52 protein-coding genes and 1 riboswitch (2 of these 53 running past the window's edge) are annotated in these 55,780 nt (G+C 71.4%); of the genes, 27 read left to right on the forward strand and 25 right to left on the reverse strand.

Features of this window, described 5'->3' with window-relative positions:
• Positions 1-796 carry the 5' portion of an ABC transporter ATP-binding protein gene (locus tag AB0O29_RS02585; protein ID WP_365144896.1) on the reverse strand. Its footprint begins 200 nt before the window's first position, so the window shows 796 of its 996 coding nt (coding positions 1-796); its start codon is at positions 794-796; its stop codon lies off the left edge, out of view.
• Positions 797-1,070: 274 nt separating this feature from the next.
• On the opposite strand from AB0O29_RS02585, the gene AB0O29_RS02590 reads away from it, so the two are divergent.
• From AB0O29_RS02590 to AB0O29_RS02605, 4 genes are read left to right on the forward strand one after another with little or no spacing between them, the layout of a single operon-like run.
• A complete protein-coding gene (locus AB0O29_RS02590; RefSeq protein ID WP_365145021.1) occupies positions 1,071-1,895 on the forward strand; it encodes a M24 family metallopeptidase in 825 nt (274 codons plus the stop codon).
• A gap of 5 nt (positions 1,896-1,900) precedes the next feature.
• Positions 1,901-3,676, forward strand: a complete 1,776-nt coding sequence (locus AB0O29_RS02595; RefSeq protein ID WP_365145024.1) for an SDR family oxidoreductase — start codon at positions 1,901-1,903, stop codon at positions 3,674-3,676.
• Positions 3,673-3,813 (forward strand): hypothetical protein, encoded by a 141-nt coding sequence (locus tag AB0O29_RS02600; protein WP_365144899.1) that lies wholly within the window; start codon positions 3,673-3,675, stop codon positions 3,811-3,813. Before AB0O29_RS02595 ends, AB0O29_RS02600 begins: the two co-directional genes overlap by 4 nt.
• 10 nt (positions 3,814-3,823) lie before the next feature.
• Positions 3,824-4,738 (forward strand): MerR family transcriptional regulator, encoded by a 915-nt coding sequence (locus tag AB0O29_RS02605; protein ID WP_365144902.1) that lies wholly within the window; start codon positions 3,824-3,826, stop codon positions 4,736-4,738.
• 115 nt (positions 4,739-4,853) lie between these two features.
• Here AB0O29_RS02605 and AB0O29_RS02610 read toward each other — a convergent pair whose 3' ends face one another.
• Positions 4,854-5,639 carry an aquaporin gene (locus AB0O29_RS02610; protein WP_365144905.1) on the reverse strand — a complete coding sequence of 262 codons (786 nt, stop codon included), beginning with the start codon at positions 5,637-5,639 and terminating at the stop codon, positions 4,854-4,856.
• Positions 5,640-5,782: 143 nt separating this feature from the next.
• Between AB0O29_RS02610 and AB0O29_RS02615 the strand changes: the two genes are divergently transcribed.
• Positions 5,783-6,322 carry an RNA 2'-phosphotransferase gene (locus AB0O29_RS02615; protein ID WP_365144908.1) on the forward strand — a complete coding sequence of 180 codons (540 nt, stop codon included), beginning with the start codon at positions 5,783-5,785 and terminating at the stop codon, positions 6,320-6,322.
• Positions 6,323-6,361: 39 nt separating this feature from the next.
• On the opposite strand, the gene AB0O29_RS02620 is transcribed toward AB0O29_RS02615, so the two are convergent.
• Positions 6,362-7,264, reverse strand: a complete 903-nt coding sequence (locus AB0O29_RS02620; protein WP_365144911.1) for an LLM class flavin-dependent oxidoreductase — start codon at positions 7,262-7,264, stop codon at positions 6,362-6,364.
• A 93-nt stretch (positions 7,265-7,357) separates the two neighbouring features.
• Between AB0O29_RS02620 and AB0O29_RS02625 the strand changes: the two genes are divergently transcribed.
• Positions 7,358-8,248, forward strand: coding sequence for a Cof-type HAD-IIB family hydrolase (locus AB0O29_RS02625; RefSeq protein WP_365144914.1), 891 nt, complete (start codon positions 7,358-7,360; stop codon positions 8,246-8,248).
• 58 nt (positions 8,249-8,306) lie between these two features.
• Here AB0O29_RS02625 and AB0O29_RS02630 read toward each other — a convergent pair whose 3' ends face one another.
• From AB0O29_RS02630 to AB0O29_RS02645, 4 genes are read right to left on the reverse strand one after another with little or no spacing between them, the layout of a single operon-like run.
• Complete coding sequence (locus tag AB0O29_RS02630; protein ID WP_365144917.1) at positions 8,307-10,043, reverse strand: GAF domain-containing protein; 1,737 nt, start codon at positions 10,041-10,043, stop codon at positions 8,307-8,309.
• Positions 10,044-10,080: 37 nt separating this feature from the next.
• Complete coding sequence (gene cydD / locus AB0O29_RS02635; protein WP_365144920.1) at positions 10,081-13,632, reverse strand: thiol reductant ABC exporter subunit CydD; 3,552 nt, start codon at positions 13,630-13,632, stop codon at positions 10,081-10,083.
• A 44-nt stretch (positions 13,633-13,676) separates the two neighbouring features.
• Positions 13,677-14,678, reverse strand: coding sequence for a cytochrome d ubiquinol oxidase subunit II (gene cydB, locus AB0O29_RS02640; RefSeq protein ID WP_365144923.1), 1,002 nt, complete (start codon positions 14,676-14,678; stop codon positions 13,677-13,679).
• Positions 14,679-14,696: 18 nt separating this feature from the next.
• Positions 14,697-16,202, reverse strand: coding sequence for a cytochrome ubiquinol oxidase subunit I (locus tag AB0O29_RS02645; protein ID WP_365144926.1), 1,506 nt, complete (start codon positions 16,200-16,202; stop codon positions 14,697-14,699).
• A 238-nt stretch (positions 16,203-16,440) separates the two neighbouring features.
• Between AB0O29_RS02645 and AB0O29_RS02650 the strand changes: the two genes are divergently transcribed.
• The gene (locus AB0O29_RS02650; protein WP_365144929.1) at positions 16,441-16,809 is read left to right on the forward strand and encodes a cyclophilin-like fold protein; all 369 of its coding nucleotides are present in this window, start codon (positions 16,441-16,443) and stop codon (positions 16,807-16,809) included.
• Between the two features lie 17 nt (positions 16,810-16,826).
• On the opposite strand, the gene hisC is transcribed toward AB0O29_RS02650, so the two are convergent.
• Positions 16,827-17,906, reverse strand: coding sequence for a histidinol-phosphate transaminase (gene hisC, locus AB0O29_RS02655; RefSeq protein ID WP_365144932.1), 1,080 nt, complete (start codon positions 17,904-17,906; stop codon positions 16,827-16,829).
• A gap of 362 nt (positions 17,907-18,268) precedes the next feature.
• Between hisC and AB0O29_RS02660 the strand changes: the two genes are divergently transcribed.
• The 3 genes from AB0O29_RS02660 to AB0O29_RS02670 all read left to right on the forward strand — a co-directional run bounded on the left by AB0O29_RS02660 (position 18,269) and on the right by AB0O29_RS02670 (position 21,757).
• Positions 18,269-19,384 carry a LacI family DNA-binding transcriptional regulator gene (locus tag AB0O29_RS02660; protein WP_365144935.1) on the forward strand — a complete coding sequence of 372 codons (1,116 nt, stop codon included), beginning with the start codon at positions 18,269-18,271 and terminating at the stop codon, positions 19,382-19,384.
• 217 nt (positions 19,385-19,601) lie between these two features.
• Positions 19,602-20,780: a metallophosphoesterase gene (locus AB0O29_RS02665; RefSeq protein WP_365145027.1), complete on the forward strand. Its 1,179-nt coding sequence runs from the start codon at positions 19,602-19,604 to the stop codon at positions 20,778-20,780.
• A 149-nt stretch (positions 20,781-20,929) separates the two neighbouring features.
• Positions 20,930-21,757: a hypothetical protein gene (locus AB0O29_RS02670; RefSeq protein WP_365144938.1), complete on the forward strand. Its 828-nt coding sequence runs from the start codon at positions 20,930-20,932 to the stop codon at positions 21,755-21,757.
• A gap of 4 nt (positions 21,758-21,761) precedes the next feature.
• On the opposite strand, the gene AB0O29_RS02675 is transcribed toward AB0O29_RS02670, so the two are convergent.
• Positions 21,762-22,052 carry a hypothetical protein gene (locus AB0O29_RS02675; RefSeq protein WP_365144941.1) on the reverse strand — a complete coding sequence of 97 codons (291 nt, stop codon included), beginning with the start codon at positions 22,050-22,052 and terminating at the stop codon, positions 21,762-21,764.
• A gap of 1,146 nt (positions 22,053-23,198) precedes the next feature.
• On the opposite strand from AB0O29_RS02675, the gene AB0O29_RS02680 reads away from it, so the two are divergent.
• Positions 23,199-24,350 carry a glycosyltransferase gene (locus AB0O29_RS02680; RefSeq protein WP_365144944.1) on the forward strand — a complete coding sequence of 384 codons (1,152 nt, stop codon included), beginning with the start codon at positions 23,199-23,201 and terminating at the stop codon, positions 24,348-24,350.
• On the opposite strand, the gene AB0O29_RS02685 is transcribed toward AB0O29_RS02680, so the two are convergent.
• Positions 24,347-25,396 (reverse strand): aldo/keto reductase, encoded by a 1,050-nt coding sequence (locus AB0O29_RS02685; protein WP_365145030.1) that lies wholly within the window; start codon positions 25,394-25,396, stop codon positions 24,347-24,349. The genes AB0O29_RS02680 and AB0O29_RS02685 overlap by 4 nt on opposite strands.
• A gap of 122 nt (positions 25,397-25,518) precedes the next feature.
• Positions 25,519-27,306, reverse strand: a complete 1,788-nt coding sequence (thiC, locus tag AB0O29_RS02690) for a phosphomethylpyrimidine synthase ThiC (RefSeq protein ID WP_365144947.1) — start codon at positions 27,304-27,306, stop codon at positions 25,519-25,521.
• A riboswitch (TPP riboswitch) is annotated at positions 27,301-27,445 on the reverse strand. It overlaps the preceding gene by 6 nt.
• Positions 27,446-27,517: 72 nt before the next feature.
• On the opposite strand from thiC, the gene AB0O29_RS02695 reads away from it, so the two are divergent.
• Positions 27,518-28,990: a YibE/F family protein gene (locus AB0O29_RS02695; RefSeq protein ID WP_365144950.1), complete on the forward strand. Its 1,473-nt coding sequence runs from the start codon at positions 27,518-27,520 to the stop codon at positions 28,988-28,990.
• Between the two features lie 28 nt (positions 28,991-29,018).
• On the opposite strand, the gene AB0O29_RS02700 is transcribed toward AB0O29_RS02695, so the two are convergent.
• From AB0O29_RS02700 to AB0O29_RS02715, 4 genes are all read right to left on the reverse strand, one after another.
• A complete protein-coding gene (locus AB0O29_RS02700) occupies positions 29,019-29,471 on the reverse strand; it encodes an SsgA family sporulation/cell division regulator (protein WP_365144952.1) in 453 nt (150 codons plus the stop codon).
• A 97-nt stretch (positions 29,472-29,568) separates the two neighbouring features.
• A complete protein-coding gene (locus tag AB0O29_RS02705) occupies positions 29,569-30,315 on the reverse strand; it encodes a helix-turn-helix domain-containing protein (RefSeq protein ID WP_365144955.1) in 747 nt (248 codons plus the stop codon).
• Between the two features lie 181 nt (positions 30,316-30,496).
• Positions 30,497-30,724 carry a DUF5326 family protein gene (locus tag AB0O29_RS02710; RefSeq protein ID WP_365144958.1) on the reverse strand — a complete coding sequence of 76 codons (228 nt, stop codon included), beginning with the start codon at positions 30,722-30,724 and terminating at the stop codon, positions 30,497-30,499.
• Between the two features lie 179 nt (positions 30,725-30,903).
• Positions 30,904-31,221 carry a cupin domain-containing protein gene (locus tag AB0O29_RS02715; protein ID WP_365144961.1) on the reverse strand — a complete coding sequence of 106 codons (318 nt, stop codon included), beginning with the start codon at positions 31,219-31,221 and terminating at the stop codon, positions 30,904-30,906.
• Positions 31,222-31,313: 92 nt separating this feature from the next.
• Here AB0O29_RS02715 and AB0O29_RS02720 point away from each other — a divergent pair, with 92 nt between their 5' ends.
• The 5 genes from AB0O29_RS02720 (at position 31,314) to AB0O29_RS02740 (ending at position 35,004) form a co-directional block, all read left to right on the forward strand.
• The gene (locus AB0O29_RS02720) at positions 31,314-31,694 is read left to right on the forward strand and encodes a phage holin family protein (protein ID WP_365144963.1); all 381 of its coding nucleotides are present in this window, start codon (positions 31,314-31,316) and stop codon (positions 31,692-31,694) included.
• A gap of 11 nt (positions 31,695-31,705) precedes the next feature.
• Positions 31,706-32,215, forward strand: coding sequence for a low molecular weight protein-tyrosine-phosphatase (locus tag AB0O29_RS02725; RefSeq protein WP_365144966.1), 510 nt, complete (start codon positions 31,706-31,708; stop codon positions 32,213-32,215).
• Positions 32,212-33,378 (forward strand): cystathionine gamma-lyase, encoded by a 1,167-nt coding sequence (locus tag AB0O29_RS02730; RefSeq protein ID WP_365144969.1) that lies wholly within the window; start codon positions 32,212-32,214, stop codon positions 33,376-33,378. Before AB0O29_RS02725 ends, AB0O29_RS02730 begins: the two co-directional genes overlap by 4 nt.
• 176 nt (positions 33,379-33,554) lie before the next feature.
• Positions 33,555-34,463, forward strand: coding sequence for a LysR family transcriptional regulator (locus tag AB0O29_RS02735; protein WP_365144972.1), 909 nt, complete (start codon positions 33,555-33,557; stop codon positions 34,461-34,463).
• A 61-nt stretch (positions 34,464-34,524) separates the two neighbouring features.
• Positions 34,525-35,004: an NUDIX hydrolase gene (locus AB0O29_RS02740; RefSeq protein WP_365144975.1), complete on the forward strand. Its 480-nt coding sequence runs from the start codon at positions 34,525-34,527 to the stop codon at positions 35,002-35,004.
• A gap of 33 nt (positions 35,005-35,037) precedes the next feature.
• On the opposite strand, the gene AB0O29_RS02745 is transcribed toward AB0O29_RS02740, so the two are convergent.
• Both AB0O29_RS02745 and AB0O29_RS02750 read right to left on the reverse strand, forming a co-directional pair.
• Entirely contained in the window at positions 35,038-36,222 is a 1,185-nt protein-coding gene (locus AB0O29_RS02745) for a globin domain-containing protein (protein ID WP_365144978.1), read from the reverse strand.
• Between the two features lie 142 nt (positions 36,223-36,364).
• Positions 36,365-37,015, reverse strand: coding sequence for an HAD-IB family phosphatase (locus AB0O29_RS02750; RefSeq protein WP_365144981.1), 651 nt, complete (start codon positions 37,013-37,015; stop codon positions 36,365-36,367).
• Positions 37,016-37,203: 188 nt separating this feature from the next.
• Between AB0O29_RS02750 and AB0O29_RS02755 the strand changes: the two genes are divergently transcribed.
• From AB0O29_RS02755 to AB0O29_RS02765, 3 genes are read left to right on the forward strand one after another with little or no spacing between them, the layout of a single operon-like run.
• Complete coding sequence (locus AB0O29_RS02755; protein ID WP_365144984.1) at positions 37,204-38,091, forward strand: GNAT family N-acetyltransferase; 888 nt, start codon at positions 37,204-37,206, stop codon at positions 38,089-38,091.
• Positions 38,092-38,107: 16 nt separating this feature from the next.
• On the forward strand, positions 38,108-38,569 hold the full coding sequence (locus tag AB0O29_RS02760) for a GNAT family N-acetyltransferase (RefSeq protein ID WP_365144987.1): 462 nt from the start codon (positions 38,108-38,110) through the stop codon (positions 38,567-38,569).
• A gap of 56 nt (positions 38,570-38,625) precedes the next feature.
• The gene (locus tag AB0O29_RS02765; protein ID WP_365144990.1) at positions 38,626-39,804 is read left to right on the forward strand and encodes a winged helix DNA-binding domain-containing protein; all 1,179 of its coding nucleotides are present in this window, start codon (positions 38,626-38,628) and stop codon (positions 39,802-39,804) included.
• A 15-nt stretch (positions 39,805-39,819) separates the two neighbouring features.
• Here AB0O29_RS02765 and AB0O29_RS02770 read toward each other — a convergent pair whose 3' ends face one another.
• Together AB0O29_RS02770 and dnaB are read right to left on the reverse strand one after the other, a co-directional pair.
• The gene (locus AB0O29_RS02770) at positions 39,820-41,205 is read right to left on the reverse strand and encodes a serine hydrolase domain-containing protein (RefSeq protein WP_365144993.1); all 1,386 of its coding nucleotides are present in this window, start codon (positions 41,203-41,205) and stop codon (positions 39,820-39,822) included.
• 9 nt (positions 41,206-41,214) lie between these two features.
• Positions 41,215-42,681 (reverse strand): replicative DNA helicase, encoded by a 1,467-nt coding sequence (gene dnaB / locus AB0O29_RS02775; RefSeq protein WP_365145033.1) that lies wholly within the window; start codon positions 42,679-42,681, stop codon positions 41,215-41,217.
• A gap of 452 nt (positions 42,682-43,133) precedes the next feature.
• On the opposite strand from dnaB, the gene AB0O29_RS02780 reads away from it, so the two are divergent.
• On the forward strand, positions 43,134-44,471 hold the full coding sequence (locus tag AB0O29_RS02780) for an MATE family efflux transporter (RefSeq protein WP_365144996.1): 1,338 nt from the start codon (positions 43,134-43,136) through the stop codon (positions 44,469-44,471).
• 132 nt (positions 44,472-44,603) lie between these two features.
• Here AB0O29_RS02780 and rplI read toward each other — a convergent pair whose 3' ends face one another.
• The 4 genes from rplI to rpsF all read right to left on the reverse strand — a co-directional run bounded on the left by rplI (position 44,604) and on the right by rpsF (position 46,302).
• Positions 44,604-45,050 (reverse strand): 50S ribosomal protein L9, encoded by a 447-nt coding sequence (gene rplI / locus AB0O29_RS02785; protein WP_351877611.1) that lies wholly within the window; start codon positions 45,048-45,050, stop codon positions 44,604-44,606.
• Positions 45,051-45,068: 18 nt separating this feature from the next.
• Positions 45,069-45,305, reverse strand: a complete 237-nt coding sequence (rpsR, locus tag AB0O29_RS02790; protein ID WP_005315025.1) for a 30S ribosomal protein S18 — start codon at positions 45,303-45,305, stop codon at positions 45,069-45,071.
• A gap of 43 nt (positions 45,306-45,348) precedes the next feature.
• On the reverse strand, positions 45,349-45,939 hold the full coding sequence (locus AB0O29_RS02795) for a single-stranded DNA-binding protein (RefSeq protein WP_365144999.1): 591 nt from the start codon (positions 45,937-45,939) through the stop codon (positions 45,349-45,351).
• Positions 45,940-46,011: 72 nt separating this feature from the next.
• On the reverse strand, positions 46,012-46,302 hold the full coding sequence (rpsF, locus tag AB0O29_RS02800) for a 30S ribosomal protein S6 (protein WP_007265254.1): 291 nt from the start codon (positions 46,300-46,302) through the stop codon (positions 46,012-46,014).
• Between the two features lie 252 nt (positions 46,303-46,554).
• On the opposite strand from rpsF, the gene AB0O29_RS02805 reads away from it, so the two are divergent.
• From AB0O29_RS02805 to AB0O29_RS02815, 3 genes are all read left to right on the forward strand, one after another.
• A complete protein-coding gene (locus tag AB0O29_RS02805) occupies positions 46,555-46,866 on the forward strand; it encodes a hypothetical protein (protein WP_365145002.1) in 312 nt (103 codons plus the stop codon).
• Positions 46,867-46,997: 131 nt separating this feature from the next.
• Complete coding sequence (locus AB0O29_RS02810; RefSeq protein ID WP_045945395.1) at positions 46,998-48,116, forward strand: peptidoglycan bridge formation glycyltransferase FemA/FemB family protein; 1,119 nt, start codon at positions 46,998-47,000, stop codon at positions 48,114-48,116.
• A gap of 73 nt (positions 48,117-48,189) precedes the next feature.
• On the forward strand, positions 48,190-49,221 hold the full coding sequence (locus AB0O29_RS02815; RefSeq protein ID WP_365145006.1) for an alanine racemase: 1,032 nt from the start codon (positions 48,190-48,192) through the stop codon (positions 49,219-49,221).
• Positions 49,222-49,267: 46 nt separating this feature from the next.
• Here the strand turns inward: AB0O29_RS02815 and AB0O29_RS02820 are convergent, their stop codons facing one another.
• Positions 49,268-50,755: a glycosyltransferase 87 family protein gene (locus tag AB0O29_RS02820; protein ID WP_365145009.1), complete on the reverse strand. Its 1,488-nt coding sequence runs from the start codon at positions 50,753-50,755 to the stop codon at positions 49,268-49,270.
• Positions 50,756-50,841: 86 nt separating this feature from the next.
• Entirely contained in the window at positions 50,842-53,124 is a 2,283-nt protein-coding gene (locus AB0O29_RS02825) for a transglycosylase domain-containing protein (protein WP_365145012.1), read from the reverse strand.
• A gap of 568 nt (positions 53,125-53,692) precedes the next feature.
• On the opposite strand from AB0O29_RS02825, the gene AB0O29_RS02830 reads away from it, so the two are divergent.
• The 3 genes from AB0O29_RS02830 to AB0O29_RS02840 all read left to right on the forward strand — a co-directional run.
• Positions 53,693-54,295 carry a PadR family transcriptional regulator gene (locus AB0O29_RS02830; RefSeq protein ID WP_136210355.1) on the forward strand — a complete coding sequence of 201 codons (603 nt, stop codon included), beginning with the start codon at positions 53,693-53,695 and terminating at the stop codon, positions 54,293-54,295.
• A 50-nt stretch (positions 54,296-54,345) separates the two neighbouring features.
• A complete protein-coding gene (locus AB0O29_RS02835) occupies positions 54,346-55,428 on the forward strand; it encodes an inositol-3-phosphate synthase (protein ID WP_365145015.1) in 1,083 nt (360 codons plus the stop codon).
• A gap of 116 nt (positions 55,429-55,544) precedes the next feature.
• Positions 55,545-55,780, forward strand: the 5' portion of a protein-coding gene (locus AB0O29_RS02840) for an MFS transporter (protein ID WP_365145018.1). It continues 1,048 nt past the right edge of the window; 236 of the gene's 1,284 nt are visible here — the first part of the coding sequence; its start codon is at positions 55,545-55,547; its stop codon lies beyond the right edge, outside the window.

The following is a 55,780-nucleotide window of genomic DNA, read 5'->3' on the forward strand; positions in this document are numbered from 1 at the left end:
CGGGCAGGCCCTGCTCCTCGCTCGCGTGGAGGGTGATGCCCGCCTCGGTGAGCGCCTCGCGCAGGGCGGCCGTCCCGTCCGGGTGCGCCTCGGAATCGGTGACCTCGACCGCGAGCGTGGTCGTCGTCTGGGTGAAGTCGCTGGTGGAGCTGGAGCGCAGCAGCTTGCCGCCGTCGACGACCACGACGTGGTCGCAGGTCCGCTCCAGCTCGCCGAGGAGGTGGGAGGTGACCAGGACGGAGATGCCGAAGTCGGTGTAGACGCGGCGGATCAGGCCGAGCATCTCGTCGCGGCCCACCGGGTCGAGCCCGTTGGTCGGCTCGTCGAGGAGGACCAGCTGCGGGTCGTGGACGAGCGCCTGGGCCAGCTTGACGCGCTGCTTCATACCGGTGGAGTAGCCGCCGATGGGGCGGTAGCGCTCCTCGTACAGCCCGACGTGGCGCAGGGTGTCGGCGGTCCGCTCGCGGGCGGCCGTGGGGGGCAGCCCGGACATCCGCGCCATGTGGACGACGAACTCGGTGGCCGAGACGTCGGGCGGCAGGGCGTCGTGCTCGGGCATGTATCCGACGCGCTCGCGGATGGCGCTGCCGTGCGTGGCGACGTCCAGTCCGAGTACGGCGGCGCGCCCCTCGGTGGCCGGGGACAGCCCGAGCAGGATCTTGATGAGCGTGGACTTGCCGGCTCCGTTGGCGCCCACGAGCCCGGTCACTCCGGGCCCGATGTCCAGGGAGAGCCGGTCGAGGGCGGTCACTCGGGGGTACCGCTTGCTCAGGCTTTCAGTCGCGATGACAGTCACGGATTCGACGTTAGTGCCGGGGCCCGGGCGGATCGTCAGACCTGGAGCGGGATCCGGTATCCGCCTTGAGGACTACGGACCCTGACGGAAGGCTGACGCCGGCCGGGCGGGACGGGGAGTTGTCCACAGGTCCGTGCACGACCCTTGACGTGATCTCCGGTCATTGTCACATTCATCAGTGTCAACTTTCGGCGCGTACGGCTAACAGGGACGGACGGCTGGCATGGCTGGGGACACGGACACCAGGGAACGGACCGCGCGGGGCTCGGCGCGGATGAGTGCCGGGCTGAGCGGCTTCAGGGAGGTCCAGCGCCTCGCCTACGAGTGCGCCGAGACCGTGGCGGCGCAGCTGCGGGCCGGGGTGACCGAGCGCGAGGCGGCCCGGATGCAGCGCGAGTGGCTGCGCGAGCGCGGGGTGCGGGACTGGTTCCACCTGCCCTTCGCCTGGTTCGGGGACCGCACCGCCTTCGCGAACTTCAAGATCCCGCTCCAGTTCTTCCCGACCAACCGGAGGCTGGAGCCGGGGATGCCGTTCATCCTGGACATGGCGCCGGTCTACCGCGGCTACGCCGCCGACATCGGCTACTCGGGCAGCCTCGGCCTCAACCCGGTGCAGGACCGGCTGATGTCCGATCTGCGGCCGCACCGCGCGCTGATCCTGGAGCAGGTGCGCGAGCGCCGCCCGCTGCGCGAGATCTACGAGAACGTCGAGCGGCTGATGACCCGCCAGGGGTACGCCAACCGGCACCGGGCCTATCCCTTCGGGGTCATCGCGCACAAGATAGACCGGGTCGGGGAGCGCCGCTGGTCCCCGACCGCGTTCGGGTTCGGCGTCCAGTCCCTGAAGGGACTGGCCTCCGACGCCCTGCACGGCCACCGCGAGGGCTGGTCCCCGCTGTGGAGCCCGTACCACTTCTCCGACCACCGGCCGCAGCCCGGCCTGTGGGCGGTGGAGCCGCACCTGGGCTTCCGGGGTACGGGGGCGAAGTTCGAGGAGATCCTGGTCGTCACCGACTCCCGGGATCCCGAGGAGAGCGCGTTCTGGCTGGACGACGACCTGCCGCACGTGCGGCGCTGGACCGAGGAGAAGGCGGCATGAGCGGGATGAGCGGTACGGCCCTGGCGGGCGCGCGGGAGCGCTGGGTGAGCACGGGCGGGATCGAGCTGTGCGTCGTCGAGCTCGGTGAGAGCGACCGGCCCACCGTGCTGCTGGTGCACGGCTACCCGGACAGCAAGGAGGTCTGGTCGGAGGTCGCCGAGCGGCTCGCCGCCCGGTTCCACGTGGTGCTGTACGACGTGCGCGGGCACGGCCGGTCCTCGGCTCCGGTACCGCTGCGCGGGGGCTTCACCCTGGAGAAGCTGACGGACGACTTCCTGGCCGTGGCGGACGCCGTCAGCCCGGACCGGCCGGTGCACCTGGTGGGCCACGACTGGGGCTCCGTCCAGGGCTGGGAGTTCGCCACGGTCGCCCGTACCGAGGGGCGGATCGCCTCCTTCACCTCCATGTCGGGCCCCTCCCTCGACCACTTCGGGCACTGGATCAAGAAGCGGATGACCCGGCCCACCCCGCGCCGGGCCGCCCAGCTGCTGAACCAGGGTGCGAAGTCCTGGTACGTCGGCATGCTGCACACCCCGGTGCTGCCGGAGCTCGCCTGGCGCGGCCCTCTGGGCAAGCGCTGGCCGAAGATCCTCGCGCGGCTGGAGGAGGTCCCGGCCGGCGCCTCCTACCCGACGTCCTCACTGCCGTCCGACGCGGCGCACGGCGCCTGGCTCTACCGCGACAACGTCCGGCCGCGCATGCGCCGGCCGCGCGCCGACGCGTACGCGCACGTACCGGTGCAGCTGATCACCCCGACCGGGGACGCCTTCCTCTCCGAGCGGCTCTACGACGACCTGGAGCGGTGGGCGCCGGACCTGGTGCGTCGCACCCTGCCCGCGAAGCACTGGATCCCCCGGACCCGCCCCGACCAGGTGGCGGCCTGGATCGGCGAGTTCGTCACCTCCCGGGAGGAGCCCACGGCGAAGGCCCCCGAGCAGAAGGCCCCGGGCCGGCACGCCGACCGGTTCGCGGGGCAGCTGGTGCTCGTCACCGGCGCCGCCAGCGGCATCGGGCGGGCCACCGCCTTCGCGTTCGCCGAGGCCGGGGCCCGGGTCGTGGCCGTGGACCGGGACGCCGAGGGGGCGGCCCGCACCGCCGAGATGGCCCGGCTCGTCGGCGCCTCCGACGCCTGGGGCGAATGCGTCGACGTCAGCGACGAGCAGGCGATGGAGAAGCTGGCGGCGAAGGTGGCCGCCGAGTACGGCATCGTCGACGTCCTGGTCAACAACGCCGGCATCGGGCTGTCGGGATCCTTCCTGGACACCTCCTCCGAGGACTGGCGGAAGGTCCTCGACGTGAACCTGTGGGGGGTCATCCACGGCTGCCGGATCTTCGGGAGGCAGATGGCCGAGCGCGGTCAGGGCGGCCACATCGTCAACACCGCCTCCGCCGCCGCCTACCTGCCCTCCCGGACCCTGCCCGCGTACAGCACCTCCAAGGCGGCGGTGCTGATGCTGAGCGAGTGCCTGCGGGCGGAGCTCGCCTCGAAGGCGATCGGGGTCTCGGCGATATGCCCGGGCATCGTGAACACCAACATCACCTCCACCTCCAGGTTCGCGGGGGTGGACGCGGCGGAGGAGAAGCGCCGCCAGGAGCGGTCCTCGCGGCTGTACGGGCTGCGGAACTTCCCGCCGGAGAAGGTCGCCGACGCCGTCCTGCTGGCGGTGGTGAAGAACCTGGCGGTGGTGCCGGTGACCCCCGAGTCCAAGGGCGCCCTGTGGATGTCCCGGTTCATGCCGAACACGCTGCGCCGGATCGCACGGCTGGAGCCGCGGCTGTGACGGACATACCCCGCTCGATCCGCCGGTCGTACCATCCCTCGCAGGAGGGCTCGCTGCTCACGGCGGTCGAGTACCTGGCGGCGCCTCCTGCCGCCCGGACCGCGGCGGGCGCGGTCGGCCGAGCCGCCATGTCGTAGGGAGCCGGGATTGTCCGATCAGGCGCCAGCCGAGTACCGGATCGAGGATCTGGCCCACCACAGCGGGGCGACCGTGCGCACGATCCGTGCGTACCAGGACCGCGGCCTGCTGCCGAAGCCGGAGCGGCGGGGCCGGTCCAATGTGTACCGGGACACGCACCTGGCGCGGCTGCGCCAGATCGCGGACCTGCTGGACCGCGGCTACACCCTGGCCTCCATCAAGGAGCTGCTGGAGGCCTGGGACGCCGGGCGCGGGCTGGGCGGCGTCCTCGGCCTGGTCGCGGAGGTGCACGGGCCGTGGACCGACGAGGAGGCGGACCGGATCAGCCGGGAGGACCTCAACACGCGGTTCGGCGGCCTGCCCGACGACGGGGCGGTGGACGAGGCCTGTGAGCTCGGGGTGCTGGAGCGCATCCCGGGCCGCCCGGACGAGTTCCTGGTGCCCTCCCCGCAGGAGCTGGCGGTCGCGGCCGAGCTGTACGCGGCCGGGGTGCCCCTCGGGGCGATCACCGGCCATCTGCGGGAGCTGCGCGGGCAGGTGGAGCACATCGCCTCGCGCTTCCTGGAGTTCACCACCGAGCACGTCTTCGCCCGCTACCTGGGGCAGGTGCCGCCGACGGACTCGGACGCGGCGGAGGCGGCGACGATGGTGCGCAGGCTGCGGCCCCTGGCCCAGCAGACGGTCGACGCGGAACTGGCGCGGGCGATGCGGCTGTTCGCGACCCGGCACCTCCAGCGCCACCTGGGCGCCCCGGGAGCGGTCCAGCCGGCGGGGCCCGCACCGGTGGCCCTGCCCGCCGAGACGGTGCGGGCGGTGCAGGAGCTGGTGGGTCCCGAGCACGTGGCGGAGTTCGTCCGGGCCGCGACGGAACGCGAGCTCCAGGCCCGGACGATGAACGATCTGGCCAGCAGGGGCGGCCGGTAATGCTCGATCGGTAGTCCACAGGCGATCCCCAGGGCGAATCGCTCAGATGACTCCGAAACCCGTCGAAACGGCTGTGGACAACTCCCTTCTACCTGTGGGCAACACGGGTGGCGGGTCAGACGATCGCCTCGAAGCCGGCTCCGGGGCGGGGCATATCGGCCAACGGGGCCGGCGCGTCCGCCTGCGCGGGGCGCTCCTGCCCGGATCCGGTCCGGCCGTGCTCGCGCCCGTAGAGGAGGGTGGCCAGGGCCAGGCCGAGGACACCGCCGGCCAGCTGCGCCGCGACGAACCCGGGCAGCGACTGCGGGGCGATGCCGGTGAAGGAGTCGCTGAAGGCGCGGCCGATCGTGCCGGCCGGGTTGGCGAAGGAGCCCGACGAGGTGAACCAGATCGCGGCGGCGATGTAGGCGGCGACGGCGACCGGGATGAGCCTCGGGCGGCCGATGCGGCCGAGGCCCTGGATGACCAGGACCAGTCCGGCGGTGGCGACGATCTCGCCGATCAGCAGGTGCCCGCCGTCGCGGACCTGGGTGGAGAAGGTGCCGGGGGTGCGGCCGAACATCGTCTCGGCCAGTACGGCGCCGCCGATGGCCCCGGCGGTCTGCGCGGCCGCGTAGGCAAAGGCCTCGCGGGCGTCGAGCCCCTCGCCGCCCGCCCGCCGGGCCCACCAGGCGGTGAGGGTGACCACGGGGTTGAGGTGGGCGCCGGACAGGGGCCCGAAGAGGGTGATGATCAGGCCGAGGCCGATCGCGGAGGCGAGCGAGTTGGCGACGAGGGCGACACCGGTGTCGCGGCTGAGGGACGCGGCCTGGATGCCGGACCCGATCACCACCACGAGCAGGCTCGCGGTGCCGATGAGCTCGGCAGCCGTGCGCCGCAGCAGTGAAGCCTTATTTGTCATAGTTTCTCCCTCTGGAATCAGCGTTTAGCGGAAAATATATTCCGTATCTTGGAACCTTGATAGAGGGAGTCCAGGGCTGCCCGAGTCCGCCCGGGCGCGAAAAACCGATGCCGGCGGCCCGCTCGGGCCGTCAAGCTGGGGACATGGATGACCGACGCACCGTGAAGGTGTCCAAGTACGTCTCGAAACACCTGCGACATCAGCCGGAACGGATCGGACTGACGCTCGACCCGCAGGGCTGGGTGGAGATCGACGACCTCCTGCGCGCCGCGGCGGCGCACGGCTTCCCGTTCAGCCGCGCCGAGCTGGACCACGTGGTCGCCGCCAACGACAAGCGGCGGTTCGCCGTCGACGGCACCCGCATCAGGGCCAGCCAGGGCCACACCGTGGCGGTGGACCTGGGCCTGCCGGAGGCCGAACCGCCCGCGTACCTCTACCACGGCACCGTCGCCGCCGCCCTCGACCCGATCCGCGCCGAGGGGCTGCGCCCGATGGCCCGCCACCACGTACACCTGTCGCCCGACCGCGAGACGGCGACCCGCGTGGGGGCGCGCCGGGGCCGCCCGGTGGTCCTCGCGGTGGACGCCGGGGCGATGCGCGCGGCCGGACACGTCTTCCTGCTCAGCGCCAACGGGGTATGGCTGACGGACGCGGTACCGCCGGAGTTCCTGCGCTTCCGGTAGCGGCTCGGGAACTCCGGCGAGCCGGTCGGAAAGGAGCCGTCAGGCGCCGAGCTGGGCGAGCGCCTCGGTGGCGATCCGCTCGAAGACGGCCTCGTCGGCCGCGAAATCGGAGTCCGGGATCGGGGCGTGGACGACCAGTTCGGTGAAGCCCAGCTCGCGGTGACGGCCGGCGAAGTCGACGAACGCGTCCACGGACTCCAGCATCGTGCCGCGTTCCGGGGTGAACCCGGTCAGCAGGACCCGCTCGATGGACCCGGGCTCCCGCCCGGTCTCCGCGAGGGCCTTCTCCAGCTTCCCGACCTGCCCGCGCAGGGCCTCCAGCGACTGTTCCGGCGTTCCCTCGAAGACCTTGGGGTCACCCGCGGTCACCCAGGCCTGGCCGTGCTTCGCCGCGAGCTTCACACCGCGCGGACCGGTAGCCGCCACGGCGAACGGCAGGCGCGGACGCTGGACGCACCCGGGGATGTTCCGGGCCTCCTCCGCGGAGTAGAAGGTGCCACGGTGGGTCACCGCGCTCTCGGTGAGCAGCCGGTCCAGCAGCGGGACGAACTCGGCGAAGCGGTCCGCCCGCTCGCGCGGGCTCCACTCCTCCTGCCCCAGCGCGGTCGCGTCGAAGCCGTTCCCGCCGGCGCCGATGCCGAGGGTGATCCGGCCGCCGGAGATGTCGTCCAGCGACATCAGATCCTTGGCCAGGGTCACCGGGTGCCTGAAGTTCGGCGAGGTGACGAGCGTGCCCAGGCGGAGCCGCTCGGTGACGGCAGCGGCGGCGGTGAGGGTGGGCACCGCACCGAACCAGGGGCCGTCGCGGAAGGTCCGCCAGGTCAGGTGGTCGTAGGTGTATGCGGTGTGGAACCCGAGCCGCTCGGCCCGCTCCCACTGGTCACGGCCGCCGTCGTGCCACGGGCGGACCGGCAGGATCACGGTGCTCAAGCGAAGACTCATGCCGCCGAGCCTACGGTGCCGGCCGGTCCTGCGCTGTGAGCCACGTTTCACGTGAAACATCTCTTCCCGATCATGGTGAACGGGTGGGAACCCATGGGCGAAGATGGAGCGGTGACCTCGGCTCCCCAGCGCCCGGAAGGGCCCTTCCCCGCACCCCGGCTCATCGCCACCGATCTCGACGGCACCCTGCTGCGCGACGACAAATCCGTCTCACCGCGCACGGTGGCAGCGCTCGCCGCCGCCGAGGAGGCCGGGATCGAGGTCTTCTTCGTCACCGGCCGCCCGGCCCGCTGGATGGACGTGGTCAGCGATCACGTCCACGGGCACGGCCTGGCGATCTGCGCGAACGGGGCCGCCGTCGTCGACCTGCACGCCGGACGGGAGTTCGTCCGGGTCCGGGCGCTGGCACGGGCCACCGCGCTCACGGTCGTCGAGACCCTGCGGGCGGCCGTCCCCGGCACCTCCTTCGCGGTCGAGACGACCGACGGCATCAACTACGAGCCGGCCTACCCGCCCTTCTTCCAGGACCCGGGGGCCACGGTCGCCACCGCCGAGAAGCTGCTGCGCGAGGAGGAGGACGGCAGCGCCGCACCGGTGCTGAAGCTGCTCGCGCACCACGCCGAGCTGTCCCCGGACGAGTTCCTCGCCCAGGCCCGCACGGCCGCCGGGGCCTACGCCTCGATCACCCGCTCCAGCCCCACCGCCCTGCTGGAGATCAGCGGGCTCGGGGTCTCCAAGGCCAGCACGCTGGAGCTGTGCTGCGCCGAGCGCGGCATCTCCCCGGCGGAGGTCGTCGCCTTCGGCGACATGCCGAACGACATCGAGATGCTCCGCTGGGCCGGCACCTCGTACGCGATGGGCAACGCCCACCCCGACGTGCTCGCGGCCGCCTCGGGCCGGACCGTGGCGAACGACGAGGACGGGGTCGCCGTCGTCATCGAGCGCATCCTCGCCGAACGGACCGTCCGCGGGGAATCGGCCTAGGAACGGCAGCATCCGGAAGAGACGGCTAGGCCAGGCAAGATCTGAAAGAGCCGTCTGCCTAGAGCGGGGCCTCCCACACCAGGGCGGTCCCGCCGCCGTCCTCCCCGATGCCGGGGCCGTACCAGCTGGAGCCGCCGAGGGACTCGGCCCTGCGGCGCAGGTTCCGCAGGCCGCTGCGGCGTCCTCCCTCGGGGATGCCCACCCCGTCGTCGGCGACCTCCAGCCGCACCCCCGGCCGGCCGTCGCCCAGGCTGACGGTGGAGTCGACGACCACCTCGATCCGGGACGCGTCCGCGTGCCGGAAGGCGTTCGACAGGGCCTCGCGCAGAGCGGCGATCAGGTTCTTGCCGACCAGTTCGCCGACGGCCGCGTCGATGGGCCCGACGAACCGGTGCGCGGGCTTGAAGCCCAGCGGGACGGCGGCCATGTTGATCTCCCGCAGGACGCGGGTGCGCAGCCCCGACGGGGCTTCCGCCGGGCCCTGCTGGAGCGCGAAGATCGCGGTGCGGATCTCCTGGATGGTCACGTCCAGCTCGTCCACGGCCTTCCCCACGCCGTCGCGGACCTCGGGGACGATGGAGCGGCGCTGGGCTCCCTCCAGCATCATCCCGGTGGCGAACAGCCGCTGGATGACCAGGTCGTGCAGGTCCCGGGCGATCCGGTCGCGGTCCTCGAACACCGCCAGCCGCTCCCGGTCGCGCTGCGCCTCGGCCATCATCAGCGCCAGGGCGGCCTGCGAGGCGAACTGCGTGGCCAGGGTCCGCTCGGCCTCGGTGAAGGGCCGCTTGTCCCGGGCGCGCGGGGTGACGAGCGCCCCCAGCACCCGCCCGCCGCTGTGCAGGGGCAGCATCATGCAGGGCCCGTACTGGCTCGTGAGCCGGCTGATCATGCGGGGGTCCGAGGAGGCGTCCTCCACGAACACCGGCTCGCCCTGGAGCAGCCTGACCACCACCGGGCTCTCGGCGGGGATCACCACACCCAGCGAGGTGGCCGGGTTGTCGGCGGAGACGGCGACGATCTCCATCCCGCCGTCCTCCGCCGGCAGCATCACGATCCCGGCCGCCGAGTCGGCCAGGTGGCGGGCCTGCTCGGCGACCACCGCGAGGGCGTCGTCCGCGTCGCCGCCCGACAGCAGCGCCGTGGTGACCGCCACCGAGCCGTCGATCCAGCGCTCCCGCTGGGTGGCGGCCTCGTACAGCCGGGCGTTGCCGATGGCGATGCCGGCCTCCGTGGCCAGCACCCGGACCATGTGGACGTCGTAGTCGTTGAACTCGCCGCCGCCGTTCTTCTCGGCGAGGTAGAGGTTGCCGAAGATCTCCCCCTGCACCCTGATGGGGACACCGAGGAAGGTCTTCATGGGCGGGTGGTCCGGAGGGAAGCCGGCCGACCGCGGATCCTGCGTCAGATCGGCGAGCCGCACCGTGTCGGGGTGGGAGATCAGCGCGCCGAGCAGGCCCCGCTTGCCGTCCGGACGGTGGCCGATCCGCTTCGCCTCCGCGGGTCCTAGGCCGAAGGTCACGAAGTCCGAGAGCCCGGGGCCGTCCGTGTCGACGACGCCGATCGCCGCGTAGCGGGCGTCCGCGAGCTCGGCGGCCGTCTCGCAGATGCGGTCCAGCGTGGAGTGCAGTTCGAGACCCGTCCCGACGGAGCGCATGGCCTCCAGCAGTTGCGGCACCCGGGCGGTCAGCTCGGTGGACAGCCCCTGCAGGCTGCGGGTGGCCTGGGTGGCGGCCTCCATCGGGTCCTGTGCTTCCCGGGCGGGCTCCGGCGGTTCCTGGGACTCCTGCACTGACATGTCCTTGAGCCTAGTTAGTCCCGTTTAGGAGGGAAAGTCAGCTCGTGGAGACGGCTGTGGACTCGGCCGGAATCACGCCCGCCCTCCGTTCCCGCTCCAGCAGGCTCCGCAGCGGACCCTCGACGGCGGCCAGCTCCGCGTACGCACCCCGCTGCACGACCTCGCCCCGGTCCAGCACGAGCACCTCGTCGACCGCCTCCAGCCCGGCGAGCCGGTGCGTGATCAGCACGGTCGCCCGGCCCTCGGTAGCCTCCAGCAGGTCCGCCGTCAGGGCGTCCGCGGTCGCCAGGTCCAGGTGCTCGGCCGGCTCGTCGAGGACGAGGACGGGGAAGTCCGCGAGCAGGGCGCGGGCCAGGGCGAGCCGCTGGCGCTGGCCGCCCGAGAGGCGCTGCCCGTGCTCGCCGACCAGGGTGTCGAGCCCGTCCGGGAGCCCGTCGGCCCACTCCAGCAGGCGTGCCGCGGCGAGCGCCTCCCGCAGCTCCTCCCCGCTCGCGCCGGTACGGGCCAGGCGCAGGTTCTCGCGGACCGAGCTGTCGAAGATGTGGGCGTCCTGGGCGCACAGCCCGACGAGGCGGCGTACCCCGTCGCCGTCGAGGGCGCGGGCGTCCGTCCCGCCCAGGGAGTACGTCCCCTCGCTCGGGTCGAGGAAGCGGAGCAGGACCTGGGCCAGCGTGGTCTTGCCCGAGCCCGAGGGCCCGACGACCGCGATGCGCCGGCCGGCCTCCAGGGTCAGGTCCAGCCCCCGCAGCGCGTCCCGCTCCTGTCCGCCGTGCCGGGCGGCGAGTCCGGTGAGCGTCAGCGGGAAGGGCGAGGAGGGCAGCTCGCGCGGCTCGGCCGGGTCGGCGACGGGCACGGGCGCGTCGATGACCTCGTACACGCGCTCGGCGCTCCGGCGCACCCGCTGCCGGTACTGGACCGCGAGGGGGAGCCCGCTGACCGCCTCGAACGCGGCGAGCGGGGTCAGCACCACCACCGCCATGGCCACTCCGGACAGCCGCCCGTCCGCGACGGCGCCCGCGCCGGCGAACGCGGCGCCCACCACGGTGAGCCCGCACACCAGGGCGGACAGCCCGCCGCCCAGTCCGGCTGCCGCGGCCCCGCGCGAGGCGATCCGGGTGAGCACCCCGTCCGCGTCCCGCGCCCGGGCCTTCCGGTCGGCGAGGGCGCCGGCGACGGTGAGTTCCGCGGTACCCGTCAGCAGGTCGGCCACCCGGGTGGCGAGCTCGCCCCGGGCGGGTGCGAGCCGCCGCTCGGCACCGCGCGCGCACGCCCCGCTGACCAGCGGAACCCCGATCCCGGCCACGAGCAGCCCCACCGCCAGCGCCGCGCCCGCCCCGGGCAGCAGCCAGGCCGTGAACGCCACCGATCCGGTGCCCACGAGCAGCGCGGTGCCCACCGGCAGCAGCCAGCGCAGCCAGTAGTCCTGGAGCGCGTCGGCGTCGGCGACCAGGCGGGACAGCAGGTCCCCGTGCCGCTGCCCGCGCAGTCCGGCGGGCGCGATCTTCTCCAGCCTCCGGTACACGGCGACCCGCAGATCGGCGAGCATCCGCAGGACGGCGTCGTGCGACACCAGGCGCTCGGCGTACCGGAAGACGGCCCGCCCGAGGCCGAAGGCCCGGGTCGCCGTGACGGCCACCATCAGGTACAGCACCGGCGGCTGCTCGGACGCCCGGGAGATCAGCCACCCGGACACGGCCATCAGCCCGACGCTGCACCCGACGGCCAGTGCCCCGAGCAGCAGCCCGAGCCGGAACCGGCCCTGCCAGGCCGAGGCCACGGCCCGCACGCGCCGCAGCGGGTCCCCGCCGCCCGAGTCCGCGCCCCCGCCGCCGGTCCGTTCCCGCGAGGTCCCGAGGATCCACTCCCCGGGGTCGGACATCCCCGCGGCCGTACGCGGGGCGGCCCCGGAGGCCGGGACCGGTGCCGTCTTCCGTTCGGCCGCGTCCTCGCCGCCCTCGCCCACCGACACCACCCGGTCGGCGACCGCCAGCAGCGCCGGGCGGTGCACCACGAGGAGGACGGTCCGCCCGGCCGCGAGGCGCCGTACGGCCTCCACGATCGCGGCCTCGGTCTCCCCGTCCAGGGCGGCCGTGGGCTCGTCCAGCAGCAGCACCGGCCGGTCCGCGAGGAAGGCCCGGGCCAGGGCCAGCCGCTGGCGCTGGCCGGCGGACAGGCCCGTGCCGCCCTCGCCGAGCAGGGTCCGCGTCCCGCGCGGCAGGGCCGAGACGAACTCCCAGGCCCCGGCGTCGCGCAGCGCCGTCTCCACCGCCTCGTCATCGGCACCGGGCCGGGCCAGGCGGACGTTCTCGGCGATGGTTCCGGCGAACAGGTGCGGCCGCTGGGGCACCCAGGCGATCCGCTCCCGCCACTGTTCGAGGGAGAGTCCGGCGAGGTCCGCACCGCCGACGCGGACCTGCCCGGCCGTGGGCGTGACGAACCCGAGCAGGACGTTCAGCAGGGTGGACTTGCCCGCCCCGCTCGGCCCGGTGAGCGCCACGCACTCACCGGGCCCGACGACCAGCGACACCGGCCCGGGGGAGGAGACGGCGCGCCCCTCGTGGCGGACCTCGACGGCGTCGAGCTCGATGACCGGCCCGCCGGCCGGCACCGGCGCCCCGGCGCCCGGCACGGGGGCCGGGGTCTCCAGGACGGCGAAGATCTCCTCCGCGGCGGCCAGCCCCTCGGCGGCCGCGTGGTACTGGGCGCCGACCTGGCGCAGCGGCAGATAGGCCTCCGGCGCGAGGATCAGGATGACCAGGCCCGTGTACAGGTCCAGTTCCCCGTGCACGAGCCGCATGCCGATGGTCACCGCGACCAGCGCCACCGACAGGGTGGCGAGGAGTTCGAGGGCGAAGGAGGACAGGAAGGCGATGCGCAGCGTGCGCATCGTGGCCTGGCGGTAGTCATCGGTGATCTTGCGGATCGACTCGGCCTGCGCCTTGGCCCGGCCGAAGACCTTGAGCGTCGGGAGTCCCGCCACCACGTCGAGGAAGTGCCCCGACAGCCTGGACAGCAGCCGCCACTGGCGGTCCATCCGGCTCTGCGTGGCCATCCCGATCAGGATCATGAACAGCGGGATCAGGGGGAGGGTGACGACGATGATGGCCGCCGACACCCAGTCCTCGGTGACGATCCGGGCCAGGACCGCCACCGGCACCACCACGGCGAGCCCCAGCTGGGGCAGGTAGCGGGAGAAGTAGTCGTCGAGCGCGTCCACTCCCCGGGTGGCCAGGGAGACCAGCGAGCCCGTGCGCTGCCCGCCGAGCCAGCCGGGGCCGAGGTCCGCGGCCCGCTCCAGCAGCCGGCCGCGCAGCTCCGACTTGACCGCCGCGCCGGCCCGGTGCGCGGCCAGCTCGGTGAGCCAGGCGACCAGGGCGCGCCCGAGCGCCACCGCCGCGAGCAGCAGCAGTGGCGTCCGGAGCGCCCCCGCGCCGAGTCCCCGTTCGAAGGCTCCGACCACGATCTCGGCGATCAGCATCGCCTGACCGACGACCAGCCCCGCCCCGGCGAGGCCGAGGGCCACCACCGCCCCCAGGAAGAGGCGGGTGGAACGGGCGTACCGCAGCAGGCGCGGGTCGATCGGTTTCACGTGAAACATCCCCTCGGCAGGGTCGGGCGGGGTGACGCGCGCGGTCAGTGCGCGTCGGCGATGTGCTGCGTACCGATCCGCTTGCGGAACACCCAGTACGTCCAGCCCTGGTAGAGCATCACGAGCGGAGCGGCCACACCGGCGCACCAGGTCATGATCTTCAGGGTGTACGGGGTGGACGAGGCGTTGGTGACCGTGAGGTTCCACGCCTCGTTCAGCGAGGACGGCATGACGTTCGGGAACAGCGTCAGGAAGAGCATCGCGACCGCCGCCGCGATGGTGATCCCGGACAGGGCGAACGACCAGCCCTCACGGCCCGCCAGGTTGAACCCGATGGCGGCCACCAGGGCGGCCACCGCGACGGCCAGGGCGATCAGGCTCCGGCCGTCACCGCGCGAGACCTGGGTCCAGATCAGGAAGGCCAGGGCCAGCACGGCCGCCACCACGCCCAGCCGGGTCGCCAGCGCCCGCGCACGGTCCCGGATGTCGCCGACCGTCTTGAGCGAGGCGAACACCGCGCCGTGGAAGGTGAACAGGGTGAGGGTGACCAGGCCGCCCAGGAGCGAGTACACGTTGAGCAGGTCGAAGAGGCTTCCGACGTACTCCATGTGCTGGTCGATCTTCACGCCGCGCACGATGTTGGCGAAGGCCACGCCCCACAGGAAGGCGGGGATCAGCGAGGTCCAGAAGATGGCGTGTTCCCAGTTGGTCTGCCATCTGTCCTCGGACCGCTTGTGCCGGTACTCGAAGGCCACGCCCCGGACGATCAGGCAGACCAGGATGAGCAGCAGCGGCAGGTAGAAGCCGGAGAACAGGGTGGCGTACCACTCGGGGAAGGCGGCGAAGGTGGCGCCGCCGGCCGTGAGCAGCCAGACCTCGTTGCCGTCCCAGACGGGGCCGATCGTATTGATCAGGACCCGCTTCTCGGTGCGGTCGCGGGCGAGGAGCTTGGTCAGTACGCCGATGCCGAAGTCGAAGCCCTCCAGGAAGAAGTAGCCGATCCACAGGACGGCGATGAGTACGAACCAGACGTCGTGAAGCTGCATGGTGTGCTCCTTCCTGCCTCAGTACGAGAAGGCCATGGGCCGGTCGGCGTTCGCGTCGTCCCCGCCGATCCGGGCGGGCGGGTTGAGATCGGCCTCCGTCAGCTCGGGCGGGCCGGCCTTGACGTACTTCACGAGGAGCCTGACCTCGATCACGGCGAGGACGGCGTAGAGCAGCGTGAAGCCGATCATCGAGGTGAGCACCTCGCCCTGCGAGACGTTCGGCGAGACCGCGTCCCTCGTGCGCAGCACGCCGTAGACCACCCAGGGCTGGCGGCCCATCTCGGTGAAGATCCAGCCCCAGGAGTTGGCGATCAGCGGGAAGCACATGGTCCAGAGCGCGACCAGCCAGTACAGCTGCGAGAACCTCGGGCTGAGCGCCTTCTTGAAGAGGACGAGATGGGGGACCTCGTCCTCTCCGGTGCGCAGCCCGGGCGGCAGCAGGAAGCGCTTGCGGGTCAGCCACAGCCCCAGCACGCCGATGCCGAGGGAGGCCATGCCGAAGCCGATCATCCAGCGGAATCCCCAGTAGGCGACGGGGATGTTCGGCCGGTAGTCACCGGGGCCGAACTTCTCCTGCTCGGCCTTGTTGACGTCGTTGATGCCCGGGACGAAGGAGTCGAAGTCGTTGTTGGCGAGGAACGACAGCACACCCGGGATCTCTATGGCCACCTTGTTGTGGCCCTTGTCGACGTCGCCGTAGGCGAAGACGGAGAAGGGCGCGGGGGCCTCCCCGTCCCAGAGGGCCTCGGCGGCGGCCATCTTCATGGGCTGCTGCTTGAACATCACCTTGCCGAGCATGTCTCCGCTGATGGCGGTGCCCAGACCGGCGATGATCATGACGACCAGGCCGACCCGCAGCGAGCTGCGCATCACCGGGATGTGCTTCTTGCGGGCGAGGTGGAAGGCGGAGATGCCGACCATGAAGGCGCCGCCGACCAGGAAGGCGGCCGTGATGGTGTGGAAGAACTGGGTGAGCGCGGTGTCCTGGGTGAGGACGCGCCAGAAGTCGGTGAGCTCGGCCCGGCCCCGCTCCTCGTTCATGCGGTAGCCGACGGGGTGCTGCATCCAGGAGTTCGCCGCGAGGATGAAGTACGCGGACAGGACGGTGCCGAGCGAGACCATCCAGATGCAGGCCAGGTGGATCTTCTTCGGCAGCTTGTCCCAGCCGAAGATCCACAGACCGATGAAGGTCGACTCGAAGAAGAAGGCGATCAGCGCCTCGAAGGCCAGCGGGGCCCCGAAGATGTCGCCGACGAATCGCGAGTAGTCGGACCAGTTCATTCCGAACTGGAACTCCTGGACGATGCCGGTGACGACACCCATCGCGATATTGATCAAGAAAAGCTTGCCCCAGAACTTCGTGGCCCTGAGGTACTTCTCCTTCTCGGTGCGCACCCAGGCGGTCTGCAGGCCGGCGGTCAGCGCGGCGAGCGAGATCGTGAGCGGCACGAAGAGGAAGTGGTAGACGGTGGTGATGCCGAACTGCCAGCGCGCCAATGTCTCAGGCGCCAAAGCTAGGTCCACGTCGTCTGCTCCTTGTCGTCGCCGTGGTCACAGCGGGCAGTCTGCCTGGCGGGTTCCCCCCATAACGGGAGGAAGCAGGACACGCTTGTGAACGCGTTCACATTCACAAGCATTATGTCCTACAGGCTTTGGCCGGAAACAGGCGGGGGTCCCCTTCGGGGGCGACATCACCCCGGACCCATGGCGGACCCAGGGCGGACCCCTAGCCAAGAAATTCAACAGATTGTTGAATATGGCCATGCAGATTCGAATCTCATGGCCTGCGGGCCTGCTCACCGCGACCCTCGACGACACTCCGACCAGCAAGGCGCTGGCCGCCGCCCTCCCCATCTCCGCCTCGGCGAACACCTGGGGCGAGGAGGTCTACTTCGACACGGGCGTCTCCGTGGACCTGGAGCACGACGCGCGCCAGGTCGTGGAGCCCGGCACGGTCGCCTTCTGGACCGAGGGCGACGCGCTCGCGCTGCCCTACGGCCCCACCCCCATCTCGCGCGGGGGCGAGAGCCGCCTGGCGAGCCCCTGCAACGTGCTCGGCTCGTTCGACGGCGACCCCCGCCTGCTGGCCACCGTCCGCGACGGCGACCCCATCCGCGTGGAACTGGTCTGACGACCAGGACTCCGTGACTACAGCTCCTTGAAGAAGGCCTCCGCCGTCCGCAGGAAGAGGTCATTGGCCTCGGTCTCACCGATCGTGACCCGAAGGCCCTCGCCCGCGAAGGGCCGGACCACCACACCGGCCTTCTCGCAGGCCGCCGCGAAGTCGGCGGTCCGCTCCCCCAGCCGCATCCAGACGAAGTTCGCCTGCGTGTCCGGCACCGTCCAGCCCTGGGCGAGGAGCGTCTCGTGCACCCGGTTGCGTTCGCACACCAGCGCGCCGACCCGGCCCATCAGCTCGTCCTCGGCGCGCAGCGAGGCGACCGCCGCGTCCTGCGCCAGCTGGCTGACGCCGAAGGGCACCGCCGTCTTGCGCAGCGCCGCCGCGACCGGCTCGTGCGCCACGGCGAAGCCGACGCGCAGCCCGGCCAGCCCGTAGGCCTTGGAGAACGTACGCAGCACGGCGACGTTGGGGCGGTCGCGGTAGAGCTCGATGCCGTCGGGCACGTCGGTGTCGCGGACGAACTCGCGGTAGGCCTCGTCGAGCACGACCAGGACGTCCGAGGGCACCTGGTCGAGGAATCGTTCCAGCTCAGCGCGGCGCACCGCGGTGCCGGTCGGGTTGTTGGGATTGCAAACGAAGATCAGCCGCGTGCGGTCGGTGATCGCGGCGGCCATCGCGTCGAGGTCGTGGACGTCCCCGTCGGTCAGCGGGACCCGCACCGACGTCGCACCCGAGATCTGCGTGATGATCGGGTACGCCTCGAAGGACCGCCACGCGTACATGACCTCGTCGCCCGGGCCGGCCGTCGACTGGATCAGCGACTGGGCCACGCCCACCGAACCCGTGCCGGTGGCGATGTGCTCGGCCGGCACCCCGAAGCGGTCGGCCAGCTCGTTCACGAGGCCGGTGCACGCCATGTCCGGGTAGCGGTTGAACCGGCCGGCGGCCGCGACCGCGGTCTCCAGGACCCCCGGCAGCGGCGGGTAGGGGTTCTCGTTCGAGGACAGCTTGAAAGCGACGGCCCCGCCCTCGGCGGCGGGCTTGCCGGGCTTGTAGGTGGGGATGCCGTCCAGCTCGGCGCGCAGCTTCGGGCTCTTCTCGCTCACCGCAGGTCCTCCTCGACCGTCCCGTCGACGTCTCCGTCGACTCAATACTGCTCACCTTATGAGGATTCCGCCGATCCGAGAATGGCGGGCGCCAGGAACACAGGGGGAGCGCGCGCATATATGCGCGCGCCGGTGGCCCGCGCCGTGGCGCGCGTCCCTCGTGCAGGTGAGTTGCGAACGGCCCGGGGCCGCCGCGTTTTGGCATGCCCGGACCCGCCGACAGGCCCCACCTTTGGCTCAAATCACCAAATACCTTCAATTCCAAGGTCATTGGGGGTGGCGAACCAAGCAGAATCGTGCCTGTCAACCCGTGCATATGCACCTGAACCGCCCGCCCCTCCGAGCCCTACTATCGGCTCGCCATGACAGCAGCAGGGAAGCATCACGTGAGCCGGGCCGAGACCACCCGGCGGGTCGGCGGCCGACAGGGCCGGGCCGGTATCAGGGATGTGGCCGCCGCCGCGGGCGTGTCCATCACCACCGTGTCCGACGCGCTCAATGGCAAGGGGCGGCTGCCGGACGCCACCCGCCGCCACGTCCGCGAGGTGGCCGACCGGCTGGGCTACCGCCCGTCGGCCGCCGCCCGCACGCTCCGTACCGGAAAGTCGGGCCTCATCGGCCTGACCGTGACGACGTACGGGGATGAACCTTTCACCTTCACCGAATTCGCGTACTTCGCCGAGATGGCACGGGCCGCCACCTCCGCCGCGCTCGCCCGCGGCTACGCCCTCGTCATCCTCCCGGCCACCTCGCGGCACGACGTCTGGTCCAACGTGGCCCTCGACGGCACGGTCGTCATCGACCCCTCCGACCACGATCCCGTGGTCAGCGAGCTCGTCCGCCAGGGGCTGCCCGTGGTCTCCGACGGACGGCCCGCCGGCACCCTCCCCGTCACCGCCTGGGTCGACAACGACCACGAAGCCGCCGTCCTGGGCCTGCTCGACCACCTCGCCGCCGCCGGCGCCCGCCGCATCGGGCTGCTGACCGGCACCACCACCGACACCTACACCCGGCTCTCCACGACCGCCTACCTCCGCTGGTGCGAGCGCGTCGGCCAGGACCCCGTCTACGAGTCCTACCCCGCCCACGACCCCTGCGCGGGCGCCGTCGCGGCCGACCGCCTCCTCGCCCGGCCCGACCGCCCCGACGCCGTCTACGGGCTCTTCGACCCGAACGGCACCGACCTGCTCGCCGCCGCCCGGCGCTACGGGCTGCGGGTCCCCGAGGACCTGCTCCTCGTCTGCTGCAGCGAGTCCACCGTCTACGCGAACACCGAGCCGCCCATCACCACGCTCTCCCTCAAGCCGCGCCGCATCGGAACCGCCGTCGTGCAGCTGCTGATCGACGCGATCGAGGGGGTCGACACGGGCCGTCCGGTCGAACAGGTCGTCCCGACCGAGTTGATCATCCGCACCTCCTCGCAGCGCAGAACTCCCCGCACCACCGTCAGTCCGCCGCGCTCACCGTCGCAGGACTGACCACCGGATCGCCGTATCGGCGGGGCCCGAAGGCCCCGCCGAGGATTTCAACAAGCCTCATATCGGGCTAAAACGGCAGGAAGGTTTGGCTCCGCCCAGGATTCACCACCCCTGGTGCGTCACAGAGCGCGAGCCGCATTCCTATGATGGGCGCACGACATCACGGACCCTCCGCCCCGGAGGTGAGCAGGGTCCGCAGGTGTACGGCAGCGCGACGGTGGTGGAGGGGTCGATGACTCAGGGGGCCGGTCAGGGACCCGCGATGCGGACGGACACGCTGCGGGACTTCCGGGTGCCGGTCAACGAACCCGCACCGTACGCCGCGTCCGCCGGCCTGCCCGGCGAGCCGCCCGCGTACGGGGAGTACCCCGCGTACTACGCGCCGGAGACCGTACCGCAGCAGCGCACGGCCTCCGCCCACGCGGAGTTCCCCGCCGCCGGCCCCGAGGACGACCTCGACGGCTACACCCCCACCCAGCGCGACCTGCCCGTCATCGGGCGCGGCGCGACGGGCGGGCCCGGGGACACCGTGCAGGTCCAGTACGTCCCGCAGGAGGCCCCGGCCGCCGGCCACGGCCCCCTCTACGTGGTCGGCGACGTACACGGCTACCTCGACGAGCTCATCCGCGAGCTCCAGGCGCAGCACCTCATCGACGCCGAGTGCCGCTGGTCCGCGGGCAACGCCCGGATCTGGTTCCTCGGCGACTTCACCGACCGCGGCCCGGACGGCATCGGCGTCATCGACCTCGTCATGCGGCTGTCCGCCGAGGCCGCCGCCGCCGGGGGCTACTGCAAGGCCCTGATGGGCAATCACGAGCTGCTGCTCATCGGCGCGAAGCGGTTCGGGGACACCCCGGTGAACTCCGGCGCCGGCACCGCCACCTTCCAGGCCGCCTGGCTGCTGAACGGCGGCCAGCGCACGGACATGGAGCGCCTGGAGGACGTCCACCTGCAGTGGATGTCCCGGCTGGACGCGGCCACGCTGGCGGACGGGCACCTGCTGCTGCACTCCGACACCACCGCGTACCTGGACTACGGCGACTCCATCGAGGACGTCAACGACACCATCCACGAGCTGCTCAACCGGCACGACGCCGACATCACCTGGGACCTGTTCCGCAAGTTCACCAAGCGCTTCGCCTTCCGCGACGAGGAGACGGGCCCGCAGGCCGTGCGCGAGCTCCTCGGCACGTACGGCGGCAGCCGCGTCGTCCACGGCCACAGCCCCATCCCGTACCTGCTGGGCGAGGTGGGCACCGAGGACGGGGACGAGGGGCACGGGCCGGAGGACGTCCACGGACCGCACGTCTACGCGGACGGGCTGGCCATCGCGATGGACGGCGGGGTCACGATGGCGGGCAAACTGCTGGTCCAACAACTGCCGCTGAGCGACTGAGCGTTCACCGAGCGGGGTATTTCCCGAAAGTCCCTGTCACCCCATGGCCGGGGCGCTCTACCATCGCCCTGTCCGTAGCAGGCTCTCCTCCGTTTCGGCCCGGCACCCGGTTCTACGCGGGAATACCGGCCCGTACGGAGCATCGGGGGATGCACATGACCAGCGGTCCGCACCTGCTCATCGAAGACCGACCCGAGTTCGACCGGCTCCTAGACGAGGCGCTGCGCACGGCGGACGAACGGCCCGAACTCGCCGCCCTCGGCGAACGGCTGAACGCCGAACAGCTGCGCACCATGGCCCTCAGCGCCATCGCACTGCTGACCGCCGCGGCGGCCGCCGAGTACGCCCACTACGTGAAGGTCCGGGAGGAACTGCGCGACGGGGTCCTGTCGGGGCGGGAGAACGCCGACGGGGACACCGCCGAGGACGGTGACGGAACGGGTGACGGCGGCGCGGGGGTGAGCGCCGTGGTGGCCGTCCTCGCACCGGTCCTGGCAGGCACCGCCATGCTGATCTTCCTGCTGGTGGGCTACTGCCTGAAGGCGATCGATCCCGAACCCGCCTTCGCCCGCACGATGCTGACGGCGGGTTGGCTCTTCGGCGGACTCACCGTGGTGGCGCTCGTCTTCGCGGTGGTCTCGCTGCTGGTGGCGGCCCTGCGCAACAGCTCCACGGAGGTTGCCGCGGAGGACAGCGTGCCGATACCCGACGAGCTCGCCCGGGCCCGGGAGGCCTGGCGCAACGCACTGCTGGAGCGGGGCATCATGCCGTTCCTGCGCGACGCGCTGGCCGACCCGACCGCCGGGACGGGCTACCCGGTCCCCCGTACGCCGGGGGCCGGGCGCATCCCCCATCTGGGATACACCCGGCCCGACTTCAGCAGCCCGTCCGACGGGGCTCCCGGCCCGCGGCCCGGCTACTCCAGCCCGGACTTCACGAGCCCGGACTTCGGCGGCCCGGAGCACCGGCCGGAGTGATCTCCTACTTCATCTCCTTGCGGAGGTGGTTGGGGTCCGCGGACGGGACGGCGGCGCGCCGCAGCGGCGGGTGGTCCACCGGCGCGGGGACGGCGGTCCAGGGCAGGTTGCAGGTGAGACCGAAGTCGCTGGCGGGGTTCTCGGTGCACTCGGTCTCGTAGATCTTCCCGTCCGACCCCACGGTCTCGACGTGCGTCCGGTTGGCGTGGTCGCTGACCGCGATACCGCACAGGGTGACCCCCAGCGGGATGCCTCCGTTGTCGCTCAGGTCGTTCCACTCGAAGCTCTGGTCCATACCCGTCAGGCGTCGGATGCCGACCCAGGGGGTGCCCTTGATCAGGACGGCCTTGACCTCTTCGGAGGAGCTGGGCTTGTACTGGGCGACGTCGGTACAGGGGCCGGTGGCGCCCGTGGCACCGGTAGCGCCCGTCGCGCCCGTCGCACCGGTAGCGCCTGTCGCGCCCGTGGCACCGGTGGCACCCGTCGCGCCCGTAGCACCGGTCGCACCGGTGGCGCCCGTGGCACCGGTGGCACCCGTCGCGCCGGTAGCACCCGTCGCACCGGTAGCACCCGTCGCACCGGTAGCACCGGTAGCACCGGTAGCACCGGTAGCGCCCGTGGCACCGGTCGCACCCGTCGGCCCCGTCGGGCCGATGTCTCCCGTAGCCCCGGTGGCGCCCGTGGCACCGGTAGCACCCGTCGCACCGGTAGCGCCGGTCGCACCGGTCGCACCCGTCGCACCCGTCGGCCCCGTCGGGCCGATGTCTCCCGTAGCCCCGGTAGCGCCAGTCGCGCCGGTCGCACCCGTAGCCCCGGTCGCACCCGTAGCCCCCGTCGCACCCGTCGCGCCGGTCGGTCCCGTCGGGCCCGTCGGCCCCGTGTCGCCCTTCGGGCCCTTCGGGCCGCGCGGACCGCGCGGTCCGCGGCATTCGTCGTCCCGGTCGCCGCCGCCGGGAGTCCGGGCGGACGACCGGGCCGCCTCCGGCCGGTCGTCATCGCCGCCCCCGTGGTGGGGTTTCTGCTTGCAGTGGTCCTCGCCACCGCCTCCGGCCGGCCCGGCCGCCACCGCCACCGCGGGCCCGGCCTGCTGCGCCACCGCGACTACGGGGCTGACGATGCCCACCAGTACGAGGGAGAACGAGGCCAGGGCGCCTCCCGCCAGCCAGACCCTCCCTCGCGGAAGCGGACCGAGGGGGACGGCCTTGACCCGGTGCTCACGACTCATAGAGCGCTCCTTCAGCAGAGTGACTCGAACCGGAACCGTCGGGTTCCGGTCGCGGGTCGAGCCTCTCCCGCCGGGCACGGATCGCCGCGCGACGCCCTCGGGACCACTCCGGCTATCAGCGCACCGGCTGACCCTGTGCCGCCAATCGGGCCAACTCAGACTTTCCCGGCGTGCCAGCCATGGGCGGCCCGTGCCCGCTCCCTAAAGTCCCCGACGATGAGACCAAAAGTCTGTCTGAACATGATCGTCAAGGACGAGGCCCCCACCATCCGGAAGTGCCTCGACTCGGTACGCCCCCTGATCGACACCTGGGTGATCGTGGACACCGGGTCGACGGACGGCACCCAGGACGTCATCCGGGACTGCTTCGGCGACATCCCCGGCACCCTCCACGAACGCCCCTGGAAGGGCTTCGACGGGAGCCGGACCGAGGCGATCGAGCTCGCCCGCGACCACGCCGACTACCTCCTGTTCATCGACGCCGACGACGCGATGGAGGTGGAGCCGGGGTTCCGGATGCCGGAGCTGACCCTCGACGCCTACCGGATCGCCCTGCGCGACGGGCCGATCGTCCACTACCGGCCGGCGCTCGTCTCCACCCGGCTGCCCTGGCGGTACGTCGGGGTGCTCCACGAGTACATCGACTGCGGCGGCGAGTACGGCCTCGGGACGCTCGCCGGAGCCCACATCCTCAGCATCGGCGGGGGCGCCCGGCTCCGGGAGGGCGGCCAGCGGCAGAAGTACCTGCGCGATGCGGCGATCCTCGAAGAGGGCCTGGCCAAGGAGCCCGGCAACGCCCGCTACATGTTCTACCTCGGCCAGAGCTGGCGCGACGCGGGAGAGCAGGAGAAGTCCCTCGCCGCCTACGACCGCCGGGCGGCCATGGCCGGCTTCCACGAGGAGACCTACCTCGCCCGGGTCTACGCCGCACGGGCCGCCGCCGGCCTGGGCCGTCCGGCGGCCGAGGTGACGGACCGCTACCTCCGCGCGTTCGAGAGCCGCCCCTCGCGCGCCGAGGCCATCGGGGACCTCGCGGGCATCTGCCGCGTGGAGGAGCGCTGGCCGCTGGCCTACATGTTCGCCCGGCAGGCCGTCCGCGTCCCGTACCCGAAGGACATCCTGTTCGTGGAGTACGCCTGGCACGAGTGGCGCGCCCTCGACGAGCTCGCCATCGCCGCCTACTGGGTCGGCGAGTACCGCGAGTCACTGGAGCTCTGCGAGCGCCTCCTCGGCGAGGGCAGGCTCCCCGAGGAGCACCGCGAACGCGTCACGGCCAACCTGGACTTCGCCCGGGCCAAGGCGGGCCCAGGGACGTTTCACGTGAAACACCGCTCCGTTTCACGTGAAACATCGCCCGCGCCGGCCTAGCCCGCGGCCCGGTCTCCGAGCGGGCGCCGCCGCTGGGCGGCGTCCGTGAGCGCCGGCGGGAGCCAGACACCGTCCGGGTGGTAGAGGTTCGCACCGGGCGCGACGATCTCGTCGATCCGGTCGAGCACCTCGTCGTCGAGGACCAGCCCCGCCCCCTTGGACAGCGACTGGAACTGCTCCATGGTGCGCGGCCCGATGATCACCGAGGTGACCGCCGGGTGCGCGAGCGGGAAGGCCACCGCCAGCTCCGGCAGGGTGCACCCCAGGTCATCGGCGATCCCCAGGAGCTTCTCCACCGCCTCCAGCTTGGCCACGTTGCCCGGGAGGGCCGGATCGAAGCGGGCCGGGTGGAGCTTCGCCCGGCCCGTGGTCAGATCGACCGGACCGCCGAGCCGGTGCTTCCCGCTCAGGAAGCCCGAGGCGAGGGGGCTCCAGGTGAGCACGCCCATCCCGTACCGGCGGGCGACCGGCAGCACATCGGCCTCGATGCCGCGCGCGAGGATCGAGTACGGCGGCTGCTCGGTCCGGAACCGGGGGAGCGCCCGCCGCTCGGCGACGTGATGGGCCTCGACCAGTTCCTCGGCGGGAAAGGTCGAACAGCCGAAGGACCGGATCTTCCCGGCCCTGACGAGATCGCCGAGGACGGACAGGGTCTCCTCGACGTCGGTCGAGTGATCGGGCCGGTGCACCTGGTAGAGATCGATCCACTCGGTGTCCAGCCGGCGCAGGCTGTCCTCGACGGCCCGAACGATCCAGCGGCGCGAGTTGCCGCTGCGGTTGCGTCCCTCTCCCATCTGGAAGTGGACCTTGGTGGCGAGCACGACGTCGTCACGCCGCCCCTTGAGTGCCTTGCCGACGATCACCTCGGACTCACCCGCGGAGTACATGTCCGCGGTGTCCACGAAGTTGACGCCCTGGTCAAGGACGGCGTGGATGATCCGCGCACAGTCCTCGTGGTCCGGGTTCCCCACCGCCCCGAACATCATCGTGCCGAGGCAGTGGGCACTCACCTCTATGCCGGTCCCGCCCAGATTCCGGTATCGCATGGTCATGCGGCCGCACTCTAGGAGCTGGAGCGCACTCCAGCGCAAGACCCTTTTTCACGCGGTCCGGACCGACCGTCCCGCGGCTCCCCCCATGAGGCCGCGGGCCGGTCCGTCCGGCCGGATCAGTCCGCCAGCGGGAGGTAGACGCGGTTGCCCGAGGCGGCGAACTCGGCGGACTTCTCCGCCATGCCCGCCTCGATCTCATCGGCCTTCAGGTCCCCGCCGTGCTCACGGCGGATGTCCTGGGAGATCTTCATCGAGCAGAACTTCGGACCGCACATGGAGCAGAAGTGGGCGGTCTTCGCCGGCTCGGCCGGGAGCGTCTCGTCGTGGAACTCGCGGGCCGTGTCCGGGTCGAGGGCCAGGTTGAACTGGTCCTCCCAGCGGAACTCGAACCGGGCGTCGGACAGGGCGTCGTCCCACTCCTGGGCGCCCGGGTGGCCCTTGGCCAGGTCGGCCGCGTGCGCCGCGATCTTGTACGTGATGACGCCGGTCTTCACGTCGTCGCGGTTGGGCAGGCCCAGGTGCTCCTTGGGCGTCACGTAGCAGAGCATCGCGGTGCCCCACCAGGCGATCATCGCGGCGCCGATGCCGGAGGTGATGTGGTCGTACGCGGGCGCGACGTCCGTGGTGAGCGGGCCGAGCGTGTAGAACGGCGCCTCCTCGCAGATCTCCTGCTGGAGGTCGATGTTCTCCTTGATCTTGTGCATCGGGACGTGGCCCGGGCCCTCGATCATCGTCTGCACGTTGTGCCGCTTGGCGATCGTGTTCAGCTCGCCCAGCGTCTTGAGCTCGGCGAACTGCGCCGCGTCGTTGGCGTCCGCGATGGAGCCGGGGCGCAGGCCGTCACCGAGCGAGTAGGTGACGTCGTACGCCGCGAGGATCTCGCAGAGCTCCTCGAAGTTCGTGTAGAGGAAGTTCTCCTTGTGGTGCGCCAGGCACCAGGCGGCCATGATCGAGCCACCGCGCGAGACGATGCCGGTCTTGCGGCGGGCCGTCAGCGGCACGTACGGCAGCAGCACGCCGGCGTGGACCGTCATGTAGTCGACGCCCTGCTCGGCCTGCTCGATGACCGTGTCCTTGTAGATCTCCCAGGTCAGGTCCTCGGCACGGCCGTCGACCTTCTCCAGCGCCTGGTAGAGCGGCACGGTGCCGATCGGGACGGGGGAGTTGCGCAGGACCCACTCACGCGTGGTGTGGATGTTGCGGCCGGTCGAGAGGTCCATGACCGTGTCGGCGCCCCACTTGGTGGCCCAGGTCATCTTGTCGACCTCCTCCTCGATGGAGGAGGTGACGGCCGAGTTGCCGATGTTGGCGTTGACCTTTACCAGGAACCGCTTGCCGATGATCATCGGCTCGATCTCCGGGTGGTTCACGTTGGCCGGAAGCACCGCGCGACCTGCGGCGATCTCCTCGCGAACGACCTCGGGGGAGACGTTCTCGCGGAGCGCGACGTACTCCATCTCCGGGGTGATCTCGCCCCGGCGGGCGTACGCGAGCTGCGTGACGGCCTGGCCGCCACGGCCCCGGCGCGGCAGGCGCGGACGGCCCGGGAAGACCGCGTCGAGGTTCTTGAGGCCACCGCGGGGCGAGGTGTGCTTGATGCCGTCGTCCTCGGGGCGCACGGGACGGCCCGCGTACTCCTCGGTGTCACCGCGGCCGATGATCCAGTTCTCGCGCAGCGGCGGCAGGCCGCGGCGCACGTCGGTCTCGATCTGCGGGTCGGTGTACGGACCGGACGTGTCGTAGAGCGTGACGTCCTTGCCGTTGGTGAGGTGGACCTGGCGGACCGGCACCCGGATGTCCGGGCGGGAACCCGCCAGGTATCCCTTGTGCCAGCCGGGCTGGCGCTCGGTCTGGCCGTCGGCGTTCTCGCCGGCGGCAGGCGTGCGTGCGTCCTGAATGGTCATGAGACCTGATCTCCCTACGCCGGCATTACCCGGTAACAGGTTCGGCGGTCGACGCAGCCTCCTCCCGTACGCATTCTCATGCGCGTACGGTGATCAGCGCCCTCTCAGCCCGGTGCTCCGAGCTCCCGCGTTGTGCAAAGTAGCCCCCACGCTAGCGTCATCTGTGGCGTGCTGAACAGTGGGCCCCCTCATCTCTTGCGATGATCTGCCGGTGACGACCTCGCCGCAGCCCCCCAACGAGCCCACAGACCCCTTGGGCCACACCGGCCACGAGCATGCGTCCCACGGACATGCGGCCGGCGGTGGCGAGGGGCCTTCCCACGGCCACGGATCCCCCGATCACGGACAAGGCCACGGACAAGGGCATGGGCACGGCCACGGCCACGGCCACGGCCACGGCCACGGCCACAGTCACGGCCACGGGCCGGCGGCCCCCGTCTCCAAGCACCTGCGCAAGGTCATCTCCGCCGTCCTCATCCCCTTCGCCGCCGCCGTCTGCGTCGGCATGGTGGTGCTGTGGCCGGGCGGCGCCCCCGCCCACGAGCGCACCGGGGTGGGCTTCGACCGCCAGACCCAGCAGGGCAAGGTGGTCGCCCTCTCGAACGTCGACTGCAAGTCGGTGAACGCCTCGCAGGTGCCCCCCACCGGCAGCACCCCCGCCCCCGAGGGACGCGGCGCGCAGGCCGGGTCGTGCAAGCGGGCCACCGTCGAGGTGGGCACCGGACCGGACAAGGGCCGCGTCTTCTTCGAGATCGTCCAGCCGGGCGCGCCGAGACAGCTGGAGAAGGACCAGGAGGTGGTGGTCGCCTACGCGCCGGACGCGCCGCGCGACCTCCAGTACTCCGTGATCGACCTGAACCGGAAGTTCCCGATGGCCCTCCTGGCGGCCGTCTTCGCGGTCGCGGTGGTCGTCGTCGGCCGGATGCGCGGACTGTTCGCGCTCATCGCGCTCGTGGTCAGCTTCGGGGTGCTGACCCTCTTCATCCTCCCGGCGATCCTGCAGGGTTCGAACCCCCTGGTCGTCGCGGTGGTCGGAGCCAGCGCGATCATGCTGATCGCCCTCTACATGTGCCACGGGCTGACCGCACGCACCTCGGTCGCCGTCCTCGGCACCCTGGTCTCACTGCTGCTGATCGGGCTGCTGGGCTCGCTGTTCATCGGCTGGGCGTTCCTGAGCGGGAACACGGACGACAACACCGGGCTGATCCACGGGCTCTACCCGAACATCGACATGAGCGGTCTGCTGCTCGCGGGCGTGATCATCGGATCGCTCGGCGTCCTCGACGACGTGACGGTCACCCAGACCTCGGCCGTCTGGGAACTCCACCAGGCGGACCCGAAGATGGGCCCCCGCGCCCTGTACCGGGCGGCCATCCGGATCGGCCGCGACCACATCGCGTCCGTGGTGAACACGCTCGTACTGGCCTACGCGGGCGCCGCGTTGCCCCTGCTGCTGCTGTTCTCCATCGCGAACAGCAGCATGGGCACGGTGGCCAACAGCGAGCTGGTGGCCGAGGAGATCGTACGGACCCTCGTGGGCTCGATCGGGCTCGTCGCCTCGGTCCCGGTGACCACGGCGCTGGCCGCGCTGGTGGTCTCCGCGGACCGGACCGGCCCCGCCGGCGCCCCCGCCCCGGCCGCGGCGCCGGCCCGCGGCGGGCGGGGCCGGCGGCGCAAGCGCTGAGGGCGGGGAAGCTCCCGGAGCCGGGGGTTCAGCCCGCGTTCTGCTCGTTCTGCTGCTGGGCCTCGGCGAGGATCCGGCAGAGCTCCTCGTCGAGGGTCTCCTCGAAGTCGCCGAGGCTGCGCTCCTGACCGAGCGGAACGAGCCGGTCGGTCCGGTCGAGGAACGCGACGAGCGGGGCGGCGCCGGCCCGGAACAGGGCCCGGTCGCCGCCGACCTGGAGGCGGATGTGGACGTCGCAGAGCGCTCCCGGATCGGTGGGGGCGATGTGCACGTCCCCGTCGCCGCACGGCCTGTTGATGCCGTCGAGGAGCAGCTCCCGGCCGAACGCCCAGGTCACCGGGGCGTCTCCGGGAAGGTGGAAGGTCAGGCGTACGGCGTAGGGGTCACGGGCGTCGTACCGGAGCTCCACCGGAATACGGAACGCGAGCTCCTCGGAAACGAGGAAGCTCATCATGACCTCTGCCTGTACCGACTCGCGCATTGCCTACCCCGCTGTAGTGGAAGTGGCCAGGAATGGTCCCCCAGGGCCCTCTTGACAAGGGTGGTGGAAGCGCGAGCAGATCACAAGGAGTGAGTTTTCAGATACTGATAGAGAAGGAGAGGGTGCTCAACAGCGCGCCTACTTCACTCCGTAGTCGATCGACTACATAGAGCAAGCGCGATTCCTGGTGCACAGGTAGAGAAATGGCCATGGTCGCGGCCGCGTCCCCGGCGGTGATCGGGATGGCCGCGCAGACCGTCCCCAGGGCGTACTCCTGACGCTCGGTCACCGGCTGCATCCGCTCCAGGGAGCCGATCCGGTCCTCCAGCGTGCGCATGTCCCGCACGGTGTACGGCGTGATGCCCTCGACCGGATGACGGTCGTAGTAGTCCCTGCGCGTCTTCTCGTCCAACTGCCCCAGCAGGCACTGGCCGATGGCGTGCGCGTGCGCGGTGGCGCGGAAGTCGGCCCACTCCTCGCAGGCGGGGTTCGCCGGGGTGTCCGAGACGCCCACGACCTCGATCTCACCCTCGCGGTAGACCGCGAAGTAGACGGGGGCCCCGACCACGTCGCGGAAGTGCGCGAGGGAGTCGAGGATCATGCTGCGACGTTTCTGCTGAAGTCCCCCGTGCCCCAGCCTGGCGGCCGCGTCGCCGAGGACGAACACCCCGCCCTCCCGGCGCAGATAGCCCTCGTGCGTCAGGGTGCGCAGCAGGTGGTACGCGGTGGGGAGCGGGAGCCCGGCCTCGCGCGCCAGCTGTTTCGCCGGGGCTCCACCGCTATGGGAGCCCGCCGCTTCCAGCAGCCGCAGCGCCCTCTGCACCGAACCGATCAGCGTCGGCACACCGGCATTGTGGACCGGAGACACAGCTCACCCCCAGGCGTGGCGGCGGGCCCGGGGGCCCGCCGGCGCCCAGGGAACGGCACGGATTGCCAGCCTATCCACCGATTGCCACGTGATGAGAGGTTTGCCAGGCGATGTTCGCCCGCCTGGCGCAATGCGCGCACCCCTCGGACGCGACGGCCTACCAGCCGTCGGAGGAGCTCTTCGCCCCGTTGCCCGTGAACTTCTTGACCACGAAGATCAGACCGCCGACCAGCGCCGCGAACAGCAGCACCTTGAAGGCGAAGCCGATCAGCGTGCCGATGATCGAGGTGATGACACCGCCGAAGACGAAGAGCGCCAGCAGCGGAACGGCGACCCACTTGACCCACCACGGCATGCCCGCGAACATCGCTCGGATCCCGTCCATGTCCCTACCTCTTCCTCGTCCTCGCCGGTGTCCCTGGCTTCTTCCTTGGTCACGAGCTTAGGAGCGGAAGCGGCCGGCCGGGGGCCCGTGAGCCCCCGGAACCCCCTGACCCGCCCCCTAGGGGGATCGGGGGTCCGACCCTCAGTCCACCGGGGCCCTCAAGGCCTCCGCCCGGGTCCTCAGGCCTCCGGCGGGGAGAAGACGACCATCACCTTCAGCGGTTCGGTGATGTGGTGGAACCTGTGCGGCACTCCCGCCGGAACGTAGACGACGCTGCCGTTGGCCACCGTCGTCGTCTCCTCCCCGACCGTGATCGAGGCGCGGCCGCTCACCACGAAGTACACCTCGTCCTGACGGTGCGGCTGCTGCGGGTCGTTCTGTCCCGCGTCGAGCGAGTAGAGCCCGACCGACATGTTCCGCTCACGCAGGAACTGCAGGTACGCGCCGTCGTTGGCGGCTCGTTCCGCTTCGAGCTCGTCCAGCCGGAAGGCCTTCATGTTCGCTGTGCCCCTTGCCCTTGCCCGGTGGTGCCGGGGATCCGCTGATCTGCCGATGCCCGACCCGTATGTTCTCTGCCACGATCAGACACATGACGAATTTCGTAGTCAAGACGCTCGCCAACACGGGGGCCCTGGCCGTCGCCATCTGGCTGCTCGAAGGCATCACCCTCGACGACGGCAGCAGCCTGGGCCGCCGCACGCTGACGCTGGTCCTGGTCGCACTCGTCTTCGGCCTGGTCAACCTCATCGTCAAGCCCGTGGTGAAGCTGCTCTCGATCCCGCTCTTCATCCTCACCCTGGGGCTGTTCACCCTCGTGGTCAACGCGCTGATGCTGCTGCTGACCTCCTGGGTCGCCGAGCAGCTCAAGCTCAGCTTCCACGTCGACGGCTTCTGGACCGCCGTCCTCGGCGGACTGATCATCTCCGTCGTCTCCTGGGCCCTGAACCTGGCCCTGCCCGACAAGAACTGAGCGAGCCTCCCATGTACCGCGTCTGCTTCGTCTGCACCGGCAACATATGCCGGTCCCCCATCGCCGAGTCCGTCTTCCGCTCCCACGTGGCCGAGGCCGGACTGGAGGGCCTGGTCGAGGTCGACAGCGCCGGCACCGGCGGCTGGCACGAGGGCGACGGCGCCGACCCGCGCACCGTGGCCGTGCTGGAGGCCGCCGGCTACGAACAGGACCACCGCGCCCGGCGGTTCCGGGCCTCCTGGTTCGACCGGCTCGACCTCGTCATCGCACTCGACTCCGGCCACCTGCGCGACCTGCGCGCCCTCGCCCCCACCCCCGAGGCGGCCGCCAAGGTCCGGCTGCTGCGCTCGTACGATCCGGCGGGCACGGCCGTACGCGGCTCCGGATCCGGATCCCTGGACGTACCCGACCCGTACTACGGCTCCTACGACGGCTTCGAGGAGTGCCTGGAACTGGTCGAGGCCGCGAGCGCCGGCCTGCTGGACGCCGTACGCACCGCCGTGAAGGAGCACACCCCGTGACCGCACACCCCGCCGGCGGACCGGACGCGCCGGCCCCCTACGGCGACGGCACCCGGGCCGTGCGCGCCGGGCTGCCCGAGCCCGTCAAGAACGAGCCGCCGCTGCCCGGCCCCGTGTTCGCCGCCCACTTCCACCTCCCCGGCGACGTGACCGGACCGTACACCTACGGCCGCGACACCAATCCCACCTGGACCCTGCTGGAACGGGCGATCGGCGAACTGGAGGCGCCCGGCGACGCGGACGCGGACACGATCGTCTTCGCCTCCGGCATGGCCGCGGTCTCCGCCGTCCTCCTCTCCCAGGCCCGCGCCGGGGACACCGTCGTCCTGCCCGACGACGGCTACCAGGCGCTGCCCCTGGTCCGCGAGCAGCTGGAGGCGTACGGGGTCTCCGTGCGCACCGCGCCGACCGGCGGGGACGCCCAGCTGACGGCCCTCGACGGGGCCCGGCTGCTGTGGATCGAGACCCCCTCCAACCCGGGGCTCGACGTGTGCGACGTACGCCGCCTCGTGGCGGCCGCGCACGCGGCCGGCGCCCTGGTCGCCGTCGACAACACCCTCGCCACCCCGCTCGGGCAGCGGCCGCTGGAGCTGGGCGCCGACTTCTCCGTGGCCAGCGGCACCAAGGGCCTCACCGGCCACGGCGACGTGCTGCTCGGCTACGTCGTCTGCCGCGACCCGGAACTCGCCGCGGCCGTCCGGCGCTGGCGCAAGATCGTCGGCGCGATCCCGGGGCCCATGGAGGCCTGGCTCGCCCACCGCTCCCTGGCCACCATCCAGCTGCGGACCGAACGCCAGTGGGCCAACGCGCTGGCCGTCGCCGAGGCCCTCGCCGGACGCACCGAGGTGACCGGGCTCCGCTACCCGGGCCTGACCTCGGACCCCTCCCACAAGACGGCGGCCCTGCAGATGAGCGGCTTCGGGTCGGTGGTCTCCTTCACCCTGCCCGACCGCGCGCACGCGGAGCGCTTCATGTCCGCCCTGCGCCTGGTCGAGGACGCCACGAGCTTCGGCGGGGTGCGCTCCACCGCGGAACGGCGCGGACGCTGGGGCGGCGACGCCGTGCCGGAGGGCTTCATCCGCTTCTCGGCCGGCGCCGAGGACCCCGCGGACCTGGTCGCGGACGTGCTCAGGGCCTTGGACCGAGCGGGTTCCGGGGCCTGAACGGTGGTGGGACAGCGGTCCGAGCCTCCCCCCTGGTGGCTCGGACCGCGCCGGGTTCCTGCCCACAAGAACCACGTCGACAAGGCTAGTTGACTCTGCGTCAGAGTCCAATCACGGTAACGACAGGAACCTATCGGCATATTTATAGTTGAAGGCCCCCACCGAGAGGGGCCGCCATGGACCTGGCCCTGCTGCGCACCTTCGTCGCCGTGCACCGGGCCGGCTCGTTCACCCGGGCCGCCACGCTCCTCGGGCTGTCCCAGCCCGCGGTCACCTCCCAGATCCGTACCCTGGAGCGCCAGCTCGGCCGCCCCCTGTTCCACCGCCGCGCCCGCGGCGTCACCCCCACCGCCATCGGCGACGAACTCGCCCACAAGGCCGCCCCGCACCTGGACGCCCTGCTGCGGATCGCCGAGACCGAGCGGCAGGCCGCCGGAGCCCTGCGCACCCTGCACCTCGCCGGGCCGCCCGAGTTCCTGAGCCTGCGGGTGCTCCCCGCCCTCGCGCCCCTCGTCGGCCACGGCCAGACCCTGCGCACGGTCTTCGCGGCCGACGCGGAGGAGAACCTCGCCGGGCTCGCCACCGGGCAGCACGACCTGGTCGTCACCACCGCCCGGCCGCGCGGCGGCCCCTTCACGGCCGGCGCCCTCTGCGACGAGGAGCAGGTCCTGGTGGCGGCTCCCTACTGGGCCGCCCTCGCCGACCCCGGCGAACTGCTCGCCAAGGGCCCCGAGACCCTCGACGGGATCCCGGTCGTCGAGGTCCACGAGAGCCTGCCGCTCGTCACCCGCTACTGGGCCGCCGTGTTCGACGCCGCACCCGGCTCCGCGTACGGCACCGCGGCCACCGTCGTGGCACCCGACCTGCGGGCCGTCCTGGAGTGCGTCCGGGCCGGCGCCGGGCTCGCCGTCCTGCCCCGCTACCTCTGCCAGGACGCCCTCGACCGCGGCCAGGTCGTCGCCCTGCTGGAGCCCGCCGTACCCCCGCTGCGCACCTGGTTCCTCGTCGTACGCACCGGGAGTCTGGCCCTCGCGCACCTGGCCCGCGCCCACGACCGGCTGGTGCGCGCCGCCGCGCACTGGTGAGCCCCTCGTGTTTCGGACGATGGCGAGTTTCAGATGCGCGGACGTGGGCCACTCTTCTCCCATGACCGAACGCCCCGTGGTCAAACGCACCGCCCGAGCGATCCTGCTCGACGGTGACGACCTGATCCTCATCAAGCGCACCAAGCCCGGAGTCGATCCGTACTGGCTCACCCCGGGCGGCGGTGTGGAACCCTCCGACGCCACCGTCGTGGACGCCCTCCACAGAGAAATCGACGAGGAACTCGGCGCCAAGATCACCGATGTGGTGCCCTGTTTCGTCGACACCGTCGAGCACATCGCCTCGGGCGGGGTGACCGGGGTGAAGGTGCAGCACTTCTTCGTCTGCCACCTCGAGTCGATGGACCCCACCCGGCGGCACGGCCCCGAAGTCGACGATCCCCAGGGCGAGTACGAGATCGTCCGCGTGCCCTTCAGCCGTGTCGGCATCGCCGCCGTCCACCTCGTCCCGCTCTCACTGCGCCACTACCTCGACGGCAACATCGAGGGGGTGCGCGCCATGCACGCACCCGACCTGGGCTGAGCACGCGGGGGAGCGGGCGGGCCCGCGCCGGTCTCAGCCGGCCACGCCCGCCAGCTCCTCCAGCGCGTCGTAGCGGATGCGCTCGCCGGGGATCCCGATCCGCTTGAGCTCGTCCACACCGCTGCGGATCATCGCGGGCGGACCGGAGATGAAGGCGTCGTACGAGCTCCAGGGCCCGTGCTCGCCGACCGCGTGCGGCAGCTGGCCGGCCATGCCCTCGCCGATCACCGGGCGGACCGACAGCCACGGGTGGGAGCGCTGAAGGCCCAGCAGGGTGTCCTTGTCGTAGAGGTCGCCGTCGCTGCGCGCCCCGAAGAAGACCTCCACGCGCCGCCGTTCACCGTGCTCGGCCACGTCCTCGATCAGCGCCTTGATCGGGGCGATGCCGGTCCCCCCGCCCAGGCACAGCATCCCGTTGTCGGTGCTGTGGTCCACCACCATCGACCCGGCCGGCGGGCCCAGCCGCAGTACGTCGCCCGGACGGGCGTGCCGCACCAGGGCGTTGGAGACCCAGCCTGCCGGAACGGCCTTGACGTGGAAGGACAGCAGCCCGTCGGCGCGCGGCGCGGAGGCGAAGGAGTAGTGCCGCCAGACCCGCGGCCACCACGGGGTCTCCAGACTCGTGTACTGGCCCGCCAGGAAGGGGTACGGCTGGTCGGGACGGACGGTCAGCACGGCGATGTCCGGGGTGCGCAGGTCGTGGGAGACCACCTCGGCGTGCCACCACGCGGGGGCCCGCACCTCGTCCTCCGCCGCCGCGTCGATCATGATCTGTGAGATCGCGGTGTACGCGCGCACCCAGGCGGCCTCGGCCTCCGGGCCCCAGGTGAGCTCGGCGTACCGGGCCAGCGCCCCGATCAGCGCCTCCCCGACCGCCGGATAGTGCGCGGCCACGGTGCCGTACTTGCGGTGCCCGGTGCCGAGCCGGCGCAGGTAGGGGGTGAGCACCGCCGGATCGTCGATGTGCTCCGCCGCGGTCAGCAGCGCCTTCAGCAGCCGGTCGCGCTGGACGTCCATGGCCGCGGGGAACATCTCCCGCACCTCGGGGTGGCCCGTGAAGACCAGGGCGTAGAAGTACGAGGTCACCTTGTCGGCGACGGGTGCGATCTCGGCAAGGGTCCGGCGGATGAGGGCGGCGTCGGGGGAGGGCCCGGCGACACCGCCCCCGGAGGGTATCCAGCCCGTCGGTCTCGCCGATCTGGTGGGCGGAAGGTCCATGCGGTGCCTCGCTTCGAGCATCTCGGTCGGGTCTCACACGCCACGGCCTCGAATCCGTGGTTCCGGGGTTTCACAGCGTGCCAGCCGGCCGGGGGCCCTGCGGGGGAATGGGGAAAAACCGGGTCTCGGACCCACGATCCCCTTAAGATGCCGCGACTCCCGGGCGGGTCTCCCCCAGGAGCTGGTATGCCTCCCGCAGATCACGGCCCTCGTAGACGTGGGTGGCCCGCTCCACCAGGTGCGGGCGCGCGTTCACCGCCACCGACCGGGGGAGGGCCCCGAAGAGGACCGCGTCGGTCATCGAGTCCCCGTACGCGACGCAGTCGGCCCGGGTCACCCCGAACCGCTCGCACAGCCGGTCCGCGACCGTCAGCTTGCCCTCGGGCGTCAGGATCCCCGCCACGTCGACGGGGCGGGTGAAGGGCACCTCCGGGAAGACCGAGCCGTGGGCGGCGTGCACGCCCCACTCCAGCAGCAGCTCGACGAAGAACGACGGGGACAGGGAGATCACCGCGCAGTAGTCCCCGCGCTCGCGGATCTCCCGCCAGACGTCCCGGATGCCGAGCAGCCACGGGGCCCCGTCGAAGGCCGCCCGGACGTGAGCGGGGGTCAGGTCGGCCCACATCTCGCGAGCCGCCCGCGAGAAGTCCTGGGGCCCGATCTCGCGGGCACCGAAGGCCCGCTCCAGCTCGGCGATCTCGGCCTCCAGGCCGAGCTGCCGGGAGATCTCGACCGGGGCGGCCGAGCCGTACATCAGCGTTCCGTCGAGATCGAACAGGTGCAGCATCGTCATAGCCGTCGAGGCTAGTCCCCGGGCCCGGCGCGAGGCACGGCCGTTTCTCCCCCGGCCACCGCCGGGAGGCCTCCGTGGGACGCCCGCACGTTTCACGTGAAACATCGGTGCGTTTCACGTGAAACATCGGCCGGCCGGATCCCGGAATCCCCTGGACGCCCCGCGCGGCGATGATCCACTCTGGGCCGGTGACACCACCTCCGCTCACCGATCTGCCGATCCGCGCGCTGACCCCGGACGACCTCCGACACTGCGCCGACCTGTCCCAGGACCGCGGCTGGCCGCGCGAGGACCACAAGTGGGGGCTGCTCCTCACCGCCGGCACCGGGTACGGCGTCGACGCCCCCGACGGACAGGGCCTCGCCGCGGCCTGTGCCGTCACCGCCTACGGGGACACCCGGGCCGAGCCGGACCTCGCCGCCATCGGGATGGTCCTCGTCGCCGGCCGGTTCGCCCGCCAGGGCCTGGGCCGCCGCCTGATGCGGTACGTCTGCGACGAGGTCCTGGCCGGCGTACCGCTCACCCTGCACGCCACCCCTTACGGCCGCCCGCTCTACGAGGAGCTCGGCTTCGACACCACGGGCCGGGCGGAGATGCTCCGCGGCGCCTTCCTCCCGGAGCCGGGGCGGGGCCGTTCCGGCGGCGTCCCGGTCCGGCCGGCCACCGCCGAGGACCTCCCCGGGATCGTCCGGCTGGACACCGAGGTGTTCGGCACCGACCGGACCCACATGATCACGCGCCTGCCGGCCTTCACGGACCGGCTGCTCGTCGCCGAGGACGGCTCCGGCGCGCTCATCGGCTACGCCGCGCTCTGGCCCAACATGGAGACCCATGTCATCGGCCCCCTGATCGCCCGGGACACCGCCACCGCGCGGGCGCTGGTGACGGCCCTGGCCGCGACCACCGACCGGCCCCTGCGCACGGACGTCGACGTACGCCACGAGGAGCTCGTCTCCTGGCTCAAGGAACGCGGCCTGGAATCCCTGGCCTTCAACGCCGTCATGACCAGAGGCATCCCCGGCCCGCCCGGTGACTGGACCCGCCGCTGGGCCCCCCTCACCGTCGCCGCCGGCTGAGGAGAGGACACCGACCATGAGCGGGAACCCCGAACCAGTCATCCGCCCCGCCACCGAGGCCGATCTGCCCGCCATCGTGGCCATGCTCGCCGACGACCCGCTGGGCGCCACCCGCGAGTCCCCGGACGACCTGGCCCCGTACACCGCGGCCCTCAAGCGGCTGACCGAGGACCCCCACCAGCACGTCATGGTCGCCGTGCGCGGCGACCGGGTCGTGGGCACCCTCCAGCTGACGATCGTGCCGGGCCTGTCCCGCAGGGGCTCGACCCGCTCGATCATCGAAGGGGTCCGCGTCCACGCCGGCGAACGCGGCGGCGGCCTGGGCACCCTCTTCATCGAGTGGGCCGTGGAGCGGTCCCGCGAGGAGGGCTGCCGACTGGTGCAGCTCACCTCGGACGTCAGCCGCACCGATGCCCACCGCTTCTACGAACGGCTCGGCTTCACCGCCTCCCACGTGGGGTTCAAGCTCCAGCTCTGACCCCGGGCCCCCGGCGGGCCGGGCCGCTGTCGGCGGCCCGGCCTACGATCGGGAGGATGAGCAACGGCCTGCCCCTCGTCACCACCGCCGACCGCCGCAACCGGCTCGGCCGCCGGCACCGTCTGGCCCCCTCGGCCCGCGCCGCCACCCCGAGCGAGGCCGCGGACGCGGTCGTCGCCCTGCACGCCACGGACGCGGCGACCGTCTACCTCTCCGCCCGCGCCCGCCTCGCCGGGAGCGACGGGCCCCCGGCGATCGAACGCGCGTTGTACGAGGACGTGAGCGTCGTCCGGCTGCTCAGCATGCGCAACACGCTCTTCGCCGTGTCCACCGGACTCGCGCCCTACGTGGACTCCTCCACCGCCCGCGCGATCGCGGTGAAGGAGCGCCGGACCTTCCTCAAGCACCTCGCGGAGGACGGCCAGGGCCTCGACGCCGGCTGGCTGGCGGACGCCGAGACCGCCGCCCTCGACGCCCTCGACGCCGGGGGCCCCTCGACCGGGAGCCAGCTCTCGGCGGCGGTTCCCGCCCTCCAGCGGAAGATCACCATCGGCCGGGGCAAGAAGTACGAGGCCGAGACGGGCGTCGCCACCCGCGTGATCCGCCTGCTCGCCGCCGACGGCCGCATCCGCCGGGACCGGCCGCGCGGCTCGTGGACCTCCAGCCAATTCCGGTGGCGGCACACGCAGCCCTGGCCGGCCGTTCCCGCCGCCGAGGCCCGCGCCGAGATCGCCCGCCGCTGGCTGCGCGCCTACGGGCCGGCCACCGAGGCCGACCTCAAGTGGTGGACCGGCTGGACCCTCACCGACGTGCGCAAGGCGCTGGCCGTCGTGGGCCCCGAGCAGGTCCGCCTGGACGACGGGGGCACGGCGCTCGTCTGCCCCGGCGACACCGCGCCCGAGCCCGCCACCGAGCCCTGGGCCGCCCTGCTGCCAGGGCTCGACCCCAGCGCCATGGGCTGGGCGGACCGGGGCTTCCACCTCGATCCGGCCCACCGGCCCGCCCTGTTCGACTACGCGGGCAACATCGGCCCGACCGTGTGGTGGAACGGCGAGATCGTCGGCGGGTGGGCCCAGCGGCCGGACGGAGAGATCGTCTGGCGGCTCCTGGCAGCCCCCGGCCGCGCCGCCGAGGAGGCGGTCGCGGCCGAGGCCTCCCGGCTGGCCGCCTGGGTGGGCGACGCCCGGATCACCCCGCGCTTCCGCACCCCGCTGGAGCGCGAACTCGTCTCATGACCGGGGCGCGGAGCGTCAGCCGATGCCCCGCCAGCCCTGCGGGTCCACCCCGCCGGGCACCGGGGCCTGCGGGTCGTAGGGCTCGCGGGTGAAGACGAACGAGGCCAGGTCGAGGTGGCTGAGGGAGCCGTCCTCGCGCCGCACGGCCCGCAGGGTCTCACCGGCGTAGTAGCCCGTCAGGCCCGTCCACGTGCCGTCGGGCTCCGCGCGGAACCGGGCCGCCCGGCCCGACACTCCCACCGGGGCCAGTTCCAGCGATCCGTCGTACTTCAGCCGCAGGCCGTGGGGAGCGGTGCCCCAGTACCAGACCCCGCAGAGTTCGAGCGGAACCCCGTCCGCCTCCGCGAACGGCCGCCACGGCGCGGGGAACCGGGGCTCCGCGTCCGCCACGATGGCGATCAGGTCGGTGGCCACGGTCGAGGCGGGCAGGCCCGAGGTGCAGTTCGACAGGACCACGGCCGCCACGTCGTCCGCCTCGCTCAGCCAGAGCCCGGCGACGAAGCCGGGGAGCGACCCGCCGTGCCCGGCGAGCCGCCGCCCCCGCTGGTCCGCCACCTGGAGCCCCAGCCCGTAGCCGAGTTCGGCGAGCCCGGGCTCCGGCGGCGACGCCGCGGCCCGCATCTCCCGTACGCTCTCCGCGCTCAGCACCCGCTCGTCGCCGTGCGTCAGCAGCACCGCGAACCGTGCCAGGTCGCGGGTGGTCGACCAGAGCTGACCGGCCGCTGCCATCAGGCCGAGGTCCTCCGCCGGCTCGGGCATCATCACGTCCGCCCAGGGATGCACCGCCCAGCCGCCCGCGTGCGGGGCCTGCGGCCGCGCGCTCGTACGGTGCAGCCCCAGCGGCTCGAGCACCTCGGCCCGCAGCACGTCCTCCCACGGCTTCCCGCGCAGGGCCTCGACCAGCGAACCCAGCAGGGTGTAACCCGGGTTGGAGTAGTGGTGCCGGCTGCCGGGCGTGTGCTTGAACGGCTCCTCGCCGAGCACCTCGGCGAGTCCGGGGCGCTGGGCGCCGGGGGTGCGCTCCCACCACTCCCCGGGCGTCTCGGCCGCCAGTCCCGCGCTGTGCGACAGCAGCTGCGCGATGGTCACCTCGTCGGCGCCGGTCCCGGGCAGGTGCCTGCCCAGCGGGTCCGAGAGCGCGAGCAGTCCCTCGTCGCGCAGCCGCATCACCAGGACCGCCGTGAAGGTCTTGGTGATCGACCCGACCCGGTACTGCACGTCCCCGTCGGGGCCGTGGCCCTCGACGGAGGTCCGCGAGCCCTCCCAGACCACCTCCCCGCCGCGCACGACGGCCGCCACCACGGACGGGGCCCGGCCCTCGCTCTGCGCGACGGCGATCCGGTGGCTCAGCGCGCGCCGGGTGGAGGGCAGCAGTTCCAGGTCTTCAGAGAGCGCATCCATGATCGGATGCTACGTGTTGGCCATGTCCACGAACCGCGAATAATGGCCCTGGAAGGCGACGGTGATGGTGGCCGTCGGGCCGTTACGGTGCTTGGCGACGATCAGGTCCGCCTCGCCGGCGCGGGGGGACTCCTTCTCGTACGCGTCCTCGCGGTGCAGCAGGATCACCATGTCGGCGTCCTGCTCGATGGAACCGGACTCACGCAGGTCGGAGACCATCGGCTTCTTGTCGGTGCGCTGCTCCGGACCACGGTTCAGCTGGGAGAGCGCGATCACCGGCACCTCCAGCTCCTTCGCCAGCAGCTTGAGGTTTCGGGACATGTCCGAGACCTCCTGCTGGCGGCTCTCGGGCCGGCGCGAGCCGCCCGACTGCATCAGCTGGAGGTAGTCGATGACCACGAGGGAGAGGTCGTTGCGCTGCTTGAGCCGGCGGCACTTGGCCCGGATCTCCATCATCGACAGGTTCGGGGAGTCGTCGATGTACAGCGGGGCGGCCGAGACGTCGGGCATCCGGCGGGCGAGCCGGGTCCAGTCGTCGTCGGTCATGGTGCCCGAGCGCATGTGGTGCAGCGCCACCCGGGCCTCCGCCGAGAGCAGGCGCATCGCGATCTCGTTGCGGCCCATTTCGAGGGAGAAGATGACGCTCGGCAGGTTGCTCTTGATGGAGCAGGCGCGGGCGAAGTCCAGCGCGAGCGTCGACTTGCCCATGGCGGGGCGGGCGGCGATGACGATCATCTGGCCCGGGTGCAGGCCGTTGGTCAGGGAGTCGAGGTCGGTGAACCCGGTCGGGACGCCCGACATCTGGCCGGAGCGCGATCCGATGGCCTCGATCTCGTCGAGCGCGCCCTCCATGATGTCGCCGAGCGGCAGGTAGTCCTCGGAGGTCCGCTGCTCGGTGACGGCGTAGATCTCGGCCTGGGCGCTGTTGACGATCTCGTCGACGTCGCCGTCCGCCGCGTATCCCATCTGCGTGATCTTCGTACCGGCCGCGACGAGGCGGCGCAGGACGGCCCGCTCGTGGACGATCTCCGCGTAGTACTCGGCGTTCGCCGCGGTCGGCACCGACTGCACCAGGGTGTGCAGGTACGAGGCTCCGCCGACCTTGCTGATCTCGCCGCGCCGGGTCAGCTCCGCGCCGACGGTGATCGGGTCGGCCGGCTCGCCCTTCGCGTACAGGTCGAGGATGGCCTGGTAGATCGTCTCGTGCGACGGGCGGTAGAAGTCGTGGCCCTTGAGGACCTCGACCACGTCGGCGATCGCGTCCTTGGACAGCAGCATGCCGCCCAGCACGGACTGCTCGGCATCGAGGTCCTGCGGCGGGACGCGCTCGAAGCCGCCGCCCCCGCCGTCCCAGGAGCCGCCCTCACGGCCCCTGTCGCGCTCCTCGTCGCCGCCGCGTCCGCGGCCCTCGCCGCCTCGGCGCGGACGGGCGGGCAGACGGTCTCCCGGACCGCTGTCGGCCCAGGGGTCGTCCATGGGCTCGGGCATGCTCACCGGGCCGCCTCCTCCCGTCCGCAACGCGGACCTCGCCGTGTCACTCTTTCTACGACACGGCTCTGACATTCGGGGCACCCGGATCGGCTCTCGGCGCGTCGGGCAACGCCCAACGGTAGGGCCGCGGACGACGTCAGCCAATCTTGTTATCCACAGGCTGTGTGGATGACATGTGGACGACGGACCCAATGCTGTGGGTAAGTCGCCCGAAGCTGTGCACAGACCGGGGGACGACGCTGTGGACAAAATCACCCGACCCACCCCGCCACCACTACTGACCTGCGATTTTATCGTCCACGGGCCACGGTGCGGAAAATTCTTGGCCACTGTCCCAAGATCGCCCCCAACGGTCCGCCGCGAACGCCCAAGTCAGCGGCTTAGTAATGATCTACAGACCCTTGTACCTATTACCTGTGGAAGATTAGATTGAGCACATGACACAGGCGCCCACAGCCGAGAAGGCCTCTCCGAGACGGCACGACCGCGAGATCCTCGCACTGGCCCTGCCCGCCTTCGGCGCCCTCGTCGCCGAGCCCCTCTTCGTGATGGCCGACAGCGCCATCGTGGGCCACCTCGGCACCCCTCAGCTGGCCGGCCTCGGCGTCGCCGCCGCGCTCCTCACCACCGCCGTGAGCGTCTTCGTCTTCCTCGCCTACGCCACCACCGCGGCCGTCGCCCGCAGGGTGGGCGCCGGCGACCTCCGGGCGGCCATCCGGCAGGGCATGGACGGCATCTGGCTCGCCCTCCTGCTCGGCGCGGCCGTCGTCGCCGTGGTCCTGCCCACCGCGCCCTCGCTGATCTCCCTCTTCGGCGCCTCGGACGCCGTCGCCCCCTACGCGGTCACCTACCTGCGCGTCTCCGCGCTCGGCATCCCGGCCATGCTGATGGTGCTGGCCGCCACCGGGGTCATCCGCGGCCTCCAGGACACCCGGACCCCGCTCTACGTGGCCATCGGCGGCTTCGCCCTCAACGGCGTCCTGAACGTGGCCCTGGTCTACGGGGCCGGGCTCGGCATCGCGGGCTCCGCCTGGGGCACGGTCATCGCCCAGTGCGCCATGGCCGCCGCCTACCTCTGGGTGGTGGTCCGGGGCGCCCGCCGGCACGGAGCCTCCCTGCGGCCCGACGCGGCCGGCATCCGGGCCTGCGCCCAGGCGGGCGTACCGCTGCTGGTCCGCACCCTGTCCCTGCGCGCCATCCTGATGATCGCGACCGCCGTGGCGGCCCGGCTGGGGGACGCCGACATCGCCGCCCACCAGATCGTGCTCTCCCTGTGGAGCCTGCTCGCCTTCGCCCTGGACGCCATCGCCATCGCCGGGCAGGCCATCATCGGCCGCTACCTGGGCGCCGGCGACACCGAGGGGGCCCGGGCCGTCTGCCGCCGCATGGTGCGGTGGGGCGTCGGCTCCGGCGTCGTACTGGGCCTGCTGGTGGTCCTGGCCCGCCCGGTGTTCATCCCGCTGTTCACCGCGGACCCCGTGGTCGAGGACGCCCTGCTCCCCGCCCTGCTGGTCGTGGCCCTGGCCCAGCCCGTCTGCGGGGTCGTGTTCGTCCTCGACGGGGTGCTGATGGGCGCCGGCGACGGCCCCTACCTCGCCCGGGCCATGCTGCTGACGCTCGCGGTGTTCGCCCCGGCCGCACTGTTCGTCCCCGCCGTCGGCGGCGGTCTGACGACGCTCTGGTGGGCCATGACGCTGATGATGCTGGTCAGGATGGCCACCCTCCAGCTGCGCGCCCGCTCGGGCCGCTGGCTGGTGGCGGGCGCCACCCGCTGACCGAAGCGGTGTTTCACGTGAAACATCCGGCGCCTGCCGAGCGGGCCCAGGGTTCAGGTTTCACGTGAAACATCCCCCGGACACGACGAAGGGCCGCACCCCCGGAGGGGTGCGGCCCTTCATGCGCTGCCCTTAGGCGGCGACGACCTCGATGCCCACGTTCGCGGCGACCTCGGCGTGCAGACGCACGGAGACCTGGTACGAACCGAGGGTCTTGATCGGGGAGCCCAGCTCCACGCGGCGCTTGTCGACCTTCGGGCCACCGGAAGCCTCGATCGCCGTGGCGATGTCGGCCGGGGTGACGGAACCGAAGAGACGACCGGCGTCACCCGCGCGGGTGGCCAGACGGACCTTCACGCCCTCGAGCTTGGCCTTGACCTCGTTGGCCTGCTCGATGGTCGCGATCTCGTGGATCTTGCGGGCGCGGCGGATCTGCGCCACGTCCTTCTCGCCACCCTTGGTCCAGCGGATCGCGAAACCACGCGGGACCAGGTAGTTGCGAGCGTAACCGTCCTTGACGTCGACGACATCGCCGGCGGTGCCGAGGCCAGAGACCTCGTGGGTCAGGATGATCTTCATTAGTCGGTCACCCTTTCCTTATCGCGCGGTGGACGTGTAGGGCAGCAGCGCCATCTCACGGCTGTTCTTCACGGCCGTGGCGACGTCACGCTGGTGCTGCGTGCAGTTGCCGGTGACGCGGCGGGCACGGATCTTGCCGCGGTCGGAAATGAACTTCCGCAGCATGTTCGTGTCCTTGTAGTCCACGTACGCGGTCTTGTCCTTGCAGAACGCGCAGACCTTCTTCTTAGGCTTGCGCACAGGCGGCTTCGCCATTGTGTCTCTCCTGTGTGATCAAGAAGTGGGGATGGAGCTGCCCTTAGAAGGGCGGCTCGTCCGAGTAGCCGCCGCCGGAGCCGCCGGAGCTTCCGCCCCAGCCGCCCCCGCCGCCGCCCTGCTGCTGCTGGCCACCGGCCGGCGCGCTGGACGCCCACGGGTCGTCGGAGGGAGCTCCGCCGCCCTGGGGACCGCCGCTGGGTGCTCCCCAGCCGCCGCCACCCTGCTGCTGCTGACCGCCGCCGCCGTATCCACCCTGGCCACCGCGACCGGTGGTCTTGGCGACCTTGGCCGTGGCGTTCTTCAGGCTGGGGCCGACTTCCTCGACGTCCAGCTCGTAGACCGTGCGCTTGACACCCTCACGGTCCTCGTACGACCGCTGCCTCAGCCGGCCCTGCACGATGACGCGCATGCCCCGCTGGAGGGACTCGGCGACGTTCTCAGCCGCCTGCCGCCACACCGAGCAGGTCAGGAACAGGCTCTCGCCGTCCTTCCACTCGTTGGTCTGACGGTCGAAGGTGCGGGGGGTGGACGCGACACGGAACTTCGCGACCGCCGCACCCGAGGGGGTGAAGCGCAGCTCGGGGTCGTCGACGAGATTGCCGACGACCGTGATGACGGTCTCGCCTGCCATGGATGAACCTCTCGGCGGGGATTGCTGCTGGGCTGCTGTGCTACTCGGTCCCGATTACCGCTGAACCGGAGTTCAGTGGGTCTCGGGGCGAAGGACCTTGGTCCGGAGAACCGACTCGTTCAGGTTCATCTGGCGGTCGAGCTCCTTGACGACCGCAGGCTCGGCCTGCAGGTCGAGGACCGAGTAGATGCCCTCGGGCTTCTTCTTGATCTCGTAAGCGAGACGACGACGGCCCCAGGTGTCGACCTTCTCGACCTTTCCGTTGCCCTCACGGACGACGGAAAGGAAGTTCTCGATCAGGGGGGCGACAGCGCGCTCCTCGAGATCGGGGTCGAGGATGACCATCACTTCGTAGTGACGCATGTGGAACCCACCTCCTTTGGACTCAGCGGCCACGGTCGTTCCGTGGCAGGAGGGTCGTGATGCGTGCCGCACGGTGCCTGAGAGCAGACACCGCGCAGACCGTACAGACTACCTGCTCGACTCCTTCCGGTTGAAATCCGGCGGGAGAGGACCACAATCTGTAGGCATCGGGTGTGCTCGGTGCTATGCCCCCGGCCCAGGCCGGAGGCGGCGCCGCCGCACCGCTCTGCTCCAGCCAGGAGGTGCCTTCCGATGGCACAGGCAATGGATCGTCCGCCCATCTCCCTGCTCGCGACCGACGGCAAGCCCCACCCCCTCCAGGACACCCTGGTGGCGGTCACCCTGATCCTCGGCGCCGTGGCGTTCGTCACTGCGTTCTTCCACAATCTGCACCTGCTCAGCTCCTGGACGGGGCTGATCGGGATCGCGACCGGCGCGTACGGCCAGTTCATCTCCGCGACGACACGCGAGCGCTTCGCACTGATCATCGGCCTTGGTGCGTCTGGCATCGGGTTCTTCCTCGGAATGGCGCACGGCGGCCTCTTCGGCGGCTGGCTGGGCTGACCGGGGGATCTCCTCGGCGGGGCGCCGGCCGGACACCGGCCCGGGCTACGGCCCGTCCCCCAGATGGGTGGCGCCCCCGTCGCAGTAGGCTTCGCGGCATAGCAGCGAAGCCGCCCGAGGAGACAACCCGCATGAGCCTGTCCCTGCGCACCATCAGCCGAGAGCAGCATCTGGCGTACCTCCAGAGCCTGCCCTCGGCTAGCCACTGCCAGGTCCCGGCGTGGGCCGACGTCAAGAACGAGTGGCGCTCGGAGAACCTGGGCTGGTTCGACAAGTCCGGTGAACTCGTCGGCGCCGCCCTCGTCCTGTACCGCCAGCTGCCCAAGGTGAAGCGCTACCTCGCCTACCTCCCCGAGGGCCCGGTCATCAACTGGTACGCCCCCAACCTCGAGGAATGGCTCCAGCCGATGCTGGCGCACCTCAAGCAGCAGGGCGCCTTCACCGTGAAGATGGGCCCGCCGGTCGTCATCCGCCGCTGGAACTCCGCCGCCATCAAGGCCGGCATCCAGGACCCCGAGGTCAAGCGCCTGCGCGACGTGGAAGCCTCGTACATCGAGCCCCGCGCCTTCGAGGTGTCCGACAAGCTGCGCCGCATGGGCTGGCAGCAGGGCGAGGACGGCGGCGCCGGCTTCGGCGACGTCCAGCCCCGCTACGTCTTCCAGGTGCCGCTGGCCAACCGTTCGCTGGACGACGTCCTCAAGGGCTTCAACCAGCTGTGGCGCCGCAACATCAAGAAGGCCGAGAAGGCCGGCGTCGAGGTCGTCCAGGGCGGCTACGAGGACCTGCCGACCTGGCAGTACCTCTACGAGATCACCGCCGAGCGCGACAAGTTCCGCCCGCGCCCGCTCAGCTACTTCCAGCGCCAGTGGACGGCCCTCAACTCCGAGGACCCCAACCGCATGCGGCTGTACATCGCCAAGCACGAGGGCGAACCGCTCGCGGCCGCCACGATGCTGACGGTCGGCCAGCACGTCTGGTACTCCTACGGCGCCTCCGCCAACCACAAGCGCGAGGTCCGGCCCTCGAACGCCATGCAGTGGCGCATGCTGCGCGACTCGTACGCGCTCGGCGCCAGCGTCTACGACCTGCGCGGCATCAGTGACACCCTGGACGAGAACGACCACCTGTTCGGCCTGATCCAGTTCAAGGTCGGTACGGGCGGCGAGGCCGTCGAGTACGTCGGCGAGTGGGACTTCCCGCTCAACAAGATGCTGCACAAGGCGCTCGACATCTACATGTCGCGCCGCTGACCCCCACCCCGCCCCTTCCACACACACCGCACCGCTGCACCACGCAGCTATCCGAGAGAGGCTCCGGACGGGCATGGCGCTCACGCTCTACGTCGACACCGCGCGCTGGCGTGCGCACCAGAAGACGATCATCGACCAGTTCCCCGGTCTGATCCCCGTCTGCAAGGGCAACGGCTACGGCTTCGGCCACGAGCGGCTGTGCGAGGAGGCGACCCGGATGGGCGCCGACATCCTGGCCGTCGGGACCACGTACGAGGCCGCGAGCATCAAGGACCGCTTCGGCGGCGACCTGCTCGTCCTCACCCCGTTCCGGCGGGGCGAGGAGCCGGTGCCGCTGCCGGACCGGGTGATCCGCTCGGTGGCCTCCGTGGACGGGGTCCGGGGCCTGGTCGGCGCCCGCGTGGTCATCGAGTGCATGAGCTCCATGCGCCGCCACGGCATCTCCGAGCAGGACCTGGGGATGCTCCAGTCGGCGATCGAGGACGTCCGGCTGGAGGGCTTCGCCCTGCACCTGCCGCTGGACCGCCCCGACGGCTCGGACGCCGTCGAGGAGGTCATCGGCTGGATGGACCGGCTGCGCGCGGCCCGGCTGCCGCTGCACACCATGTTCGTCAGCCACCTGCGGGCCGAGGAGCTGGCCCGGCTCCAGCAGCAGTTCCCGCAGACCCGCTTCCGCGCCCGCATCGGCACCCGGTTGTGGCTGGGCGACCACGACGCCACCCAGTACCGGGGCGCGGTCCTGGACGTCACTCGCGTGGCCAAGGGCGACCGGTTCGGCTACCGGCAGCAGAAGGCCGCCTCCGACGGCTGGCTGGTCGTCGTCGCCGGCGGCACCTCGCACGGCGTGGGCCTGGAGGCCCCCAAGGCCCTCCACGGGATGATGCCGCGCGCCAAGGGCGTGGCCCGGGCCGGCCTGGCCACCGTCAACCGCAACCTCTCGCCCTTCGTCTGGGCGGGCAAGCAGCGCTGGTTCGCCGAGCCCCCGCACATGCAGGTGTCGATCCTGTTCGTGCCCTCGGACGCGACCGAGCCGACGGTGGGCGACGAGCTGGTGGCCCACCTGCGCCACACCACGACGCAGTTCGACCGGGTGCTCGACGCCTGAGCCGGACCCCGCCGGGTCCGGGCCGGACGGCCCGGACCCTCCCCGGTCAGTCCCTGGGCTCCACGCCCCAGGCGACCCGCCGTCCCTCCGAAGGCGCCGCGTACCGCGGCGCCTTCGCCTTGTCCCCGAGCACGAAGACGTCCTCGGCCCCGTCGAGCACTCCGCCGGACGGGTCGTCCGAGCCGTCGCGCCGTACGACGTCCCGCTCGGGGAGCAGGATGTCGCGCACGACGACCCCGCACAGGTAGAGCGTGGCGGCCAGGTGGATCGCGATGGCCAGCTGGTAGCCCTCCAGCGGCAGCCCCTGGTGCTTGTCCCCGCTGGTCGTGTAGGCGAGGTAGAACCAGATCCCCAGGAAGTAGGCGACCTCGCCGGCCTGCCAGATCAGGAAGTCGCGCCAGCGCGGCCGGGCCAGCGCCGCGAGCGGGACGAGCCACAGCACGTACTGCGGCGAGTAGACCTTGTTGGCCAGGATGAAGGCGGCGACGACCAGGAAGGCCAGCTGGGCGAAGCGGGGCCGCCTGGGGGCGGTCAGCGTGAGCAGGCCGATGCCCAGGCACAGCAGCACGGTCAGCCCTGTCGCGTAGGTGTTGGCCCCCTCCAGGGGGTTGCCGGTGCGCTGGGAGATCAGCAGCCAGACGGAGCCGAAGTCGATCGGGCGGTCCTGGCTGAACACGTAGAACCGCTTCCAGCCGTCCCAGGCGTAGAGCATCACCGGCAGGTTGACCACGAGCCAGGAGACGGCGGCGCCGCCGGCGGCGGCGCCGAAGGCCCGCCACTTCCCGGCCCGCCAGCACAGCACGAACAGCACGCCGAGCAGCAGCACGGGGTAGAGCTTGGCCGCGGTCGCCAGGCCGATGAGGACGCCGGCGGCCAGCGGGCGGCTCCGCGACCACATCAGCATCGCGGCGGCGGCGAGGGCCACGGCCGGGAGGTCCCAGTTGATGGTCGCGTTGAGCGCGAAGGCCGGGGCCAGGGCGAGGAGCAGGGCGTCCCACGGGCGGCGGCGGTGGGTCCGGGTGACGCAGACGGCGATGATCGCCGCGCAGGCCATCAGCATGCCCGCGTTGACCATCCAGTACATCTGCTCGCGGTGCTGGATGGCCCCGGACGAGGGGGTCAGCCAGGAGGCCACCTGCATGAAGGCACCGGTGAGCACCGGGTACTCCAGGTACTGCATGCCCCCGTACTTCGGGTCGGCGGCCAGGTCCGGGAACCTGTCCAGATAGGGCACGAGGCCGTCGGCGAAGCCCCGGGCCGAGTAGAGGTGGGGGATGTCGGAGTAGCAGGCGTGCGTGTACTGCGAGCCCGCTCCCTGGAACCAGGCCCAGTCGTAGCAGGGCAGCTTCTGCACCATGCCGAGCGCGAACATGCCGAGGGCCACGAGGACCACGACGCGGACGGGGGTCAGCCAGTGGCCGCCCGGCCGGACGTGACGGCCGACCGGCCCGCCGATGAGCTCGCTGCCGGCGGCGGCGACCTCGTCCTGCCGCGTGGGCGATACGGGGGGCCGGTCCTCGTGCACCTTGGTCATGGGCTCATCCTGCCGTACCGGCCCGGACACGGGGGAGGGCCGCCGCACGGTGTGCGACGGCCCTCGGTGGTGCGGGCGGGGCGGGGTCAGCCCTGGGTGCCCATGATGCTGCCCCAGTTGGTCGTACCGCCCTGGCCCCGGCCCGGGCGGCCCGTGGCGGGCGGCGAGGGCAGGTCGGTGCTCCCGCCGTTGGTGTCGCCGCCCGCTCCGGTGCTCGTACCGGCCGCGGTCTGCGGGTCGCAGAGGTTCCACGGCCTGGGCTTGCACGGCCGGCCCCCCTGCGACGGGGAGGGCGACACGGACGTGGACGGGGAGGGCGACACGGACGTCGACGGCGAGGGCGACACGGACGTAGAGGGCGAGGGGCTCGGCGAGGGGGCGCCGGCGGCGTCGGCGACCACGCCGATGTCCTCGGCCTCCGGGAAGTCCTTGACCGGGGTGCCCTTGAGGGCCTCGCGCATGTACTCGGTCCAGATCACCGCGGGGATGTCACCACCGTGGATGGAGTCGACACCGCCCACGTGGTTCATGGACATGAGCTTCTTGTCCTTGGAGTTCGGGTCGTTGCGGAACAGGGTGACCGAGGTCGACAGCTCCGGGGTGTAGCCGACGAACCAGGCCGACTTGTTCTGGTCGGTGGTGCCGGTCTTGCCCGCGGCGGGCCGGCCCAGCTTCTTCGCCTTGGTGCCGGTGCCGTTCTCCACCACGTTGCGCAGCACCTTGGTGATGTTGTCCGCGACGGAGTCGTCCATGGCCCGGGACTCCTTGGGGGTCTGGAAGCCCGGGACCTCCTTGCCGTCCTTCTTGACCTGGAGCACGGAGAAGGGCTCGTGGTGCGTACCGGACGCGGCGAAGGTGGCGTAGGAGTCGGCCATGCGGATCGCGCTGGGCGTCGAGGTGCCGAGGGCGAACGAGGCGTTGTTGTTCTCGTCCATCGACTCGTCGAGGATGCCGGTGGCCTTCGCGACCTGGCGGACCTTGGTGTGGCCGACATCGAAGACGAGCTGGGCGAAGGGCACGTTGATGGACTTCTCCATCGCCTCGTTCAGCGTCACGTAGCCGTACGGGTACTCGCTCTCGTTCTTCTGCTTGAACGGCTGGCCGTCGGAGCCCAGCAGCGGCTTGCCCGAGCGGTCGTTGATGACCGTGAGGTCGTTGGCGTTGTACTTGCTCATGGCCGAGATGCCGGAGCCCTTGGAGTTCTGCGTGCCGTACTCCATGGCGGCCGCCAGCACGTAGGGCTTCCAGGTCGAGCCGACCGGGACGCCGGAGGTGTTGGCGTTGTTGGCGAAGTACTTGTGGTCCCAGCCGGGCCCGCCGTACAGGGCGACGATCGCCCCGGTCTTCACGTCGACGGAGGCGGCCCCGAACTGCACGAAGGTGTCGTACTCGGGCCGCTTCTTCTCGTCGAGGAAGTCGTTGCGGGTGTCCTCGACCGCCTTGGACAGGGCGTCCACCCTGGGCTTCTGGAAGGTGGTCCGGATGGTGTAGCCGCCGAGGGCCATCCGCTCGGCGCTGATGTCGGCCGTCTTCATCACGTACGACTTGGCCACCTCGACGAGGTAGCCGGTCTGACCGGACATGCCGCTCGCCTGGGCGAGGTCGACCCGGGCGGGGAAGTCCTTGTACTTGTCCCGCTCGGACTGCTCCATGCGGTGCACGGCGACCTCGCGGTCGAGGACCCACGCCCAGCGGGCCCGGGCGCGCTTCTCGTTGGCCTCGGGAGTGGCCGCGGAGCCGACGCCGCCGTCCGGGTTGTAGAGGTTGGGGCCCTTGAGCAGGGAGGCGAGGAAGGCGCTCTCGGACGGGTTGAGGTCCTTGGCGTCCTTGCCGAAGTAGGCGCGGGACGCGGCCTGGATGCCGTAGGCGTCGCGGCCGAAGTAGGCGGTGTTCAGGTAGCCGGCGAGGACGACGTCCTTGTCCTCGGTGGCACCCAGTTTGATCGCGATGAAGAGCTCGGTGACCTTGCGCTTGAGCGTCTGCTCGGAATCGAGGTAGGTGTTCTTGACGTACTGCTGGGTGATGGTGGAGCCACCCTGGGTCGAGCCGCCCGTGGCCATGTTCACCACGGCGCGAGCGATACCCATGGGATCGACGCCTTTGTCCGTTTCGAAGGACTCGTTCTCGGCCGCGATCACCGCATTCCGCATGGAGACCGGAATCTGGTCGATCGGGACGATCTGGCGGTTCGTGGACCCGCCGGTGGCGACCATCTGGGTGCCGTCGGCCCACTGGAAGACGTTGTTCTGCGCCTTGGCCGCCTTGTTGGCGTCCGGGGTGCCGACCATGGCGATGCCGACGCCGGCCCCGGCGATGATGAAGGCGAAGAAGCCGAGGAGGGTACCGCCGACCAGCTTCCAGGAGGGCACGAATCGCTTCCAGCCGGCCTTCCCGGCACGGGGGTAGTCGATGAACCTCTTGCGGCCGTCACCCCCCTTCCCACCTGGGCGTCCCCGTCCGGCGGCGGGGCGCTGGGCGGCCCGGCGGGCGTCGGCGCGGCTGCCATGGGGGCCGCGGTCCGCGTAGGGTCCGCCGGGCGGTGCGGCGGGGGCCTCCCGTCCGGGCGCGGAGCCCCGTCCGGGGCGCTGCTGGGCAGCGCGGCGTGACGCGGCGCGGCCGCCGCCTTCGGGCTGCGACGGTTTGCGGCGGTGCTCGCTCATCGAACGACTACTCCTCGGGCAGGCGAGTGGCCTGGAAGCGGCAGGTGATTCCGGTTCCCCCCGGTGGTCCTGCCGCACAGCCTACGCACGGTCAAAACCCAATCAGTGCCGAAGTTCACCCCAAATCAGGCAACTTGCGTCGTACGAATTGGTGATGTGACGCCGGTCACCATGTCTCGGCTTGTCGCCGGAAGCGGCCCGATCTATGGTCTGGATGTATCGAGCCGATACATCAGCTCGGCATAAAACTCAGAGGCAGACGGAGAGGGGCAGGCGGATGAGCAGGCGCTCAGGCATCCTCGAGTTCGCCGTCCTCGGCCTGCTTCGCGAATCCCCCATGCACGGCTACGAGCTGCGCAAGCGGCTCAACACCTCGCTGGGGGTATTCAGGGCGTTCAGCTACGGGACTCTCTATCCCTGCCTCAAGACGCTGGTCGCCAACGGCTGGTTGATCGAAGAACCGGGAAACGCCCCGGAAGACGCTCTCGCCGCTTCACTCGCAGGGCGCCGCGCCAAGATCGTCTACCGGTTGACGGCAGCAGGTAAGGAGCACTTCGAAGAGCTCCTCTCCCACACCGGCCCCGACACCTGGGAGGACGAGTCCTTCGCCGCCCGCTTCGCCTTCTTCGGCCAGACCGAACGAGAAGTGCGGATGCGCGTGCTGGAGGGCCGTCGCAGCCGGCTGGAGGAGCGCCTGGAGAAGATGCGCGCCTCGCTCGCCCGCACACGGGAGCGCCTGGACGACTACACGCTCGAGCTGCAGCGGCACGGAATGGAATCCGTCGAGCGTGAAGTGCGCTGGCTGAACGAGCTCATCGAGAGCGAGAGGGCGGGACGGGACCAGAGACGACCCGGTCCGTCCGACGAAACAGCAAAGTGAGACCTGCATCTCGCAGGCCTCGTTCCGAGAACAAACAGGGAGCAACCGGAATGGGTTCGGTTCGCGTAGCCATCGTCGGCGTGGGCAACTGCGCCGCCTCGCTGGTGCAGGGCGTCGAGTACTACAAGGACGCCGACCCGGCCAGCAAGGTCCCGGGTCTGATGCACGTCCAGTTCGGCGACTACCACGTCGGTGACGTCGAGTTCGTCGCCGCGTTCGACGTCGACGCGAAGAAGGTCGGCCTGGACCTCTCGGACGCCATCGGCGCCAGCGAGAACAACACCATCAAGATCTGCGACGTTCCGAACAAGGGCGTCACGGTCCAGCGCGGCCACACCCTCGACGGTCTCGGCAAGTACTACCGCATGACGATCGAGGAGTCCTCCGAGGCCCCGGTCGACGTCGTCCAGATCCTCAAGGACCGCCAGGTCGACGTCCTCGTCTGCTACCTCCCGGTCGGTTCCGAGGAAGCGGCGAAGTTCTACGCCCAGTGCGCCATCGACGCCAAGGTCGCGTTCGTCAACGCCCTCCCGGTCTTCATCGCCGGCACCAAGGAGTGGGCGGACAAGTTCACCGAGGCAGGTGTCCCGATCGTCGGCGACGACATCAAGTCCCAGGTCGGCGCGACCATCACGCACCGCGTGATGGCCAAGCTGTTCGAAGACCGCGGCGTCCGCCTCGAGCGCACCATGCAGCTCAACGTCGGCGGCAACATGGACTTCAAGAACATGCTCGAGCGCGACCGCCTCGAGTCGAAGAAGATCTCCAAGACGCAGGCCGTCACCTCGCAGATCCCCGACCGGGAGCTCGGCGAGAAGAACGTCCACATCGGCCCGTCCGACTACGTCGCGTGGCTCGACGACCGCAAGTGGGCCTACGTCCGCCTCGAGGGCCGCGCCTTCGGCGACGTCCCGCTGAACCTCGAGTACAAGCTCGAGGTGTGGGACTCCCCGAACTCCGCCGGTGTCATCATCGACGCCGTGCGCGCCGCGAAGATCGCCAAGGACCGCGGCATCGGCGGCCCGATCCTGTCGGCCTCCAGCTACTTCATGAAGTCCCCGCCGGTCCAGTACTTCGACGACGAGGCCCTGGCCAACGTCGAGAAGTTCATCAAGGGCGAGGTCGAGCGCTAGTCAGCGCTCCGGTCGGGTCCAGGGTCCCCCGGGACACCTGCTCCTCGACGCTTCTTCCACCGAGGGTCTCCGGACTATGTGTCCGGAGACCCTCGGTGTATGTGACCCTTGCCCACATGCCTGTCGTACGTGATCTGCGCGTACTCCTGCGCCGGAGGGACTTCCGCAACCTGCTCGCCGTACGGCTGCTGTGCCAGGCGGCCGACGGGACGTACCAGGTCGCGCTCGCCACCTATGTGGTCTTCTCGCCGGAGAAGCAGACCTCGCCCGCCGCCATCGCCTCGGCCATGGCCGTACTCCTGCTGCCCTACTCCGCCATCGGCCCCTTCGCCGGTGTGCTGCTGGACCGCTG

The organism is Streptomyces sp. NPDC089915 (genome assembly GCF_040684675.1).
In the GTDB taxonomy this organism is placed as follows: Bacteria; Actinomycetota; Actinomycetes; order Streptomycetales; family Streptomycetaceae; genus Streptomyces.

What these genes read in the sequence shown, in the direction of transcription:
- AB0O29_RS02830 (WP_136210355.1), top strand. Translation starts at nt 53,693, where the DNA reads ATGAGCAGGCGCTCAGGCATCCTCGAGTTCGCCGTCCTCGGCCTGCTT.
- AB0O29_RS02720 (WP_365144963.1), top strand. Translation starts at nt 31,314, where the DNA reads ATGACGAATTTCGTAGTCAAGACGCTCGCCAACACGGGGGCCCTGGCC.
- rpsF (WP_007265254.1), bottom strand. Translation starts at nt 46,302, where the DNA reads ATGCGTCACTACGAAGTGATGGTCATCCTCGACCCCGATCTCGAGGAG.
- AB0O29_RS02625 (WP_365144914.1), top strand. Translation starts at nt 7,358, where the DNA reads ATGGGCGAAGATGGAGCGGTGACCTCGGCTCCCCAGCGCCCGGAAGGG.
- AB0O29_RS02805 (WP_365145002.1), top strand. Translation starts at nt 46,555, where the DNA reads ATGGCACAGGCAATGGATCGTCCGCCCATCTCCCTGCTCGCGACCGAC.
- AB0O29_RS02685 (WP_365145030.1), bottom strand. Translation starts at nt 25,396, where the DNA reads ATGCGATACCGGAATCTGGGCGGGACCGGCATAGAGGTGAGTGCCCAC.
- AB0O29_RS02735 (WP_365144972.1), top strand. Translation starts at nt 33,555, where the DNA reads ATGGACCTGGCCCTGCTGCGCACCTTCGTCGCCGTGCACCGGGCCGGC.
- AB0O29_RS02795 (WP_365144999.1), bottom strand. Translation starts at nt 45,939, where the DNA reads ATGGCAGGCGAGACCGTCATCACGGTCGTCGGCAATCTCGTCGACGAC.
- AB0O29_RS02750 (WP_365144981.1), bottom strand. Translation starts at nt 37,015, where the DNA reads ATGACGATGCTGCACCTGTTCGATCTCGACGGAACGCTGATGTACGGC.
- AB0O29_RS02810 (WP_045945395.1), top strand. Translation starts at nt 46,998, where the DNA reads ATGAGCCTGTCCCTGCGCACCATCAGCCGAGAGCAGCATCTGGCGTAC.
- AB0O29_RS02815 (WP_365145006.1), top strand. Translation starts at nt 48,190, where the DNA reads ATGGCGCTCACGCTCTACGTCGACACCGCGCGCTGGCGTGCGCACCAG.
- AB0O29_RS02740 (WP_365144975.1), top strand. Translation starts at nt 34,525, where the DNA reads ATGACCGAACGCCCCGTGGTCAAACGCACCGCCCGAGCGATCCTGCTC.
- AB0O29_RS02670 (WP_365144938.1), top strand. Translation starts at nt 20,930, where the DNA reads ATGCACATGACCAGCGGTCCGCACCTGCTCATCGAAGACCGACCCGAG.
- thiC (WP_365144947.1), bottom strand. Translation starts at nt 27,306, where the DNA reads ATGACCATTCAGGACGCACGCACGCCTGCCGCCGGCGAGAACGCCGAC.
- AB0O29_RS02590 (WP_365145021.1), top strand. Translation starts at nt 1,071, where the DNA reads ATGAGTGCCGGGCTGAGCGGCTTCAGGGAGGTCCAGCGCCTCGCCTAC.
- AB0O29_RS02660 (WP_365144935.1), top strand. Translation starts at nt 18,269, where the DNA reads ATGACAGCAGCAGGGAAGCATCACGTGAGCCGGGCCGAGACCACCCGG.
- AB0O29_RS02650 (WP_365144929.1), top strand. Translation starts at nt 16,441, where the DNA reads ATGCAGATTCGAATCTCATGGCCTGCGGGCCTGCTCACCGCGACCCTC.
- AB0O29_RS02835 (WP_365145015.1), top strand. Translation starts at nt 54,346, where the DNA reads ATGGGTTCGGTTCGCGTAGCCATCGTCGGCGTGGGCAACTGCGCCGCC.
- AB0O29_RS02745 (WP_365144978.1), bottom strand. Translation starts at nt 36,222, where the DNA reads ATGGACCTTCCGCCCACCAGATCGGCGAGACCGACGGGCTGGATACCC.
- rpsR (WP_005315025.1), bottom strand. Translation starts at nt 45,305, where the DNA reads ATGGCGAAGCCGCCTGTGCGCAAGCCTAAGAAGAAGGTCTGCGCGTTC.
- AB0O29_RS02770 (WP_365144993.1), bottom strand. Translation starts at nt 41,205, where the DNA reads ATGGATGCGCTCTCTGAAGACCTGGAACTGCTGCCCTCCACCCGGCGC.
- AB0O29_RS02820 (WP_365145009.1), bottom strand. Translation starts at nt 50,755, where the DNA reads ATGACCAAGGTGCACGAGGACCGGCCCCCCGTATCGCCCACGCGGCAG.
- AB0O29_RS02610 (WP_365144905.1), bottom strand. Translation starts at nt 5,639, where the DNA reads ATGACAAATAAGGCTTCACTGCTGCGGCGCACGGCTGCCGAGCTCATC.
- AB0O29_RS02615 (WP_365144908.1), top strand. Translation starts at nt 5,783, where the DNA reads ATGGATGACCGACGCACCGTGAAGGTGTCCAAGTACGTCTCGAAACAC.
- cydB (WP_365144923.1), bottom strand. Translation starts at nt 14,678, where the DNA reads ATGCAGCTTCACGACGTCTGGTTCGTACTCATCGCCGTCCTGTGGATC.
- AB0O29_RS02765 (WP_365144990.1), top strand. Translation starts at nt 38,626, where the DNA reads ATGAGCAACGGCCTGCCCCTCGTCACCACCGCCGACCGCCGCAACCGG.
- AB0O29_RS02630 (WP_365144917.1), bottom strand. Translation starts at nt 10,043, where the DNA reads ATGTCAGTGCAGGAGTCCCAGGAACCGCCGGAGCCCGCCCGGGAAGCA.
- rplI (WP_351877611.1), bottom strand. Translation starts at nt 45,050, where the DNA reads ATGAAGATCATCCTGACCCACGAGGTCTCTGGCCTCGGCACCGCCGGC.
- AB0O29_RS02780 (WP_365144996.1), top strand. Translation starts at nt 43,134, where the DNA reads ATGACACAGGCGCCCACAGCCGAGAAGGCCTCTCCGAGACGGCACGAC.
- AB0O29_RS02620 (WP_365144911.1), bottom strand. Translation starts at nt 7,264, where the DNA reads ATGAGTCTTCGCTTGAGCACCGTGATCCTGCCGGTCCGCCCGTGGCAC.
- AB0O29_RS02715 (WP_365144961.1), bottom strand. Translation starts at nt 31,221, where the DNA reads ATGAAGGCCTTCCGGCTGGACGAGCTCGAAGCGGAACGAGCCGCCAAC.
- AB0O29_RS02595 (WP_365145024.1), top strand. Translation starts at nt 1,901, where the DNA reads ATGAGCGGTACGGCCCTGGCGGGCGCGCGGGAGCGCTGGGTGAGCACG.
- dnaB (WP_365145033.1), bottom strand. Translation starts at nt 42,681, where the DNA reads ATGGACGACCCCTGGGCCGACAGCGGTCCGGGAGACCGTCTGCCCGCC.
- AB0O29_RS02680 (WP_365144944.1), top strand. Translation starts at nt 23,199, where the DNA reads ATGAGACCAAAAGTCTGTCTGAACATGATCGTCAAGGACGAGGCCCCC.
- AB0O29_RS02710 (WP_365144958.1), bottom strand. Translation starts at nt 30,724, where the DNA reads ATGGACGGGATCCGAGCGATGTTCGCGGGCATGCCGTGGTGGGTCAAG.
- AB0O29_RS02700 (WP_365144952.1), bottom strand. Translation starts at nt 29,471, where the DNA reads ATGCGCGAGTCGGTACAGGCAGAGGTCATGATGAGCTTCCTCGTTTCC.
- AB0O29_RS02675 (WP_365144941.1), bottom strand. Translation starts at nt 22,052, where the DNA reads ATGGACCAGAGCTTCGAGTGGAACGACCTGAGCGACAACGGAGGCATC.
- AB0O29_RS02760 (WP_365144987.1), top strand. Translation starts at nt 38,108, where the DNA reads ATGAGCGGGAACCCCGAACCAGTCATCCGCCCCGCCACCGAGGCCGAT.
- AB0O29_RS02725 (WP_365144966.1), top strand. Translation starts at nt 31,706, where the DNA reads ATGTACCGCGTCTGCTTCGTCTGCACCGGCAACATATGCCGGTCCCCC.